Source organism: Streptomyces sp. NPDC002328 (assembly GCF_042890065.1).
Classification (GTDB): domain Bacteria; phylum Actinomycetota; class Actinomycetes; order Streptomycetales; family Streptomycetaceae; genus Streptomyces.
This window is the reverse complement of sequence record NZ_JBIARQ010000011.1, coordinates 225,247-276,042: the sequence shown is the minus strand read 5'-3', so window position 1 is coordinate 276,042 and position 50,796 is coordinate 225,247. Positions and strand designations below refer to the sequence as shown.

38 protein-coding genes, 6 tRNA genes and 1 riboswitch (1 of these 45 only partly in view) are annotated in these 50,796 nt (G+C 72.2%); of the genes, 19 read left to right on the top strand and 25 right to left on the bottom strand.

Annotated elements, in window-relative coordinates; genetic code table 11:
* Positions 1-549: 549 nt before the first annotated feature.
* Positions 550-1,110 carry a MarR family winged helix-turn-helix transcriptional regulator gene (locus ACFYX4_RS26645; protein ID WP_389338296.1) on the bottom strand — a complete coding sequence of 187 codons (561 nt, stop codon included), beginning with the start codon at positions 1,108-1,110 and terminating at the stop codon, positions 550-552.
* 155 nt (positions 1,111-1,265) lie between these two features.
* Between ACFYX4_RS26645 and ACFYX4_RS26640 the strand changes: the two genes are divergently transcribed.
* Complete coding sequence (locus ACFYX4_RS26640; protein WP_389338350.1) at positions 1,266-2,540, top strand: MFS transporter; 1,275 nt, start codon at positions 1,266-1,268, stop codon at positions 2,538-2,540.
* 70 nt (positions 2,541-2,610) lie between these two features.
* On the opposite strand, the gene ACFYX4_RS26635 is transcribed toward ACFYX4_RS26640, so the two are convergent.
* Positions 2,611-4,272, bottom strand: a complete 1,662-nt coding sequence (locus tag ACFYX4_RS26635) for a SpoIIE family protein phosphatase (RefSeq protein WP_389338293.1) — start codon at positions 4,270-4,272, stop codon at positions 2,611-2,613.
* A 248-nt stretch (positions 4,273-4,520) separates the two neighbouring features.
* Positions 4,521-5,900, bottom strand: coding sequence for an NAD(P)/FAD-dependent oxidoreductase (locus ACFYX4_RS26630; protein WP_389338290.1), 1,380 nt, complete (start codon positions 5,898-5,900; stop codon positions 4,521-4,523).
* A 379-nt stretch (positions 5,901-6,279) separates the two neighbouring features.
* On the opposite strand from ACFYX4_RS26630, the gene ACFYX4_RS26625 reads away from it, so the two are divergent.
* Together ACFYX4_RS26625 and ACFYX4_RS26620 are read left to right on the top strand one after the other, a co-directional pair.
* A complete protein-coding gene (locus ACFYX4_RS26625) occupies positions 6,280-7,047 on the top strand; it encodes a TetR/AcrR family transcriptional regulator (RefSeq protein ID WP_389338287.1) in 768 nt (255 codons plus the stop codon).
* A gap of 237 nt (positions 7,048-7,284) precedes the next feature.
* On the top strand, positions 7,285-9,633 hold the full coding sequence (locus tag ACFYX4_RS26620; RefSeq protein ID WP_389338284.1) for a sigma-70 family RNA polymerase sigma factor: 2,349 nt from the start codon (positions 7,285-7,287) through the stop codon (positions 9,631-9,633).
* Positions 9,634-9,636: 3 nt separating this feature from the next.
* Here the strand turns inward: ACFYX4_RS26620 and ACFYX4_RS26615 are convergent, their stop codons facing one another.
* Both ACFYX4_RS26615 and ACFYX4_RS26610 read right to left on the bottom strand, forming a co-directional pair.
* On the bottom strand, positions 9,637-9,993 hold the full coding sequence (locus ACFYX4_RS26615) for a hypothetical protein (protein WP_389338281.1): 357 nt from the start codon (positions 9,991-9,993) through the stop codon (positions 9,637-9,639).
* A 237-nt stretch (positions 9,994-10,230) separates the two neighbouring features.
* Positions 10,231-12,375 (bottom strand): asparagine synthase-related protein, encoded by a 2,145-nt coding sequence (locus ACFYX4_RS26610; RefSeq protein ID WP_389338278.1) that lies wholly within the window; start codon positions 12,373-12,375, stop codon positions 10,231-10,233.
* Positions 12,376-13,098: 723 nt separating this feature from the next.
* Here ACFYX4_RS26610 and ACFYX4_RS26605 point away from each other — a divergent pair.
* The 4 genes from ACFYX4_RS26605 to ACFYX4_RS26590 all read left to right on the top strand — a co-directional run bounded on the left by ACFYX4_RS26605 (position 13,099) and on the right by ACFYX4_RS26590 (position 18,407).
* Positions 13,099-14,523 (top strand): MFS transporter, encoded by a 1,425-nt coding sequence (locus tag ACFYX4_RS26605; RefSeq protein ID WP_389338275.1) that lies wholly within the window; start codon positions 13,099-13,101, stop codon positions 14,521-14,523.
* 176 nt (positions 14,524-14,699) lie between these two features.
* Entirely contained in the window at positions 14,700-15,899 is a 1,200-nt protein-coding gene (lhgO, locus tag ACFYX4_RS26600; RefSeq protein WP_389338272.1) for an L-2-hydroxyglutarate oxidase, read from the top strand.
* Positions 15,900-15,971: 72 nt separating this feature from the next.
* A complete protein-coding gene (gene trmB / locus ACFYX4_RS26595; RefSeq protein WP_389338269.1) occupies positions 15,972-16,802 on the top strand; it encodes a tRNA (guanosine(46)-N7)-methyltransferase TrmB in 831 nt (276 codons plus the stop codon).
* 51 nt (positions 16,803-16,853) lie between these two features.
* Entirely contained in the window at positions 16,854-18,407 is a 1,554-nt protein-coding gene (locus ACFYX4_RS26590) for a PrsW family glutamic-type intramembrane protease (RefSeq protein ID WP_389338266.1), read from the top strand.
* 47 nt (positions 18,408-18,454) lie between these two features.
* Here the strand turns inward: ACFYX4_RS26590 and ACFYX4_RS26585 are convergent, their stop codons facing one another.
* The 5 genes from ACFYX4_RS26585 to ACFYX4_RS26565 all read right to left on the bottom strand — a co-directional run bounded on the left by ACFYX4_RS26585 (position 18,455) and on the right by ACFYX4_RS26565 (position 23,873).
* On the bottom strand, positions 18,455-19,399 hold the full coding sequence (locus ACFYX4_RS26585; RefSeq protein ID WP_389338263.1) for an aldo/keto reductase: 945 nt from the start codon (positions 19,397-19,399) through the stop codon (positions 18,455-18,457).
* A 115-nt stretch (positions 19,400-19,514) separates the two neighbouring features.
* Positions 19,515-20,549: a M23 family metallopeptidase gene (locus tag ACFYX4_RS26580; RefSeq protein WP_389338260.1), complete on the bottom strand. Its 1,035-nt coding sequence runs from the start codon at positions 20,547-20,549 to the stop codon at positions 19,515-19,517.
* Positions 20,550-20,556: 7 nt separating this feature from the next.
* Positions 20,557-20,715: riboswitch (cyclic di-AMP (ydaO/yuaA leader) on the bottom strand.
* Positions 20,716-20,969: 254 nt separating this feature from the next.
* Positions 20,970-22,142, bottom strand: a complete 1,173-nt coding sequence (locus ACFYX4_RS26575) for a PP2C family protein-serine/threonine phosphatase (protein WP_389338257.1) — start codon at positions 22,140-22,142, stop codon at positions 20,970-20,972.
* Between the two features lie 46 nt (positions 22,143-22,188).
* Positions 22,189-22,262, bottom strand: a tRNA-Met gene (locus tag ACFYX4_RS26570).
* 483 nt (positions 22,263-22,745) lie between these two features.
* The gene (locus tag ACFYX4_RS26565; protein ID WP_389338254.1) at positions 22,746-23,873 is read right to left on the bottom strand and encodes a dihydrofolate reductase family protein; all 1,128 of its coding nucleotides are present in this window, start codon (positions 23,871-23,873) and stop codon (positions 22,746-22,748) included.
* A gap of 50 nt (positions 23,874-23,923) precedes the next feature.
* Between ACFYX4_RS26565 and ACFYX4_RS26560 the strand changes: the two genes are divergently transcribed.
* Positions 23,924-24,451 (top strand): MarR family winged helix-turn-helix transcriptional regulator, encoded by a 528-nt coding sequence (locus ACFYX4_RS26560; protein WP_389338251.1) that lies wholly within the window; start codon positions 23,924-23,926, stop codon positions 24,449-24,451.
* 156 nt (positions 24,452-24,607) lie between these two features.
* Positions 24,608-25,321 (top strand): GTP cyclohydrolase II, encoded by a 714-nt coding sequence (gene ribA / locus ACFYX4_RS26555; protein WP_389338248.1) that lies wholly within the window; start codon positions 24,608-24,610, stop codon positions 25,319-25,321.
* Between the two features lie 46 nt (positions 25,322-25,367).
* On the opposite strand, the gene ACFYX4_RS26550 is transcribed toward ribA, so the two are convergent.
* The 9 genes from ACFYX4_RS26550 to ACFYX4_RS26510 form a co-directional block, all read right to left on the bottom strand.
* Positions 25,368-25,760 (bottom strand): ASCH domain-containing protein, encoded by a 393-nt coding sequence (locus ACFYX4_RS26550; RefSeq protein ID WP_389338245.1) that lies wholly within the window; start codon positions 25,758-25,760, stop codon positions 25,368-25,370.
* Between the two features lie 169 nt (positions 25,761-25,929).
* Entirely contained in the window at positions 25,930-27,132 is a 1,203-nt protein-coding gene (locus ACFYX4_RS26545; RefSeq protein ID WP_389338242.1) for an FtsX-like permease family protein, read from the bottom strand.
* On the bottom strand, positions 27,129-27,863 hold the full coding sequence (locus tag ACFYX4_RS26540; RefSeq protein ID WP_389338239.1) for an ATP-binding cassette domain-containing protein: 735 nt from the start codon (positions 27,861-27,863) through the stop codon (positions 27,129-27,131). The genes ACFYX4_RS26545 and ACFYX4_RS26540 overlap by 4 nt, the downstream gene beginning before the upstream one ends.
* A gap of 76 nt (positions 27,864-27,939) precedes the next feature.
* Positions 27,940-29,562, bottom strand: a complete 1,623-nt coding sequence (locus tag ACFYX4_RS26535) for a hypothetical protein (protein WP_389338235.1) — start codon at positions 29,560-29,562, stop codon at positions 27,940-27,942.
* Positions 29,563-29,588: 26 nt separating this feature from the next.
* Positions 29,589-30,053 (bottom strand): hypothetical protein, encoded by a 465-nt coding sequence (locus ACFYX4_RS26530; RefSeq protein WP_389338232.1) that lies wholly within the window; start codon positions 30,051-30,053, stop codon positions 29,589-29,591.
* Positions 30,054-30,271: 218 nt separating this feature from the next.
* Positions 30,272-30,344 (bottom strand) — tRNA-Lys (locus ACFYX4_RS26525).
* A gap of 224 nt (positions 30,345-30,568) precedes the next feature.
* Positions 30,569-32,734, bottom strand: coding sequence for a DEAD/DEAH box helicase (locus tag ACFYX4_RS26520; RefSeq protein ID WP_389338229.1), 2,166 nt, complete (start codon positions 32,732-32,734; stop codon positions 30,569-30,571).
* 338 nt (positions 32,735-33,072) lie between these two features.
* Positions 33,073-33,609 (bottom strand): hypothetical protein, encoded by a 537-nt coding sequence (locus tag ACFYX4_RS26515; protein WP_389338226.1) that lies wholly within the window; start codon positions 33,607-33,609, stop codon positions 33,073-33,075.
* 144 nt (positions 33,610-33,753) lie between these two features.
* Positions 33,754-34,104, bottom strand: coding sequence for a metallopeptidase family protein (locus ACFYX4_RS26510; RefSeq protein ID WP_389338223.1), 351 nt, complete (start codon positions 34,102-34,104; stop codon positions 33,754-33,756).
* An 84-nt stretch (positions 34,105-34,188) separates the two neighbouring features.
* On the opposite strand from ACFYX4_RS26510, the gene ACFYX4_RS26505 reads away from it, so the two are divergent.
* The 8 genes from ACFYX4_RS26505 to ACFYX4_RS26470 all read left to right on the top strand — a co-directional run bounded on the left by ACFYX4_RS26505 (position 34,189) and on the right by ACFYX4_RS26470 (position 42,303).
* Entirely contained in the window at positions 34,189-35,706 is a 1,518-nt protein-coding gene (locus ACFYX4_RS26505; RefSeq protein WP_389338220.1) for a metallophosphoesterase, read from the top strand.
* A gap of 206 nt (positions 35,707-35,912) precedes the next feature.
* Positions 35,913-35,985: transfer RNA gene (locus ACFYX4_RS26500), tRNA-Glu, on the top strand.
* 37 nt (positions 35,986-36,022) lie between these two features.
* Positions 36,023-36,097: transfer RNA gene (locus ACFYX4_RS26495), tRNA-Asp, on the top strand.
* Between the two features lie 24 nt (positions 36,098-36,121).
* Positions 36,122-36,195 (top strand) — tRNA-Phe (locus tag ACFYX4_RS26490).
* A 240-nt stretch (positions 36,196-36,435) separates the two neighbouring features.
* Positions 36,436-37,656 carry an acyltransferase family protein gene (locus ACFYX4_RS26485; RefSeq protein ID WP_389338217.1) on the top strand — a complete coding sequence of 407 codons (1,221 nt, stop codon included), beginning with the start codon at positions 36,436-36,438 and terminating at the stop codon, positions 37,654-37,656.
* A 136-nt stretch (positions 37,657-37,792) separates the two neighbouring features.
* Positions 37,793-41,746 carry an ATP-dependent RNA helicase HrpA gene (hrpA, locus tag ACFYX4_RS26480; RefSeq protein ID WP_389338214.1) on the top strand — a complete coding sequence of 1,318 codons (3,954 nt, stop codon included), beginning with the start codon at positions 37,793-37,795 and terminating at the stop codon, positions 41,744-41,746.
* Between the two features lie 95 nt (positions 41,747-41,841).
* Positions 41,842-41,916, top strand: a tRNA-Asp gene (locus ACFYX4_RS26475).
* A gap of 141 nt (positions 41,917-42,057) precedes the next feature.
* Positions 42,058-42,303: a DUF6274 family protein gene (locus ACFYX4_RS26470; RefSeq protein ID WP_389338211.1), complete on the top strand. Its 246-nt coding sequence runs from the start codon at positions 42,058-42,060 to the stop codon at positions 42,301-42,303.
* A 486-nt stretch (positions 42,304-42,789) separates the two neighbouring features.
* On the opposite strand, the gene bldC is transcribed toward ACFYX4_RS26470, so the two are convergent.
* Positions 42,790-42,996 carry a developmental transcriptional regulator BldC gene (bldC, locus tag ACFYX4_RS26465; RefSeq protein WP_003949541.1) on the bottom strand — a complete coding sequence of 69 codons (207 nt, stop codon included), beginning with the start codon at positions 42,994-42,996 and terminating at the stop codon, positions 42,790-42,792.
* Positions 42,997-43,563: 567 nt separating this feature from the next.
* Complete coding sequence (locus ACFYX4_RS26460; RefSeq protein ID WP_389338208.1) at positions 43,564-44,406, bottom strand: hypothetical protein; 843 nt, start codon at positions 44,404-44,406, stop codon at positions 43,564-43,566.
* 241 nt (positions 44,407-44,647) lie between these two features.
* Between ACFYX4_RS26460 and ACFYX4_RS26455 the strand changes: the two genes are divergently transcribed.
* Positions 44,648-45,748 carry a Leu/Phe/Val dehydrogenase gene (locus tag ACFYX4_RS26455; RefSeq protein WP_389338205.1) on the top strand — a complete coding sequence of 367 codons (1,101 nt, stop codon included), beginning with the start codon at positions 44,648-44,650 and terminating at the stop codon, positions 45,746-45,748.
* A gap of 373 nt (positions 45,749-46,121) precedes the next feature.
* The gene (locus ACFYX4_RS26450) at positions 46,122-46,376 is read left to right on the top strand and encodes a DUF3073 domain-containing protein (RefSeq protein WP_389338202.1); all 255 of its coding nucleotides are present in this window, start codon (positions 46,122-46,124) and stop codon (positions 46,374-46,376) included.
* A gap of 69 nt (positions 46,377-46,445) precedes the next feature.
* Here the strand turns inward: ACFYX4_RS26450 and purM are convergent, their stop codons facing one another.
* The 4 genes from purM to purL all read right to left on the bottom strand — a co-directional run.
* The gene (purM, locus tag ACFYX4_RS26445) at positions 46,446-47,525 is read right to left on the bottom strand and encodes a phosphoribosylformylglycinamidine cyclo-ligase (protein WP_389338199.1); all 1,080 of its coding nucleotides are present in this window, start codon (positions 47,523-47,525) and stop codon (positions 46,446-46,448) included.
* 45 nt (positions 47,526-47,570) lie between these two features.
* Entirely contained in the window at positions 47,571-49,097 is a 1,527-nt protein-coding gene (gene purF, locus ACFYX4_RS26440) for an amidophosphoribosyltransferase (RefSeq protein WP_389338196.1), read from the bottom strand.
* A gap of 222 nt (positions 49,098-49,319) precedes the next feature.
* Positions 49,320-50,117 carry a sterol carrier family protein gene (locus ACFYX4_RS26435; RefSeq protein ID WP_389338193.1) on the bottom strand — a complete coding sequence of 266 codons (798 nt, stop codon included), beginning with the start codon at positions 50,115-50,117 and terminating at the stop codon, positions 49,320-49,322.
* Between the two features lie 258 nt (positions 50,118-50,375).
* A protein-coding gene (purL, locus tag ACFYX4_RS26430) for a phosphoribosylformylglycinamidine synthase subunit PurL (RefSeq protein ID WP_389338190.1) crosses the window boundary here: on the bottom strand, positions 50,376-50,796 show its final stretch. 1,838 nt of this gene lie beyond the right edge of the window; only the last 421 of its 2,259 coding nucleotides appear in the window; its start codon lies beyond the right edge, outside the window — the gene reads right to left on this strand; it ends in the stop codon at positions 50,376-50,378.

Sequence of the window (50,796 nt, the reverse complement as noted above, 5' to 3'; positions counted from 1 at the left end):
GGGACGGGGTATCAACATATCTGGCGTTGATTTTTGGCACGCTGTTGAGTTCTCAAGGAACGGACGCTTCCTTTGTACTCACCCGAGAGACTCTCAGGCTTTCCTCCGGGCGCTTCCCTTCGGTCTTGCGTTTCCGACTCTATCAGACCTTTTCGCGATCCGATTTCCTCGGTGCTTTCCGGTTCCCCGCTCTCGCGGTTTCCCTTCCGGCGTTTCCGACTCTATCAGATCCTTTCGGCCCTGATTCCCCGTCAGAGGGGGTTGTCTTCCCGGCTGTTGGGCCGTTCCGACGTCTCAAACCTTAGCGGATCCGTCCCGGCAAGTGCTAATCGAGTCGAGCGAGCCGATCGAACTGCCGGATCCCAATCGAATTCAATTCGAGCACGCCGAAGGCAAGCCGAATTGAACCCCGCTGGGAGATCTTGCTGTGGTGTGAGGTGCCGCTTCAGCGGCGGAGGTGCTACCGAAGAACCGTTACGGCTCCGTGGCAACCCGAAGAACTCTACGGATCGGCCAGAGGGCTGTCAAGTGGCCCCTGTCAAGATCTTTTCAGTCGAGGTCACTGAGGCGTCCGCCCGCGTCCGGCTGGGCGTGCTCCACCCGGCGCAGGAGTCTGGTGAGCACGTCACCGAGGGCCGTGCGGTCCTCGGCGCTGAGGTCCTGGAGCAGGTCCTCTTCGAAGACCGTCGCCATGCGCATCGCCTCCAGCCACTTCTCCCGGCCCTCGGGCGTCAGCTCCACGATCACCCGGACCCGGTTGTTCTCGTCCCGTTCCCGGGTCACCAGTCCCTCGGAGACCATGCGGTCGATCCGGTGGGTCATCGCGGCCGGCGTCAGACCCAGCCGCTTGGCGAGGTCGCTCGGGCCCAGGCGGTACGGAGCCCCGGAGAGGACGAGCGCCTTGAGGACCTCCCACTCGGCGTTGCTGATGCCGAGCGCGGCGGTCTGGCGGCCGTAGGCGACGTTCATCCGCCGGTTGAGGCGGGACAGCGCCGAGACGATCTTCTCGACCTGGGGGTCGAGGTCCTGGAACTCGCGCTGGTAGGCGGCGATCTGCTCTTCGAGGGTCGGCTCGCTGCCGATGCCTGTGCTGTCGGGGGTGTCGCCCATGGGCGCAAGTATCGCATGGGGCGGATGGCTTTAAAGTCCTTTGATGTGTAGCCTTTAGCTTCGAAATTTATCTTCGAAGTCTTCGGTTCTAAGTACTGAGACCGGCCATCTATCCGGTCGGCTCCTACCTGAGAGAGGTGAACGTGACCAGGGCGATGGGCGCAGCGATGCGCCGGATCCACGTGGGCAACGCACTCAGCGCGTTCGGGCTCGGCTTCACCGTCCCCTACCTGTACGTCTATGTGGCGCAGGTGCGGGGCCTCGGTGCCGTGACGGCGGGGCTCGTCCTCGCCGTGTTCGCCGTGGCCGCGCTGATCGTGCTGCCGTTCGCCGGTCGGGCGATCGTGCGGCGCGGCCCGCTTCCGGTACTGATCGCCGCCCTGGTCACCGCCGCCGTGGGCGCGCTGAGCCTCGGGCTCGCGGGCAACGCCGCAGCCGTCCTGGCCGCGGCGGGCGCTCTCGGGGCCGGGCAGGCCGTGATGCAGCCGGCGCTGGCGACGATGATCGTCGACTGTTCGACCACGGAGACGCGGTCGCGGGCCTTCGCCATGCAGTTCTTCCTCCAGAACCTCGGGCTCGGCGTCGGCGGGCTGATCGGCGGGCATCTGGTCGACACCACGCGCGTGTCGTCGTTCACGCTGCTGTTCGCGATCGAGGCGGCGATGTTCCTGCTGCTGGTCGTGGTGATGGCGACGGTGCGCGTGCCGCACGCTCCTCGGGTCGAGGGCGCTCCGTCGGGGTCGGCGAAGGGGAGCTGGAAGCAGTTGCTCGGCAACCGGGCCATGGTGCAGCTGTGTGTGCTGGGCTTCGTGCTGTTCTTCGCCTGCTACGGGCAGTTCGAGTCGGGGCTGAGCGCGTACGGGGTGGAGGCCGCCGGGATCTCGACGTCCGCTCTCGGGACGGCGCTCGCCGCCAACACCGCGATGATCGTCGTCGCGCAGTTCGCCGTACTGAAGTTCGTCGAGCGGCGCAGGCGGTCGCGGGTGGTCGCGGCCGTGGGGCTGATCTGGGCCGTGGCGTGGCTGGCGGCCGGGTACGCCGGGCTCGGGCACGGCAGCCAGGAGATGGCGACGGCCGCGTTCGTGTCGACGTACGCGCTGTTCGGGCTGGGTGAGGCGATGCTGTCGCCGACGGTCGCGCCGCTGGTCGCGGATCTGGCGCCGACGGGGCTCGCGGGGCAGTACAACTCGGCGTTCGCCCTGGTGAAGCAGTTGGCGCTGGCGGTCGGGCCGGCCGTGGGCGGGCCGATGGGGGCGTCGCTGCACGCTCCGTACATCGTGACGTTCCTGCTGTTCTCGCTGGGGATCAGCGTGCTCGCGCTGCGCCTCGGGCGGCAGCTCACCGTGGCGCAGGATCAGCCGTGGCAGGCGCGGAACCGGGTGGTCGCCCGGGGCGGCACCGCCGCGGAGCCGGTGACCGCCGAGGCGTGAGGCCGGGCAGCGGCCGGAAGTGAGAAGGGGCGGCCGTCGTCAATGGGCGACGGCCGCCTCTTCATGTCCGTCAGCCGGTGTCAGCGACGGCTCGGGGGAGGAGGAACTCGCACCACACCGCCTTGCCGCCGCCCGGGGTGCGTCTGCTGCCCCAGTGGGAGGCGATGGTCGCCACGATCGCGATGCCCCGGCCCGACTCGTCGCCGGGTTCGGCGCGGCGGCGGCGCGGGAGGTGGTCGTCGCCGTCGGTGACCTCGATGATCAGCCGGCGGTCGGTGCGGCGCAGGCGCAGGCGCATGGGCGGGGTGCCGTGCTGGAGGGAGTTGGCGACGAGTTCGCTGGTGGCGAGGACGCCGAGGTCGTGCAGGTCGGCGGGGAAGCGCCAGCTGGTGAGGACGCCGGAGGCGAAGGCACGCGCGCGTGGGGCGGCTTCGACGCCGCCGAGGAGTTCGAGGGCGGCGTTGCGGAACAGTTCGCCGTCGGGGCCGGTGCGGTTGGGGTGCTGGAGGACCAGGACGGCGACGTCGTCGTCATGGTCGGCGGTGACGCCCGCGGAGCGGACCAGGCGGTCGCAGACCACCTGGGGGGTGCCGGTCGCGCCGGCCAGGGCGCGTTCCAGGGCGGCGATGCCCTCGTCGAGGTCCTCGTTGCGCCGTTCGACGAGGCCGTCGGTGTAGAGGACGGCGGTGGAGCCGGGGCCGAGGGGGACGGTGCCGGAGGCGTGCATCCAGCCGCCGGTGCCGAGCGGCGGGCCGGTGGGTTCGTCGGCGCGCCGGACGGTGCCGGCCTCGTCGCGGATCAGGATGGGCAGATGGCCGGCGGAGGCGTAGACCAGCCGGCCCTCGTTGGGGTCGTGGACGGCGTAGACGCAGGTGGCGATCTGGTTGGCGTCGATCTCGGTGGCGAGTCCGTCGAGGAGCTGGAGGACCTCGTGCGGGGGGAGGTCGAGCCGGGCGTAGGCGCGGACGGCGGTGCGGAGCTGGCCCATGACGGCCGCCGCGCGGACGCCTCGGCCCATGACGTCGCCGATGACGAGGGCGGTGCGGCCGCCGCCCAGGGTGATGACGTCGTACCAGTCGCCGCCGACGGCGGCCTCGGTGCCGCCAGGGTGGTAGGTGGCGGCGATGCGCAGGTCGTCCGGCTGTTCGAGCTCCTGGGGGAGGAGGGAGCGCTGGAGGGTGACGGCGGTCTCGCGCTGGCGGCGTTCGCTGGCTCTGAGGCGTTCGGCGGCCTCGGCGTGGTCGGTGACGTCGGTGGCGAAGACGAGCACGGCGGACTCGCCGTCGTCCTCGGTGACCGGGGTGCAGGTGAACGTGTAGTGCCGGCCGTCGGGGGCCTTGCGCGACTTCAGGGTGCGGGGTCTGCCGCTGCGCTGGGCCTGGTCGAGGAGGGGCATGAGGCCGAGGTCGCGGAGTTCGGGGAGGGCCTCGGCGGCCGGTTCGCCCGGGTGGCGTACGCCGAAGGCCGCCGCGTAGGCGTCGTTGACGTAGGCGAGGCGGTGTTCGGGGCCGTGGACGAGGGCGACGAGGGCCGGGACGCGGTCGAGGACCTCACGGACCGGGAGTTCGTCGACCGCGGGGGCCGGGGGCGGTTCGTCGGTGAGTTGTTCGGCGCGGGCCGCGGGGACGGAGCCCTCGCCCCGTCGGTCCGCGGTGGTGATCGTGTGCTCGGCCCGCGCGGCGGCGCGGCGCTGCGTTCCGGGGAGCCGGGCGCTCCAGCGCGTGAAGTTCACGGATCCTTGCCTCGTGTAGTCGTCGGCGGCCGGCTCCGGGCCCGGCCAGGGCTCCGGGGGCCGCGCGGCGGTGACCGCACATTGTTGCAGCACCCGGGAATTGCAGCACGTGGAACAGCCTCATGGTCAGCGGGGCGGGCGGTGGCCCGCCGGGGGCTCGGCAAGCAGGACGCAGTCTGGCAGTGTGGCCGCCGTCCGGGCCGGCATTCGTCAGACGTGGGGGCGACCGGCGGAGTTCCTGGATCGGGTCAGGACGACCCCTTCGGATGGCCGGGGGACTCGTCGGAAGGTTTCCCACCGGCAGCAAGTTCGAATTCGGCGCGAGGATGTTCGAGGGAGCCGAGGGAGACGATCTCCCGCTTGAAGAGCCCCGACAGCGTCCACTCGGCGAGCACGCGCGCCTTGCGGTTGAAGGTGGGCACGCGGCTGAGGTGGTAGGCGCGGTGCATGAACCAGGCGGGGTAGCCCTTGAGTTTGCGTCCGTAGACGTGGGCGACGCCCTTGTGCAGGCCGAGGGAGGCGACCGAGCCGACGTACTTGTGGGAGTACGTGCGCAGGGGTTCGCCGCGCAGGGAGCGCACGATGTTGTCGCCGAGGAGCTTGGCCTGGCGTACGGCGTGCTGGGCGTTGGGGGCGGTGTCCTTGCCGGGTTCGACGGCGGTGACGTCGGGGACGGCGGCGGCGTCTCCCGCGGCCCACGCGTGCGTGACGCCCGCGATCGTCAGCTCGGGGGTGCACTTGAGGCGGCCGTGCGCGGTCAGGGGGAGGTCGGTGGCGGCGAGCAGTGGGTGGGGTTTGACGCCGGCCGTCCACACCACGGTGCGGGTCGGGAAGCGGGCGCCGTCGCTGAGGACGGCGACGCGGTCGGCGCAGGACTCCAGCCGGGTGCCGAGGCGGACGTCGATGTTGCGGCGGCGCAGCTCGCTGACCGTGTAGCGCCCCATGTCCTCGCCCACCTCCGGGAGGATCCGGTCGGTGGCCTCGACGAGGATCCACTTCATGTCCTCGGGAGTGACGTTGTGGTAGTAGCGCGTGGTGTAGCGGGCCATGTCCTCCAGTTCGCCGAGCGCCTCGACGCCTGCGTAGCCGCCGCCGACGAAGACGAAGGTGAGGGCCGCGTCGCGGATCGCGGGATCGCGGGTGGAGGAGGCGATGTCCATCTGTTCGATGACGTGGTTGCGCAGCCCGATGGCCTCTTCGACGGTCTTGAAGCCGATGGCGTGGTCGGCGAGGCCCGGGATGGGGAGCGTGCGGGAGACCGATCCGGGCGCGAGGACGAGTTCGTCGTACGTCAGTCGCAGGGCGCCGGTGCCCTCTTCCTGGGTGGCGAGGGTGGTGACGGTCGCGGTGCGCTCGGCGTGGTCGACGGCGATGGCCTCGCCCACGATGATCCGGCAGTGCGGCAGGACGCGGCGCAGCGGGACGACGACGTGGCGGGGCGAGACGGCGCCGGCGGCGGCCTCGGGCAGGAACGGCTGGTAGGTCATGTACGGGTCGGGCGTGACGACCGTGATCTCGGCCTCGCCGCGGCCGAGTTCCTGTTTCAGCTTCTGCTGGAGCCGCAGGGCCGTGTACATCCCGACGTAGCCGCCGCCGACAACGAGAATGCGCGCACGTTCCTTCACCATCCCATGACGCACCCGTCGCCGGAGTTTGTCCACAGGCTCGACAATTTGTGTGACCGCGGGGCGGGCGGGCCCCGGGTTGGCCGAAACATGGGCGTTCACGACGAAAGCGCAGGTCAGCGAGGGTGCGCCGGGGGGCGGGAAGGGGCGCAATCGGGACGTATACGGCCCGTACTCCGATCGGGGGGCGCTCCGTGCGGAACCTGCCCCTTCTGAATTGACTGCCTCTCAACTATGTTCGTGTGTCGACGGGGTGTCAGGGGGAAGCGCTCGTCGGGTCCGCGGCCAGCGGGTCCGGGGTCGCGGTCCCCTGTTCGTGCACCCCGGCTTTCGATGGCGGGGAGAGTCTCCGGGGGGAGACGTCATTACCGGGGGATCATTCATGCACATTCAGGACACGCATTGGTCGTCCGCGTCCGCCCTTGCACCCGGCGGCGCGGTGAGCGCGGCGGTGGGCAACGGACGCGGGGACGGCCCGCGGACCACGCCGCTGCGCGTGGACGCACAGCGCAATCTGGAACACGTACTGCGCGCGGCTCGCGAGGTGTTCGGCGAGCTGGGCTACGGCGCGCCGATGGAGGACGTGGCGCGGCGCGCGCGGGTCGGGGTCGGCACGGTGTACCGGCGCTTTCCCAGCAAGGACGTCCTGGTCCGGCGGATAGCCGAGGAGGAGACTTCCCGGCTGACCGACCAGGCACGGGCGGCGCTGGGCCAGGAGGACGAGCCGTGGTCGGCGCTGTCGCGCTTCCTGCGGACGTCGGTGGCCTCGGGCGCCGGGCGGCTGCTGCCGCCGCAGGTGCTGAGGGTCGGAGTCGCCGAGGAGGGCGCCGACGGTCCTGTCGCGGACGTGGCCCGGGTGCCGCAGCAGCGGTCCGCGTCGGTCGGCGGCGAGCTGCGGCTGGTGTCCGAGGACACCGCCTCGACGGTCGTGGACGACACGGGGGCGGCGGCGCTGCTCGACGTGGTGGGCCAGCTCGTGGACCGGGCCCGGGCCGCGGGCGAGCTGCGGCCGGACGTCTCGGTGTCCGACGTGCTGCTGGTGATCGCCACGGCGGCGCCTGCGCTGCCGGACGCGGCTCATCAGGCGGCGGCCTCGGCGCGGCTGCTGGACATCCTGCTGGAGGGGCTCCGGTCGCGGCCGGCCGTCTGACGGCGGGTGACTCGAACGGGTGAATCGCGGGGCGGGGACGTTTCGGCGCTCCCGCCCCGGCCCGTGCCTTCGCGCGCGTGCCCCGCGTGTCCCGCGCTCCGGTGTCCCGGCGGGTGCCAAGCCCCCACGGACGGGTGGAGAACCCGTCCGACGGTGTTCTGAACAAAAGCCAATATGGCACTCTGGCGCGGTAATTCGGGACCGGTTGGGCTGGGCTGGCGGCGGGGGCTTTCCGCGATGGGCGTTGACGGGCGCGACGAGTCGCTGGACGACGGTGAGGCGCGGGCGGGGGACCGGATCCGGCCGCAGGTGCCGAGCCAGGGCGGACGCACGGGCGGCTTCTTCGACAGCGGATTCGGGAGCGGTTCCGGGAGCGGTGAGGTTGCCGCTCGTGCTCCCGCGTACGAGAGCGGCGTCCCGGCCCAGCGCGAGCGGCGCGAGGGCGGCTTCCTGCCGCCGCTGCGGGAGACCCCGCCGGCCGACGCCGACCTGATCGCCCGGATGCGCTCGGGCGACGACACGGCGTACGAGGAGCTGTACCGCCGCCACGCCGACGCCGTACGCCGTTACGCGCGCACGTGCTGCCGGGACGCCCACACCGCCGACGACCTCACCGCCGAGGTGTTCGCCCGCATGCTCCAGGCGGTACGGGGCGGCTCGGGCCCCCAGCACGCCGTACGCGCCTATCTGCTCACCTCCGTGCGGCGCGTGGCCGCCGGCTGGACGCGGTCCGCGAAGCGGGAGCAACTCGTCGACGACTTCGCGGTGTTCGCGGCGCAGGCCGCCCGCTCCCCCGAGGTCGCGGGCGCCGACGTGCGCGCGATGCACGAGGCCGAGCAGTCCATGGCGATGCGGGCGTTCCGTTCGCTGCCGGAGCGCTGGCAGGCCGTGCTGTGGCACACCGAGGTCGAGGACGAGTCGCCGAGCGAGGTCGCCGTGCTCTTCGGGCTCGACGCCAACGGCACGCGCGTGCTGGCCAGCCGGGCCCGCGAAGGCCTCAAGCAGGCGTACCTCCAGGCCCACGTCAGTGCCACCCTCACGGGTGACGAGGAGTGCGCCCGCTACGCCGACCAGCTCGGCACGTACGCCCGCCGCCGACTGCGCACCCGCGCCGAACGGGGCCTGCGCAAGCACCTGGAGGAGTGCGCGCGCTGCCGACTGGCGGCCCTCCAGATCGAGGAGGTCGCGGGCAGCATCCCCGCGGTCGTACCCCTGGCAGTCCTCGGCTGGCTCAGCACCACCGGCTACGCCAAGACGGCGGCGCTGCTGGCGGGGGGCGTGGGGGTTGCGGGGGTTGGAGGTGCGGCGGGCGCGGCAGGAGGCGTGGGAGCGGCGGGCGCCGGAAGCACGGCGGGAGGCGTAGGAACGGCGAGCGCCGGAAGCGGGGCGGGGGCTGCGGGAAGCGCGGGTGCCACTGGGGCCGCGGGAGCAGCGGGGGCTGCGGGAAGCGCGGGTGCCACAGGGGGCGCGGGAGCGGCCGGGGCAGGTGCCGCGGGCTCGGGAGTGGCCGGGGCAGGTGCCGGCGCAGGCAGCGTGTCCGGTGGGGCAAGCGCTGGGGCGGCGGGTGGAGTGGGCGGGGCCGGCTCGTCCGGGGCTGCGGGTGCCGTGAGTACTACGGCGAGCGTTGGGGCGGGCGGCTCCGGGGCTGTGGGCGCTGGAGTGTCCGGGGGTGCCGCTGGTGGTGGGGGCGGCGGTGGGGTTGTCGTGGCTGAGGGGGTCGGTGGGGCCGTGAAGGCCGGTGTCGCCGCCGGGGTCGTCGCCGTGGCCGCCGTCGCCGTCGTGGCGCTCGCGCTGGTCGGGGACGACGACCCCGGCGAGCGGCCCGAGGCCGCGCCCTCCGTCTCGGCGCCGGTCGTCCTGCCGGAGGAGGCGACACCGACGCTCGTGCCTACGCCTACGCCCACGCCCACGTCCTCGCCGGCGTCCGGTCCCCTCGCGCCGGCAGGCGAGGAACCCGAGCCGGGGCCGCCGGCGATCCTTCCCGTCGTGGCCGCGACGCCCACTCACACGCCCGCCGCCGTCGAGTCCCCGCCCCCGGTGGACACGCCGTCCGCGCCCGGCCCGCAACCGCCCTCGGACGAGCCCACGCCCACCCCGTCGCCCTCAGCCACCCCCACACCCACGCCACCGCCCCCGCCAGCCCCCTCCGTCTTCCAGTTCAGCAAGCTGTCCTACGACGTCGTCGGAGACGGGTCCGGGCCCGAGATCCGGCTCGGCCGGAGCAGTTGGGTGTGGCAGCGCGGCCGACTGTCCATCGCCGAACGGCACTACACGGACGGCGTGACGGTGCACGGCGCTTCCTCGGTCACCGTCGAGCTCAACCGCGCGTGCACGGCCTACGACGCCATGGCCGGCGTGGACGATCTGACGCCGGGGCTCGGCAAGGCCTCCGCGGTCACCTTCGCCGTCCAGGCCGACGGGGTACGGCTGTGGACGTCCGACGTGGTGAACGCTGGCGACCCCGCCGTCCCCGTCCATGTGAACCTCGCCGGCCGGAGCACCGTCCGCCTGGTCGTCGAACCGCACGGCCCCCTGGGCGCGGTGGCGCTCGCCGACTGGGCGGAGTCGAGGTTCACCTGCTCGTAGACGTCAGTTGCGGCTCCAACCCGCCGGGCCCACCCAGACGGTCTGCCGGTTGCGCGTCGGGACGACGTCGTAGCGGGCGACGGTCTGGTAGAAGCCGCCGTTGGGCCGCTTGCAGAACAGGTTGCCGATGACGGTGTTCCGCTGGCCGAGGGCGACCTTGCCGTAGACGAGGTCGTCGCCCACGTCCCAGTTGGTGTTCCAGTGGTCCGTGTAGGCCTGGATCCCCGTCACCGTGGCGTTCGGGCAGTTGCCGAGCCACTTGGGGAAGGAGATGTACACCCAGCCGTGGTTGGCCGCCTGCGCGGTCCCCTGCCCGGCGACCACGCCGCTCAGGGCCAGTCCGAGCACCGACAGACCCACGGAAAGCTACTTGAGCCGCGTTCTGAACATGCACCGCCCCCAACTCGCTGTTGATCAGGAAGCCCGATCATGTCGACGGGGGCGACGGCCAGGGCGGACAAGGCAGTTCGGATGCGCAGCCGTGACGATCAGTTCTATTACCCCTCGTATGACGAGATGCCTTTCGCAAGCACATTCGCCCCGTTCGCATACGGAGGCCCCGCCCGTACGCGAACGCCCCACCCGCGCACGGACGCCTCACCCCCCGGAAGACACCGCCCGCCGCTGCGGAGCGATCCCCGCGGGGACCGCGCGGGCGCGGCCCGGGGTGCCGGTCCAGCAGGTGCCCCTGCGGGCGAGCAGGCGACGCAGCCAGAGTTCGAGGGAGACGAGGTCGGCGAGGCCGTCCAGCGGGAGGGGTTCGCCCGCCGCCGCGCCGCGCAACGCCTTGCGGACGACGCGGGCCTCCACCAGACCGGCCTCGGCGAGGAGAGGCGCGTCGAAGAGGGCGAGCAGGGGGTCCGCCGCCATGCGCAGGCCCGCTCGGGCCGCCGCCGCGGTGGACGCCTGGGAGGGCGCGCCCCAACCGGGCGGCAGATCGGCCACCCCGGACCCCTTCAGCACGGTGCGCAGGATCGCGGCGCGCGCCCCCGGCTGCACGCGCAGGGTCTCGGGCAGCGCACGGCACGCGCGGACGACCTGGTTGTCGAGGAACGGCGCGTGCAGCCGCTGGGAGCGGATCTCGGCGGCCTGCTCCAGGATCCGGAGGTCCGCCGCGTGCCGCGCCAGCGCCGCACGCGCGCGATAGTCGCCGGGACGCTGACCGGGCCCGACCCCGGCGCGATGGGCCGTGCCTTGCAGGCGAACCGATACTTCAGCCAGCGCCTCGCCCGTCAGCCACCGTGCCGCGGGGCCCGGTCCGCCCCAGACGAGAGCCGCCAGGGAGGCCCCGACGGCGCCCGCCGCGGTCTGGAGGTCGTCGAAACGGCGGTGCAGCAGCCGGTCGGCGAGGCTCTCCACGCCCGTCCGGTACGGAGTGCGGGCGAGTCGGCGGGCGGCGCCGTACACGCGCGCGGGGACCAGCACGGAGCCGTCGGCCTTGGTGAGGGCGGCGACGGGGCGTACGAGGTGGCGTCTCTTGCGGTCCATCAGCAGGTCGGCCAGCCGCGCCGGATGGGCGTCGAGGACCTGCCGGGCGCCGTACCCGGTGAAGTGGTCGGCGCTGCCCGCGGCGAGGCGCGCGCGGTGCCGGGCGGCCGTCACCAGGCTCGCGCCGGGTTCGTCGGTCAGCGGCCCGTCCAGGTCGGCGTAGGGCAGGGTCTCCTCGCCGCCGGGGACGACGACGTGGTGCAGGCGCGGGTTGGACGCGAGCGTGCCGGCCCGTTCCAGTTCGGCCTCGTGGCCGCCGACGGCCAGGTCGTTGAAGGTGACGGCCAGCAGACGTTCGCCGGCGCCGGTGCCGTGGCCCAGGACGGTGCCCGGCATGCCGGGCAGGCCGGCCGCGAGCAGCGCGAGGGTGGTGGAGGCGGGGCCGCCGGACAGGTCCGCGCCGATGCCCGGGACCGGCATCCCGCGCGCGGCGCGGCGCGCGGCGGGCCCCATTCCGGGCACCGGACCGGGATCGATGTCGGGGACATGGCGCGGCGCGGACAGACGCGCGCGTACCGCTTCTACGAGAGCGTCGCGTACGGCGTCCACCGCGCTGTCGGGGTCGACCGGGGCCGCCGCCACCGCGAGCGAGGCGACCTGCTCGTACCCGGCGATCTCACGCGCCCCGGCGCGCAGGATCAGCGCGTGCCCCGGCGGAATACGTCGTACGCCGTCGTACGGGGTGGAGTCGTGCACCGCGGCCGGGACGTCGGGGGCGGCGAGCAGGGCGGCGAGATGGCCGAAGTCGAGGTTGGCCTCGATGAGGTCGGCCAGCGGCAGCGCGGCCGTCGCGTACGCGGTGCCGCCCGCCCAGGGCGTGTGGAACACCGGGCGCGCGCCCGCCAGATCGCCGCAGACGGTGATGCGCCGGCCGACCTGGACGATCGCGGTGTAGCTGCCCGGCCAGGCCGTCAGATGCCGAAGTGCCCCTCCACGCGCGGCGAACAGGCCGACGCGCAGCTGCTCGTCGGTGGCGCCGCAGGTGCCGAGGACCGCGACGCGGGTCTGGGCGTCGGCGCGCACGACGCGGATCTCGTCGGGGCGCCAGTCGCCGACCGCCCACAGCGGATCGGGGTCGCCCCACAGGAGTTGGGAGCCCACGGGGTGCAGGGTCTCGCCGTCATGGCCGATCCGCCCGCCGTCCTCGCCGGCGTAGACCTCGGGGCCTCCGTAGCCGCCGTAGCTCCCCGTTCCGGGGGCGCCGGGGCCGGTGGCACCCGTGGCGGTGCTGCTCCATCCCACCAACCACCGCATCGACGCCTCCACAGGCTGTGGACAACCAGTGCACCGTACGAACGGTTCACATGCTGCCACGAAGAACGCGCCGCAGAAGGAGGTGACGCCGCTTGCGATCCCCGGAGTGCGCCCCTGGCGCGCCCCCACGCCGACCGGGAGCATCGCGCGAACTCGCGCGCGGGGAGCGCCGGCAGACGCGCACGCCCCCGCGTGCGCGATACGAATGCGCCCCCTGTACGCTCCCTCAAACCGCTCTGTGCGCCGTCGATTTCCATGGTGGGAGGCGCAAACACCAGCGGAACGCAGGGTCGATTTTCAGCCAAATCCGGCGCGCGTGACGCCCGTTGGCGCAGCCCCGCACACGCTCCGTGCACAACCGCGCCCTCCGTCGGGCGCGCCGGTCCGGAGGGCGGAAGACGCCCCCCGGACCGTTCCGCCGCCCGCGGGGATTGTGGCGGCGGCATCCCCCAGCCCACTGGATCCAGTACAGCGGGCCGACCCACGCACGACTCATGGAACCGCTCTCACCGTGGCCGGAGAAGAGCGCACGGGCGGGCGCACGGCCACACAGCGGGAGCACGCCGCAACCGTCCGTGCCGAAGCCCGTACTGCCGTACGGACCACAATCCCGCCAACCGGAAGAATGCCCCTTAACGCTTGGGATGCGGCGAACTACGCTGGGTTTACGAATGCCGCGTGGTTATGCCAGCGCGGCAGCCGTCTGTGTCGAGGGGTGGCGCAATGTCCAGGGAGCAACGCGGGCCGAACGAAAAGCTCGGCGCCGTTCTCGCCCTCGCGGGAATCAGCAACGCCGGACTCGCGCGACGCGTCAACGATCTCGGAGCTCAACGCGGGTTGACGCTTCGCTACGACAAGACGTCCGTGGCGCGCTGGGTTTCGAAGGGCATGGTGCCGCAGGGCGCCGCACCGCACCTCATCGCGGCCGCGATCGGGCAGAAGCTCGGCCGCCCGGTGCCGCTGCACGAGATCGGACTCGCGGACGCGGACCCCGCGCCCGAAGTCGGCCTCGCCTTCCCCAGAGACGTCGGCCAGGCCGTCCGCTCGGCGACCGAGCTGTACCGCCTCGACCTCGCCGGCCGCCGCGCCGGCGCCGGGGGCATCTGGCAGTCGCTGGCCGGTTCGTTCGCAGTAAGCGCGTACGCCACACCCGCCTCACGATGGCTGATAACCCCGGCCGACAGTTCGGTGGCGCGCGAGGTGAACTCCGGCGAGGGCTCCGGCGCACCGCACAAAGTCGGCCACAGCGACGTGCAGAAGCTGCGGGAGGCCGCCGAGGACGCCCGCCGCTGGGACTCCAAGTACGGCGGCGGCGACTGGCGTTCGTCCATGGTGCCCGAGTGCCTGCGCGTGGAGGCGGCGCCGCTGCTGCTCGGGTCCTACTCCGACGAGGTCGGCCGGGCCCTGTTCGGCGCCTCCGCCGAACTCACCCGCCTCGCGGGGTGGATGGCCTTCGACACCGGCCAGCAGGAGGCCGCCCAGCGCTACTACATCCAGGCGCTGCGCCTCGCGCGTGCCGCCGCCGACGTCCCCCTCGGGGGCTACGTCCTGGCGTCCATGTCCCTCCAGGCGACCTACCGCGGCTTCGGCGACGAGGGCGTCGACCTCGCGCAGGCGGCCCTGGAGCGCAACCGGGGACTGGCCACCGCCCGCACGATGAGCTTCTTCCGCCTGGTCGAGGCCCGCGCCCACGCGCGCGCGGGGGACGCGCCCGCCGCCGGCGCGGCCCTCAAGGCGGCCGAGAGCTGGCTGGAGCGCGCCCGCGACGGCGACCACGACCCGTCGTGGCTCGGCTTCTACTCCTACGACCGCTTCGCCGCCGACGCCGCCGAGTGCTACCGCGACCTGAAGGCGCCGCGCCAGGTGCGCCGCTTCACCGAGCAGGCGCTGTCGAAGCCGACGGAGGAGTTCGTGCGCTCGCACGGCCTCCGGCTCGTCGTCTCGGCCGTCGCCGAGCTGGAATCGGGCAACCTCGACGCGGCCTGCGCGCAGGGCGTGCGGGCGGTGGAGGTCGCCGGGCGGATCTCCTCGGCGCGGACCACCGAGTACGTCAAGGACCTCCTGCACCGCCTGGAGCCGTACGGCGACGAGCCGCGGGTGGTGGAGCTGCGGGAGCGGGCTCGGCCTTTGCTGATGACCCCGGCGTAGCGCTCCGCTGGTTGCGCCGGGTGCTAATCGTCTGCCCGGGCTGGTGGTCTTGCGGGTGCGGGTCGAGTGTGGCTTGTCGCGCAGTTCCTCGCGCCCCTTTGGGGCGCTGTACCTCCCCGCGTTTGAAGTGACTGTCAGTGGCGCAGTGCACTATCGGAGGCGGAGGTGGTGCAGTGGTGGCGTTCGACTGTGATGTGCTCGTCGTCGGGGGCGGGATCGTCGGGCTGTCGACGGCGCACGCGATCACGCGTGCCGCGCCGGGTACGCGGGTGACGGTGCTGGAGAAGGAGCCCGGCCCGGCCCGGCACCAGACGGGGCGCAACAGCGGGGTGATCCACAGCGGGATCTACTACCGGCCCGGCTCGCTCAAGGCGCGTTACGCGGTGCGCGGCGCGGCCGAGATGATCAAGTTCTGCGCGGAGTACGGCATCCCGCACGCCGTGACCGGCAAGCTGATCGTCGCCACCGACCGGGCCGAGCTGCCCCGGCTCCACGCGCTCGCCCAGCGCGGCCGGGAGAACGGCATCGCGGTCCGCGAGCTGGGCCCGACCCAGATCACGGAGTACGAGCCGGAGGTACGCGGACTCGCGGCGATCCGCGTCCGCTCGACCGGCGTCTGCGACTTCACCGCGGTCGCCCGCCAGCTGGGCGAGGCGTCCGGGGCGGAGATCCGGTACGGCGCGCGGGTCGTGCGGGTCGACCGGCGTCCGGAGCGGGGCGTCGCCGTGCGCACCGCGCGCGGGGACGTCGTGCGGGGGCGGGTGCTGGTGAACTGCGCGGGCCTGTACTGCGACGAGGTCGCCCGGCTCGCCGGGGACGAGCCCGAGGTGCGGATCGTGCCGTTCCGGGGCGAGTACTACGAGCTGGCGCGGCCCGAGCTGGTGCGGGGGCTGGTGTACCCGGTGCCGGATCCGGCGTTCCCGTTCCTCGGGGTGCACCTCACGCGCGGGATCGACGGCGGCGTGCACATCGGCCCCAACGCGGTGCCCGCGCTGGCCCGGGAGGGGTACGGCTGGGGCGTCGTCCGCCCCCGGGAGGCGGCGGCCACCGCGGCCTGGCCCGGGGCGTGGCGGATGGGCCGGCGGCACTGGCGGTACGGGGTGGGGGAGCTGCGGCGGTCGGTGTCGAAGGGGGCGTTCGTCGAGGCGGTACGGCGGCTGCTGCCGGCGGTGGAGGCGGAGGACCTGGTGCGCGCGACGGCCGGCGTGCGGGCGCAGGCGGTGCTGCGGGACGGCGGGCTGGTGGACGACTTCCTGATCCGGGAGGCCCCCCGGACGATCCATGTGCTGAACGCGCCCTCCCCCGCGGCGACGGCGTCCCTGCCGATCGGGCGCGAGGTGGCCAGGAGGGCGTTGGGACTGCTGGGGCCGGTGTGAAGAGAGGCTGATCAGAGGAACCTGGCGGGCGGGAGCCGCTCCCCACCACGGCACCCGTAAAATCGACCTACTGTGTCTGATTTCCCGAACCCCGAAGCCCCCGCCGACGCGCACGCGCACGCCCCGGGCGAGTCCGTCCGGCACACGCGTGCCAAGGGCGAGCCCCGCTTTCCCGACGGGCCCAAGGCCGACCCCGCCGGTTCGCACTTCGAGCGGCGGATCCGCAGTTTCCAGCCGCGCCGGAGCCGGGTGACCGCGGGTCAGGCCGACGCGCTCCAGCGGCTGTGGGCGAAGTGGGGCCTCGACATCGACGGCCACCGCGTCGACCTCGCCGAGCTGTTCGGCGACGACGGTCCCGTCGTCCTGGAGATCGGCTTCGGGATGGGCGAGGCGACCGCGCAGATGGCCGCCGCCGACCCGGCCGCCAACATCCTCGCGGTCGACGTGCACACCCCCGGCCAGGGCAATCTGCTGAACCTCGCCGACCGCAACGGGCTGACCAACGTCCGGGTCGCCAACGGCGACGCGATCATCCTGCTGCGCGAGATGCTCACCCCGGACTCCCTCGACGGGCTGCGCGTGTACTTCCCCGACCCGTGGCCCAAGAAGCGGCACCACAAGCGCCGCCTCATCCAGCCGGAGTTCCTCGACCTCGCCGCGACACGGCTGAGGCCGGGCGCCCTCGTGCACTGCGCCACCGACTGGGAGCCGTACGCGGAGCAGATGCTCGAGGTCCTCACCGCGCACCCCGCCTTCGAGAACACCCGGCCGGACGGCGGTTTCGCGCCCCGTCCCGACTTCCGTCCGCTGACCCGTTTCGAGGGACAGGGGCTGGACAAGGGTCATGTGGTGAACGATCTGCTCTTCCGGCGCGTACAGCACGGAGAGCGCGGGGATCACTGACCGGCCGAAATCCCCTCCACCGCCGTCCTCTCGCTCGTTAGGGTCGATGCCGTGGCCATCAGTCCGCCGTTTCCGCCGTACCCGCCGCACCCCGGCACGACAGCCGAGGGCGGTGTGCTGCGGCACGCGCACTGGTGGCAGCACAAGTGGGTCCGCTACGGCGCGCTGATCACTTTGCTGGCGCTGTCCGGACTGGTCATCCTGGCCCTCGTCCGCGAACAGACCGGCACGGAGGGCTTCCTGGTCGGCCTCGGGCTCGCCGTCCTGCCCGTGCCGCTGCTCATAGCCGCGTTCCGCTGGCTGGACCGGGTCGAGCCCGGACCCTGGCGGAACCTGATCTTCGCGTTCGCGTGGGGGGCGTGCGCGGCGGCGCTGATAGCGATCGTCGCCAACAGCTTCGCGACCCGGTGGATCGCCACGGCGACCGCCGACCCGTCCAGCGCGGACACCCTCGGCGCGACGGTGATAGCCCCCGTCGTCGAGGAGACCGCCAAGGCTGCCGCCGTGCTCCTCGTCTTCCTCTTCCGCAGGCGGGACTTCACCGGGATCGTCGACGGCGTGGTCGTCGCCGGCATCACCGCGACCGGCTTCGCGTTCACCGAGAACATCCTCTATCTCGGCACCGCGTTCGGCACCGACCAGCTCAGCGGCGACAGCGGCATCGCCTCCGTGACCGCGGCGACCTTCTTCGTACGCATCATCATGTCGCCGTTCGCGCACCCCCTGTTCACCGTCCTCACCGGCATCGGCTTCGGCGTCGCGGCGCTCTCCGGGGAGCGCCAGCACGTGCGGCGCGTCCTGCTCCCGCTGTCCGGGCTGCTGCTCGCGATGGGCATGCACGCCTTCTGGAACGGCTCGTCGGTCCTCGGCGAGTGGGGGTTCTTCGCGGTGTACGGGGCGTTCATGGTGCCCGCGTTCGGCGTGCTGACCTGGCTGGTGGTGTGGACGCGGCAGCGCGAGCTGGGCACGGTCCGCGAGGAGCTGCCCGCGTATGCGGCGGCCGGCTGGCTCACCCCGGCCGAGCCGTACGCGCTCGGCTCGATGCGGGCGCGGCTCATCGCCCGCAAGTACGCCCGGCAGCACCTCGGCAGGCCGGCCGCGCGGACGGTCGCGCAGTACGAGGCCTACGCGACGTCGCTGGCGTTCCTGCGGCACCGGGGGCGGCTCGGCCGGGCCGGCTCCGACTTCGTCGCCCGGGAAGGGGAGTTGCTGAACGAGCTGTGGCGGCGCAAGGACGTGGCCCGGCCCGCCCTGGACCACGCGGCCCGGATGACGGCCCCTCCGGTACCGGTGGCGGCGCCGCCGTGGCCGGTCCACGGGGCGTACGGGCACCCGGCGGCGGGGCCGTACCCGCACTCCGGGTGGGGCGGTCCCGCGGGGTATCCCACCCCTGGGTACCCGGGGTACTCGGGGCAGCCGCACCCCGGCCCCGGATACGCGGGCCGGCCCGAATTCGGGGTGCAGCCCGGATACACCGGGCAGCCCGGGTACACCGCGCACCCCACCCACCCCACGCACTCCCCGCAATCCCCGCAATCGCCGCACGCGTCGGGGCAGCACTCAGGGCATCCGGCCTACCCGGGACACACCCCCTACGGGTCGTAGGGGGACGAGGGACGCCCCCACCCGGTCGCGTCCTACGCCGACGCGTCCTACGCCGACGCCTCCGTCAGCCGTGCGACCTCCGTCGGCGTCAGTTCCAGGTCCGCCACCGCCAGCAGGGCCGGCAGCTGCTCCACCGTCCGCGCGGAGGCGATCGGGGCGGCCACCGTCGGCTGGGCGGCGAGCCAGGCCAGGGCCACCGTGGCGACCTCGGCGTCGTGCGCGCGGGCGATCTCGTCCAGGGCCACCAGCACCCGCTGCCCCCGCTCGGTCTGAAGGTGCTTGGCGGCGCCCTCGGCCCGCGCGCTCTCGACGGTCGCTCCGGGCCGGTACTTGCCGGTGAGGAAGCCGGACGCGAGCGCGAAGTAGGGGACGGCGGCGAGACCGGCGTCGGCGGCGGCGTCCTGGAGCGCGCCCTCGTAGGTGTCGCGGGAGACGAGGTTGTAGTGCGGCTGGAGGGCGACGTACCGGGCGAGCCCCTCGCGGTCGGAGAACTCCAGCGAGGCGCGCAGGCGTTCCGGCGAGATGTTGGAGGCGGCGATCTGCCGCACCTTGCCCGCCTTCACCAGCTCGTCGAGCGCGCCGACGATCTCCTCGACGGGCACCTCGGGCTTGTCGAAGTGGGTGTAGTAGAGGTCGATGCGATCGGTGCCGAGGCGGCGCAGGGAGGCGTCGGCGGCGGCCTTGATGTTGGCGGCGGTCAGTCCCTGGTAGTCGGGGTGCTGGCTGACCTTCGTCGCGACGACGACGTCGTCGCGGTTGCCGCGCGCCTTGAGCCACTTGCCGATGAGCGTCTCGGACTCACCGCCGCTGTTGCCCTCGATCCAGGCCGAGTAGGAGTCGGCGGTGTCGACGAAGTTGCCGCCCGCGGCCGTGTAGGCGTCCAGGACGGCGAAGGTGGCCGCCTCGTCGGCGGTCCAGCCGAAGACGTTGCCGCCGAGGGCCAGCGGGAAGACCTCGAGGTCGGAGGAACCGAGCTTGCGCGGAGAAGTCATGCTTCTCGTCAACGCATCGGCCGGAGGCGCTCATTCCGCGCCTCCGGCCAAGGGTTGGTAAATCCGGGAGATCTCAGGGGCCCGGGTCCCAGGGGCCCGGAGGTCTCTCAGGGGCTCAGACGTTGAGGCCCTTGTCGCGCAGCCAGGCGCCCGGGTCGATGCCCGCGCCGCCGCCCGTGTGGACCTCCAGGTGGAGGTGGGCGCCGGTGACGTTGCCGGTGGCGCCGACGCGGCCGATGACCTCGCCGGTGGTGACCTTCTGGCCGACGTTGACGCTGATGGAGGACTGGTGGGCGTACCAGATCTCGGTGCCGTCGTCGAGGGTGAGCACGGTCTTGTACCCGTACGACCCGTCCCAGCCGGCCGAGGTGATGGTGCCGCCGTGCACGGCCTTGATCAGGGTGCCGGTGGGGGCCGCGAAGTCGAGACCGGTGTGGTACCCGGAGGACCAGTAGGCGCCGGCCTGACCGAACGACGAGGTGATGGTGTACGAGGAGGTCGGCAGCGTGTACTGACCGGCGAGCTTGGCCAGGCGCTCGGCCTCGGCCTTCTTCGCGGCCTCCTCGGCCGCCTTCTTCTTCGCGGCCTCGGCCTTGGCCTCCGCCTCCTGCTTGGCCTTGGCGGCGGCGTCGGCCTCGGCCTTGGCGGCTGCCGCCGCGGCGGCGGCCTGGGCCTTGGCCTCGATCTGGGTCTGCTGCGACTCGGCCTGCGCCATGATCCGGCTGCGGAGCACCTCACCGGCGTCGGCGGCGCTCTCGGCGACGGTCTCCTGCGCGGCGACCGGGTCGGCGGCGACGCTGCCGAAGCTCGCGAGGGCCGGCGCGCTCTCCTTGGGGGTGTCCTCGTCCGAGATGAGGGAACCCACTGAGGGGAGGTCCGGCATGGAGATGGAGACCGGCGGCTTGCCGGTGTTGGCGCTGGCCATGCCCGCGCCGCCGACAGCGGCTATGACGCCGACGCCGAGAACGGTGGAGCTGCGGGCGAGTCCGCCGCGCTGCTTGGCGACACGGTGCCGACCGCGAACCGGGCGAACGGTCTCCGCGGTGGGATTCCATTCCTCCCAGGGGCCCTCGTCGGTGCGGTAGCTGCCGTACCCGAAGGTCTGGCTGGGCGCGGAGGGGGCTTCCGCGGCAGGGCGGTTGGACGCCACGCGGGCGCACTCCTTTCCTTCCGTCGCCTACCGGGTTAGCTGACGGGTTCGGAGCGGGAAGGTCTCCTACGCGCGTATACCGGCCGTTGTCACACGGCGGCTCGGCGCGATTCACCCCAAGTTGGTGGTTCCCCGGTTCCCTTGCGGGATTCGGCGCGTGCGCACGGAGCCGACTCTTGTGACGGCTGGGACGACCGCGCTGCGTTATCGAACGTTAATAGACTCGGGGGCATGTTTCCAAGCTGTTCCTCTTGATCAACAACATTTCTGGCCTGGACTTTCGCCCCATGACCGGTGAAAAACGGGCGAGTTGACCACACCTCCATCCCCTACGGGCCACCCCTGAGCCCACCACGGCAGGTGACGAAGCGTCAGATGTCATGCGCAGGGCACTCGCCCGATCACCCGACGTGACATTGATCAAGGATGCCGTACGGCGAGCAGCGCCATGTCGTCCGTCGTCCCGCCCCGGGTGTGCCGGCGTACGTCGTCGGCGAGGGCGGCGAGCAGCGCGGCGGGGTCGGGGTAGGCGCGGCCGGCGAGCCGCTCCTCGGGGTCGTAGAAGCGGCCGTCGGCGTCGCGGGCCTCGGAGAGGCCGTCGGTGTAGAGCAGCAGGGTGGACCCGCCGGGGTAGGCGGTCTGCTGCGCGCGGACGGGCCAGGCGCCCAGGTCGCCCATGCCGAGCGGCAGCGCGGCCTCCCGGGCGGGCAGCGCGCGGACGGCGCCGTCGGCGGCGATCAGCAGCGGCGGGGGGTGGCCGCGGTTGAGGAGGCGGACCACGCCGTCGCCGTGCGGAATCTCGGCGAGGACGGCCGTGGCGAACCCCTCCAGGGTCTCCAGGCTCTCCCGCCGGGCGCTCTCCCGGGTGAGCGCCCGCTCCAGGCGCTCCGCGACCGCCTCCAGGGTGACCTCCTGCTCGGCGGCCTCCCGGAAGGCCCCGATGACGACGGCGACGGCGGCGACGGCCCCCATCCCCTTGCCCCTTACATCCCCTACGACCAGCCGGATGCCGTGCGGGCTGTCCTGCACCGCGTACAGGTCGCCGCCGATGAAGGCGTCCGCCTGGGCCGCCTCGTACCGCGCGGCGATCCTGAAGCCGCCGATCCGCTCGGCGGGCTCGGGGAGCACCGCGCGCTGGGCGGCCTCGGCGATCTCGCGCGCGGAGGCCAGCCGCTCGGAGCCGCGCCACACGACCCGGTTGAGGACGGCGGCGAGCACGGTGACCGTGGCGACGGTCGCCACCTCGGTCACGGTGTCGGCGTCCGGCCCCAGGCCGAACCGCGCGTGCACCGCGTAGGTGGCGACGAGCGAGAGGACGCCGGTGACGACGGTGCCGGCCAGGGAGTACAGGGGCGCGGCGACCAGCGGCGCGGCCGTGAAGAAGGGGACCGCCGTGAAATGGCGCGGGGTGCAGATGTCGTAGAGGATCCCGCCGGCGATCAGCAGGGCGGGCAGGACGCGGAGCAGGGTGCGGACGGCCGACAAGCGCCGTTCCTCGCGGGTCTGCCCCTCCTCGTCCACGTCACCAGGGTTGCCGGAACCGGGGCGGAGGGCGAGCGGGTGTGGGCCGACCGGGTCCGGCCGTGCACGCACCGAGGGCCGGAACCCTGGATTCAGGATTCCGGCCCTCGGCCTTCAGTAGCGGGGACAGGATTTGAACCTGCGACCTCTGGGTTATGAGCCCAGCGAGCTACCGAGCTGCTCCACCCCGCGTCGTTGTGATTCCAGTGTACGCCATTCGCGGGGCCCTACGAACCACGGTCGCTTCCACGCCCGATTCCAGGCCCGCGCAGCCCCACGCCCCGCGGTCCCCACCGGCCTCGCCGGGCCCCGGCGCCCCACGGCCCTCGCTGCCCTCGCGCTCCGCCCGCCACGCTGGGCCCCGACGCCCCACCGCCCCCACTGCTCTCGCGCTCCCGGCCCCACCGGCCTCGCCGGGCCCCGTCGACCCGCGGCCCCCACCGCCCTCGCCACCCTCGCCACCCTCGCCGCCCCACCGGCCTCGCCAGGCCCCGTCGACCCCCCGGCCCCCACCACCCTCGCGCTCCGCCCGCCACGCTGGGCCCCGACGCCCCACCGCCCCCACTGCTCTCGCGCTCCGCCGTCCCCCGCCGCCCTCGCCGCCCCACCACTCCCACAGGCCTCGCCGGCCCCGTCGACCCGCGGCCCCCACCACCCTCGCCGCCCTCGTCACCTTCACAGCAGGTGGCTGTTCGGGGTCTTGGCGCGCTCCTCGTACTCGGGGAGTACCAGGACCTCCACGCCCGCGGAGGCGAGTCGGCCGCTGCCGTCGGCGTCGCTGACGAAGGTGTCCGGCTCCCGCCAGGCCGTCACCACGCGCCGGACGCCCGCGTCGAGGATGAGCCCGGCGCAGGGGGTCGGACGGGAGGAGCGGCGGGCGCAGGGCTCCAGGCTGCTGTACACGGTGGCCGCGGCGAGGCGGGGGTCGGCGGGGTCGATCTTCGCGAGGGCGGCCTCCTCGGCGTGGACGACCGGGTCGTCGGCCTCCCGCGAGTGGCCGCGCGCCAGCTCCGTCCCGTCGGCGGCCACCACCACCGCGCCGACGCTGAACGCGGTGCGCGACGGCGGGCAGTCGGCCGCCAGCTCGCAGGCGAGGGCCAGCCAGTGCCGGTCGGCGGCGACGGGGACCGGCCCGGCGCCGGGCGCGGTGGGCTCGTAGCGGGTGAGGACGACGTCCTCGATGCGCCGGGTCTCGACCAGGCGCAGCCGTCCGCCCTGGTAGCCGCCCGGGCCGAAGAGCCGGGGCGCGTCGGCGTCGCCCACGAAGAGGGGGGCCAGCACGAGCTGGAGTTCGTCGGCGAGGCCCGCCTGGAGGAGCTGGGTGTGGACGGTCCCGCCGCCCTCGACCATGAGGCGTCGCACACCCCGGACGTCGTGCAGATGTTCGAGAAGTCGCCGCCAGTCGAGGCCGGGACCGAGCGGGACGACGTCGGCGGCGAGGCCGAGCGAGCGGGCGCGCCCGGCGCCCTCGTCGGTCGTGTAGACGACCTTCTCGCCGCCCGTGTGCCAGAAGTTCGCCGCCGGGTCGAGCTCGCCGGAGCCGCTGACCGTGACCTTGAGCGGGTACTCCGGCCGGCCCGCCGCCGTCCGGGCGGCCCTGCGGTCCGGGGAGTTGACCAGGAGCCGGGGGTTGTCGGCGCGGATGGTGCCGGCGCCGACGAGGATGGCGTCGACCGAGGCGCGCACCTCGTCGACGCGGTCGAAGTCGGCGGGGCTGGAGAGCAGCAGGCGCTCGGGGCCGGTGTCGTCCAGGTAGCCGTCGAGGGAGACGGCGGCGGACAGCAGGACGTACGGGTACGGCATCGCGCGACCTCTCCCTTGGTTCAAGTTTGAAACAAACTTACACTGGTGGCATGACGACCCGCTGGCTCACCCCCGAGGAGCAACGCGCCTGGCGCGCGTACGTCGCCGGCTACCTCCTCCTGGAGGACGCGATCGACCGGCAGCTCCAGCAGGAGGCCGGCATGCCTCATCTCTACTACTCCATCCTCGCGAACCTCTCCGAGTCTCCGGAACGCCGACTGCGGATGACCGAACTCGCCGAGCGGCTGAAGATCACCCGCAGCAGGCTGACGTACGCGGTCACCCGTCTGGAGAAGGACGGGCTGCTGCGGCGCGAGGACTGCCGCTGGGACCGGCGCGGAAGCGTCGCGGTCCTGACCGACGAGGGCATGACGGTGCTGGAGAACGCGGCGCCCGGCCACGTCGACACTGTCCGCGCCTTCCTGTTCGACCGGCTCACCCCCGAGCAGGTGGGACAGCTGGAGGAGATCTTCACGCAGGTCGCGCGGGGGCTCCAGGGCGACGACGGCAGCGGCGGGAGCGCGCCGGACGACCTGCCGTGGCGCCGGCGGTCGTCACCGTGCTCGGGCAACGAGTGAGCGACGGCTGAGCGCCTATCGAGCGCCCGTTCGCCCGTCCGACCATTCGGCGCCCATTGCTTCAAATTTCAAGCATGAGGTAGGGTCTCGCTCCGTAGATCTGCTTCAAATCTGAAACAGGTAGACGCGATCCGCGCCCGGACCGGGAGGCCCCGTATGCCCGACACCCTTGCCGCCACCCCTGCCGCCGTCCCAGCTGTCACCCCTGCTGTCACGCCTGCTGTCACCCCTGCCGCGACTGTGCGCGCCCGCGTCCGGGTGCCGCTGCGCTTCGGCGACGGCTACTCCGTCGACGCCGAACTGGTCACGTTCCACGGCCTGGTGGACGGCCAGGAGCACGTGGCCGTCGTCCTCGGCGACCCCGGCCCCGTCCCCCTGGTCCGGCTGCACTCCGAGTGCCTGACGGGCGACGTCTTCGGCTCGGCCCGCTGCGACTGCGGCCCGCAGCTGCGCGAGGCGGTCGAACGCATAGCCGACCGCGGCGGCGTCCTGCTCTACCTGCGCCAGGAGGGCCGCGGCATCGGCCTCTACAACAAACTCGACGCGTACGCCCTCCAGGACCAGGGCCTGGACACCTACGAGGCGAACGCCGCCCTGGGCCTGCCGGAGGACGACCGGGACTACACGGCCGCCGCCCAGATGCTGCGCGCCCTGGGCATCTCCGGGCTGGACCTGCTCTCCAACAACCCTGACAAAGCAGACCAGTTGCGGACGCTGGGAATCGACGTCCGCGACCGCGTGCCGACGGGCGTCTTCACCACCCCGCACAACGTGCGCTACTTGCGGGCGAAGGTCCTCCAGACACAGCACACACTGCCGCTGGCGAGCCTCTCGGAACGAACGGAGCGCACGGAGCTCGGGGTGGGCTGAACACCGGCCGAGCACGGGCTGAGCGTGGACCGATCCCTCCCGGGCGCTACTCCACCACCCGGAACGCGACGCACACCACGGGCGTGCCGTCCTCCACCGGTGCGCCCTCGGAGCTCCAGAACCCGCGATGGCCGGCCCGCCACTCCTCCAGATCGGCGTCGCCCTCCCCCTCGGCCGCCGCGTGCTCCCAGGTCACCTCGGCGAAGGTGGTCCGTTCGACTCCGGTGACCTCGAGGGTCGCGACGGGACGCCCATCGACGTCGAGAAGGGCGAGCCGCTCACCGACGTACTCGAGCCCCTCCGTCTCCTCCACGTACTCCGCGAGCAGCCCGGTCGTGGCCCTCTTCCGCCCGTCCAGCACCAACGAGTTGAGCCGAACCCGCATCTCGTCCGGACTGCCGAGCTCCAACGCCCGCATACCGCCGACCCGTGGCCACATCGCCGTCGTCTCCTCTGTCGTCCCGCTGTCCGGCCGTCTCCGACCGGGGCAGCCGCCGAACACGGCCACCCGGGCAGCATGATGGTCGCCGGGCGGATGATCACACCACTGCATATCGGAGGCACACCGGGCTGTCAGGGGCCCGCCGCGCACCTGCGCACTTGCGCACCTACACGGCGTGCGCCCGCGCCGTCAGGTAGGGATCGCGTCGCAGCGCCTCCCGGCTGCCGAACAGGGTGCCGACGGCGAGTCCGAGGGCGGGCAGCAGCAGGGCCGCGGCGGCCCAGCCCGGCCCCGGCAGGGCGTCGACGGGTGTGATGGGCAGCCCGAGCAGATCGCTGAGCGGCCGTGCCAGCGCCAGTGAGACCCCGCCACCGACGAGCACACCGACCACCCCGGCCGCTCCGCCCGTCAGCAGCGCCTCGCCGAGCAGGATCCGACGCAGCTCGCCCCGCCCGGAGCCGAGGATCCTCAGCACGGCGAACTGCCCGATCCTCCCCCGGGCGCTGTCCCCCGCCCGCACCGCGCCCAGCCCCACGGCGCCCGCCGCGAGGACCAGCACTCCCACCCGCATCGCGAGGTCGGCCGCCCCGAACAGCCCCGGCAGATGCCGTACCCGGTCGGACACGGGGGACGACGAGAACCCGTCCCGCTGCAAGGCGGCGGCGACGGGGGCCACGTCCCGCTGGTGGCGGACCACGACGACGGCGGACCGTGCGCCCTCCCGGCCCCGGAACTCCTCCTGCGTCCGCCCGGCCCGCGCGGCCGCCAGGAACGCCGCCGTCTCCTCGGCGAGATAGGCGGTCCCCGGCCCGTCGGCCTGCCAGCCGGGGTCGTACAGCCCGGCGACCTTCAGCCGCAGCACCTCCGTCCCTCCGGACGCGCTGCCCGTCGCCCTGGTGTACCCGAAGGCGAGGGACCGCCCGAGGAACGGCCGGAAGTCGGTCCCCTCCGCGGAGGCGGGCAGCACGACCTCTCCCGCCCCGAGTCGCCCGGCGGGGGCCGCACCCTCGACGAAGGGCAGGTCGTCGCCCGGCGTCAGGGTGTGACTGGGCAGGTCGTAGGTGCCCTCCTCCTCGGCGTACAGCACGGAGACGTAGTCGGCGACGACTTCTCGCACCCCGGGCACGTCCTCGGCCGCCCGCAGGGCCGAGGACGTCAACGGCCGTACCGACGCGTCCCCCTCGAACGCCGACAGCTCGATCTGCGTCAGCCCGCCCGAGCCCAGCACGTCCCGTTCGACGGCCCCGGCGGCGCCGCCGGCCACACCGGCGGACGTGGTCAGCAGGGCGGCGAGAACGGCGAGGGCGGGCAGGCCCCGGCGCAGTGAACGCGGCTCACGCATCCACGTGTACAGACACCAACGGCTCATCCCAGGGCCTCCTCGCCCGCTTGCTCATGTGCGCCGGCGCCTGCCCCGGCACCGGTCCCGGCATCGACTTCGTTCAGTACTCCGGCGTCGAGCGCGTACCGCTGATCGCACGCCTCCGCGACGGCACGCGCGTGCGTGACGACGAGCACGGCGGCACCCCGCTCGGCGCAGGCACGCAGGGCCCGCATCACGGCGTCCGCGTTCGCGGGGTCCAGTCCGGAGGTCGGCTCGTCGGCCAGCACGAGCGCCGGCTGCTTCACGGCCGCCCGCGCGACGGCGACCCGCTGCCGCTGCCCGCCGGAGAGCTCGCTGACCGGGGAGTCGGCCGACTCCCCCATCCCCAGCGCCCCGAGCAGCTCCCGGGCCACCGTCCGATGCCGGCCCAGCCGCGGCCCGAAGGCGGCGGCGACGTTCTCCCATGCGTTGAGGAAGCCCAGCAGTCCGAGATCCTGGAGGACGATGCCGATGGACCGCCGCCGCAGCAGATCCCGCTCGGCCACGGCGAGTCGCCCGGTGTCCGTCCCGGCGATGCGCAGCGACCCCGCGTCCGGCGACAGGATCAACCCGAGCAGCGCCAGAAGCGTGCTCTTCCCCGACCCCGACGGCCCTTCGACGGCGGCCATGACCCCCGCGTCGAGCCGGAGATCGGCGTGGACGAGACCGCCGCCGGACCCGCCGTACCGGAAGGCGAGGCCTTCGGCGAGAACGGGGGGCGGGGAGACGGCGTGCATGGGGTGGTCGTCCTTCCGGTGGAGGGGAAGCCGGGCGCGGCCGGCGGCTGACCCGGCGTCAGGCAAGGAGCCGGTGTCAGGCAAGGAGGTAGTACGCGGCCCGGGTCGCCTCCGCGGACGCGGCCTCGCCCGGCGCGGCGGCGTACAGGTCGGGGAACCTCGCGTCGCGGTAGCGGTCGAGCAGGCGGGGGAGTTCGTCCCACCACGCCTGCGGGACGCCGTCGCGGTCGGAGGCGAGGGCGGCCTGGACCGCGTCGGAAGCGGTCGTCAAGTCCCCCTCGCGCAAGGCCTTGCGGGCCTGCCCGATGAGGTCGGCGTCCGCGGTGAGCCGTTGCGCCTGGCTCGCGCAGCCCGCGTCGGCGAGGACGACCACGATGCGCAGCGAGGCGGCGGACAGTGCGGCGCCCTTCTCCGCGGGCAGGTCGACGGAGGTGCGCGGACATCCGAGCCCGAACTCCGCGCGCGCCGCCATGGCCCCGTACCAGCCACGCTGGTTGGCTTCGGTGAGGCGGGCCGGCACCACCAGCGCGGCGGCCTCCTTCACGCCCTTGTCGGCCTGCGGACCGCAGGACAGGGCCAGCCGACGGCACGTCATCGCCAGCAGGAGCCGGTCCGAGGGTTCGAGAGCGGGATCCGAACCGAGGTGCCGCAGCCGCTTCTTCAGCCAGTCCGGTGCGTGCGCCTGCCGGGCGCTGGCGGTGAGGGCGCGGGCGGCCTCGTAGGTGGCGGTGAGCGTTCCCAGCTGGGTCGGAGCCTTGGCGACGAGACCGTCGGCCCGGACGCTGCCGACCGGGGCGGGCAGCGAGGACGCCGTGCGGCCGTCGCCCAGCATGAGCGCCCGCCTGGCCAGCCAACGCGTCTGGGTGTCGCCGTCACGCAGGGCCGGCAGCAGACACGCCCGCGTCTGCCGCGTCAGCCGCCCGCGCAGCAACGCGAGCGCGGCACGCTGGATCGGATCGACGGCCGCGCAGCCGGCCCTGTCCGGCGCGTCGGCGTCCCGGAGCGCCCGTGCGGCCCGAGCGTCCACGCCGACGGCGCGCAACGCCTCGACGGCGTAGAGCGCCGGCACGGGCTGGTCGGCACGGGCGGTGTCGGCCGCGAGGCGGTCGAGCGTCGTGGCGGACACGTCGTCGGCGACGCCCAGGCAGGTCGCCGTCCGGAGGAAGGCGGCTCGCGTGGCGAGCGAGGTCAGGGCGTCGTCCTCACGATCGGGTGCGCGCAGATAGGCGAGCGCCTCGGTCTCGGCCCGGCGCCGGAGCCCCGCCCGCTCCAGCACGCCGACCACGTCGGCCGAGGGACGGCCCCCTGCGCCGCCGTGCCCCGAACCGGTCAGCGCGAGACACACGTAATGCGCCTGCCAGGCGGGAGTGTCCAGCATGTCGCCCCGGACGAGCCCCGCCAGCGCCTCCTGACGGATCGTCGGCACCGGCCCGCCGCCGAGGGCCGCCTCCAGCCTCCCGTACGCGGTCGGATACAGGGCCGGGTCCCGTCCGACGTCGGCACGGCCGGCGCGCACCAGGTCGTTGGCGCCGCGCAGCGCGTCGAGCTGCGCGGCGAGACCGCTCCCGGGAGGTTCGGGCCGCTCGACGTCCCCGCCGCCGGCCATCGAGACGGCGAGCGCCCCGGCGACCACCGCCATCACCCCGGCGGCGAGCGCATGCCGACGCCCCGGCGCCCCGGACTGAAGCCTGCTCTTCAACGGGCCGCTCCGCTCCAATTCGGCGCTCAGTCGTTGGCGCAGGCCGAAGCGAACGCTTTGACACCGGATTTGAAGGCGCCGCCGTCGGAACACGTGGTGATGCTCGTGTTCAACGATCCGCCCGGATCGGCGATGCCGTTGATGTCGGCGATCCAGGTGTTCTCGTTGGTCCAGCTGACCTGCCGGGTGTTCTCACTCACCTGCGTCCCGCTCGGGCTCAGCGCAAGCGTGGCCTGCCAGCCGTTGGCCTTCACGGTGGCCATGTTGGTGATCTTGCTGACCTTGTACTTCACGCCGCCCTTCTTGGTCTTGGTGGACGTCTTGAAGGAGCACTTGTCGGCGTAGGCGCTGCACTGCCAGGCATTGACCTCGATCATGGCGCCCGTACCGGGCAGAGCCGTCGAGGCGGAGTCGGAGATGGCCACGGTCGGCGTGACGTTCCCCATGGTCAGCGCGCCGACGAGTCCCGCGGTCAGCAGAGTTCGCTTCACTTTCTTGGTTCCCCGTGTCATGCGTGGTGTTCACACGTCCTGGATCAGGCGCCGAACAGTACATGCCGCGCATTCCAGAAGATGCGCCCGAAAAACGACGAGGCCACCTCAGGGGCCTGTTTCAGGCACCGAGGCACAACACCGGTTCACTCGGAGGAGTGAGGCCAGAAAAACGACACGCCCCCAGCTCGACGACGTGCGAGCTGGGGGCGTTCCGGTAGGCCCTGTGGGACTCGAACCCACAACCAATGGATTAAAAGTCCACTGCTCTGCCAATTGAGCTAAGGGCCCCAGGCGATGTTGCTGCCTCCACGAGCATAGCCGGACGAGGCCGCGTCTCCGATCGGGTATCGGGGACACGGCCCTGTCAGGGGGTGGGAAGGGCCGCGGATCGGGCGTTTCGGTCGTCTCTCGGTACCGCTCTCGGTACCGCCGAGAACGGCGAAGGGCCCCGTGACAGTTCGTGTCACGGGGCCCTTGGAGGCTTCGGCCGGTCTCAGTCGGCCTCAGGCTGTTCAGCCGTTGCGCTTCCAGCGGGGCTTGTCCTCGCGGCGGCCGAAGGAGGAGTTGCCGCCTCGGTGGTCGTCGCGGCGGCCGTACGGGCGGTCGTGGCCGCCGGTGCGGAAGCCCGGGCGGTCGTCGCGGCGGTCGCGGTTGAACGGACGGTCGCTGCCGCGGTGGCCGCCACGCTCGTCACGGCCGCGGAAGCCGCCCCGGTCGTCACGGCGCTCGAAGGAACGGCCGCCACGGTCGTCGCGACGCTCGAACGAACGGCCGCCACGGTCATCGCGGTTGAAGTTGCGGTCGCGGTCCCGGTCACGGTCGCGGTTGAAGCCGGGCCGGTCGTCGCGGCGCTCGAAGGAACGGCCGCCACGGTCACGGTCGCGGTCCCGGTCGCGGTCACGGTTGAAGCCGGGCCGGTCGTCGCGGCGCTCGAAGGAACGGCCGCCACGGTCGTCACGGCGCTCGAACGAACGGCCGCCACGGTCATCGCGGTTGAAACCACGGTCACGGTCCCGGTCCCGGTCGCGGTCCCGGTTGAAGCCGCCGCGGTCGTCGCGGCGCTCGAAGGAACGGCCACCACGGTCGTCACGACGCTCGAACGAACGGCCACCGCGCTCGCTCCGGTCGATGTCCCGCGCGGCCGGCTGCTCCGGCACGGACACCTCGGCCGCGACCGCCGCCTCGACGGTCTCGACGGCCGCCGCCTGCGCCTCGGCCACCGCGGCCTCCGGGTCCTCGCCGCGCTCACGGGCGACGCGGGCGACCAGCCGGTCGGCCTCCTCGCGCAGCTCGCTCGCACGACGCGTCGCGCGCTCCAGCTGCTTGGAGAGGTGGGCGACCTCGCGCTCGGCCTGCTGGGCGGCGTTCCCGGCGGACTCGGCCTGGACCTCCGTCATCGAGCGGGCGCCGGTGATCTCGGCGACCTCCGGGTCGAAGGCGGCGCCGCCCTGGATGATGTGACGCCCGGCGTCGACGCCCGCGTCCTCCATCAGACGGAAGATCTGACGGCGCTGGTGCGGCAGGGAGAGGGAGACGACCGTGCCCGTGCGGCCGGCGCGCGCCGTGCGGCCCGCGCGGTGCAGGTAGTCCTTGTGGTCGCCGGCCGGGTCGACATTGAGCACCAGGTCGATGCCGTCGACGTGGATGCCGCGAGCCGCCACGTCCGTGGCGACCAGGACGTTGACGTAGCCGTCCTTGAAGTCGGCCAGCGTCCGCGTCCGCGCGCCCTGGGTCATGCCGCCGTGCAGCGCGTCGGCCTTCGCGCCCGCCTCGCGCAGCTGCTCGGCGACCCGGTCGGCGCCCAGCTGGGTGCGGACGAAGATGATGGTGCGGCCCTTGCGGGAGGCGATCGCGGCCGTGACCGGCGCCTTGTCCTTGGGCTTCACGATCAGGATGTGGTGCGACATGGTCGTCACCGCGCCCTGGGCGGCGTCGACCTCGTGGCTGACCGGGTCCTTCAGGTACCGGTCGACCAGGGTCTTGATCTCGTTCTCCATGGTCGCGGAGAACAGCATGCGCTGACCGCCCGACGGGACCTGGTCGAGCAGCTCCGTCACCTCGGGCATGAAGCCCAGGTCGGACATCTGGTCGGCCTCGTCGAGGACGGCGATCTGCACGTCCTCGAGCGAGCAGGCGCCGCGGTTGATGATGTCGCGCAGACGGCCCGGGGTGGCGACCAGGATGTCGACGCCGCGCTCGAGGGCGTAGATCTGGTTGCCCATCGAGGTACCGCCGCAGACGACCTTCATCTTCAGGCCGAGGACGTCGCCGTACGGCTGGAGCGCGTCCGCGACCTGCATGGCCAGCTCGCGGGTCGGGGTCAGGATGACCGCGCGCGGCTTCTTGCGCTCGGTGCGGCCGCCGGCCAGCGTGGCCAGGGTCGGCAGACCGAAGGAGAGGGTCTTGCCGGAGCCGGTGCGGCCGCGGCCGAGGATGTCCTTGCCGGCCAGGGCGTCCGGGATGGTCGCCGCCTGGATCGGGAAGGGGGTGGTCACGCCGTTCTGTGCGAGCTTGCGCACGACGCCCTCGGGCAGACCGAGGTCCGCGAAGGTCGCCTCGGGCGTCTCGTCGGTGTCGACGGCGTCGGCCGCGTCGACCGTCTCGACGGCCTCGTCGTTCACGAGGTCAGCCTCGACGTTCTCGGGCACGACGGCGTGATCAGTACTGGAAATGGACATGCGAATGCGAAACCTTCCGGAGTCTCGTCGGCACGCGCCCGTCAACTCCGTGTTCGCATTACGACCGCCTCTATGCGGTCCGCCGCCACGGCAAGGGAGAGTACGCGCCACACGGCGCGCTCTGCGGTGGCGCCGGGCAAATGGGATCAAACGATCTACCACCATACGCACCCTGCACCCCTGAAGGCAAACCGAGCCCGGTAGACCTACGTCACATACGGCACAGCCGTACGCATCAGGACGGGGGCGGCACGCAGCTCGCGCGGGCCCACGCGCCGTACCTCAACGCCCTTCCCACCGCGGCCCCTTGAGGTCGCGGCCCGTCCCCGCACCACCCCCTACGCGGGCAGTCCCGCCTCCGGCACCGGTTCGCGCTCCACCAGCTGCGGCGCCGGCTCCTCGTGCGCCGACGACGACGGCTCAGCGACCGTCGGCTCCGGCACGGACGGCGCGGGGGGCTCCGGCGGCGGAGGCGTCTGCGGATCGGCGGGGCGCGTGGGCGTCGGCTCCTCCTTCGGCGGCTCCGGCACGCCCGGCTTCTCGCTCCGTCCGGGCTGCCCCGGCTGCGCCCCCGTCGACGGCTGCGCGCTCGCCCTGGGCGAGGCCGACGCCGACGGGGCCGCCGACGCGCCCGGCTTGCCCTTCTTCCCGCCCTCGCCCCGCCCGTGCTTGCCGTCGCCGCCCGCCGTGCCGTACCCGTATCCGCCGCCCGACCCTCCGGGCCCGTCCTCGGCCGCCTCGTCGCCCCGCTGACCCGCCGAGTGCGAGGGCTCGGCCCGGCCGCCCTCGTCGTCACCCACGCTCATGCAACCGGCGGCCGCTGCGACGACCAGGACCGTGGCGGCCAGGCGAAGGGGTAGGTACAAGCGGCGCACGGGCCACCTCCGGGGAAGACGCGGGAGTCAACCACACCAACTCCCGTCGCCCGCAGGAGGACACGCGGCCCGCGGCCCCGGCCGCCGCCACTCGCCCCAGCCGCCGCACGCCTCAGCCCCAGCCGCACGCCTCAGCCGCTCACCTCACCCGTACCCGAGCGCGTGCAGCCGCGCGTCGTCGATCCCGAAGTGATGCGCGATCTCGTGCACCACGGTCACCTCGGTCTCCTCGACGACCTCCTCCCGCGTCGCGCACATCCGCAGCGTCGGCCCCCGGTAGATCGTGATCCGGTCCGGCAGCACCCCCGCGTACCACTCGCCGCGATCGGTCAGCGGAGTCCCCTCGTACAACCCGAGCAGCTCGGGATCGTCCGCGGGCGGCTCGTCCTCGACGAACACCGCGACGTTGTCCATCAGCCGCGTCAACTCCGGCGGAATCCGGTCCAGCGCCTCGGCGACCAGTTCCTCGAACTCCTCGCGCGTCATCTCCAGCACAGGCCCATTCTCCGGTACGACACCGCCGTACGGGGGGTGCGAACGGCCCGCATATCCCGACGCGCGCTTGGGCATACGCGACGAATGGTCCGCGCCCGCGTCCCCCTCCGCTCCCGCACCGGCAAGTCCGGCTCCCGCACCACCCCCGAACTCGCCGCCCGCCCCCACCCCTGGACCCGGGCCCTCGGCCTCACCGCCGTCGTCCTGCTCGGCGCCTGGCTCGGTCTGCTGATCGTCGGGAACGTCAGCGCCCCCGTCGGACCCATGAACACGACGATGACCCTGCGCCCCTCCGCCACCGGCGGCACCAAGATCAACGTCTCCCCGTTGGGCGCCCTGCACCTGGACAGCCACACCGCTCCCGTCCGCCTGGACGTCAACGTCGACCAGCTCGACCCGGCCCGCGCCCAGGCCCTCGTCGACCACCCCGAGCGCCTCTCCGGCCTCCAGGACGAGATCGCCCACGACGTCGAGCACGGCACCCTCGACCTCGCCGTCCGCTCCTGCGTCGCCGTCGTCACCGGCGCCACCGCCCTCGGCCTCGCCGTCTACCGGCGCCCCCGCCGCGCACTCGCCGCCGGCGGCCTCGCCCTCGCGCTGCTCACCGCCTCGGGCGCCACCGCGTACGCCACCTGGAACCCCAAGTCGGTCCTCGAACCCCGCTTCTCGGGCCTGCTCTCCTCGGCCCCGTCCCTGGTCGGCAACGCCCGCAGCATCGTCACCGAGTTCGACGTCTACCAGAAGGAACTGGCCCGGCTGGTCACCAACGTGACCAAGCTCTACGACGTCACCTCCACCCTCCCGGCCTACCAGCCGGACCCCACCACCGTCCGGGTGCTGCACGTGTCCGACATCCACCTCAACCCGGCGAGCTGGAAGATCATCGCCTCCCTGGTCGAGCAGTACGACGTCGACGTCATCGTCGACTCCGGCGACACCATGGACCACGGCACCGCGGCCGAGAACGGCTTCCTGGACCCCATCGCCAACCTCGGCGCGCCCTACGTCTGGGTCCGCGGCAACCACGACTCGACGACCACCCAGCGCTATCTGGAGGGCGTCAAGAACGTCCACGTCCTCGACGACGGCCGCGCCGTGACCCTCGCGGGCCTGCGCTTCGCCGGCATCGGCGATCCGCAGTTCACCCCCGACCGCTCGACCGTGCAGGGCGGCGAGGGCGTGCAGGAGGCGGCGGGCGCCCGTCTCGCGGAGGCGCTCCGCGCCCAGCGGACCGCCGGCACACCCGTCGACGTGGCCGTCGCCCACGAGCCCGCCGCCGCCGTGCAGACCGACGGCGAAGTGCCCCTCGTCCTGGCCGGCCACATCCACCGCGAGGAGATGGAGATCCTGAAGAAGGGCACCCGGCTGCGCGTCGAGGGCTCCACGGGCGGCAGCGGACTGCGCGCCGTCGAGGGCAAGTACCCCGACCCGATCGAGGCGTCGATCCTCTACTTCGACCGCGACACGCGCCGCCTCCAGGCCTGGGACGAGATCCGACTCGGCGGTCTCGGCCTGACGACGGCCGAGGTCAGCCGCCACCTGCCGGAGGAGAACCGACCGGGCGCGGCTGTCACCCCGAGCACGCCGGGCGCTTCTCAGTGAGCCCAGGGCCGCTCCGCCTATCTGGTTTGATCCCGGCCCGAACGCCGTAGTACAGTCACGTCGTGCCCGAGGGCAGCGGTCAGGGCTTGACCGTCCCGAATCCCGAGAGGGATGAAGGAGAAGCGGAACCCTTCGGGGGAAAGCGGAGTCACATGCTTCTCACGTCTCCAGGGACGCTCAGATGAAGCAGCGGTAGAAGTTAGTCCGCCCTCATCGTCTAGCGGCCTAGGACGCCGCCCTTTCAAGGCGGTAGCACGGGTTCGAATCCCGTTGGGGGCACGCAACACCGTGTGCGACACTGTCGTACACAACGCTTGGTCCTGTGGAGCAGTTTGGAGTGCTCGCCACCCTGTCAAGGTGGAGGCCGCGGGTTCAAATCCCGTCAGGACCGCTGAGGTTTCACGTGAAACCTCGTGGCTGGGTAGCTCAGTTGGTACGAGCGTCCGCCTGAAAAGCGGAAGGTCGCCGGTTCGACCCCGGCCCCAGCCACAGCCCGGAAGCCCTGTCCCTCGCGGACGGGGCTTCCGCTTTTTCGCGGCTCTCGGACTTCCCGGGCTTCCCGGGCTTCCCGGGCTTCTCGGGGTACGAGCGGCCAGGGCGGGTGGGCCCAGGAGGGTACGACGTCAGAACTTTTTCCCCCGGGTCCTCACAACCCTTCCATCCGTCCGCCAGTCAGACTGTCAGGCTGGCACAGCAGGGCCACAGACGACACCTACGAACGGTAGAGGGATGACGACTACGCACCGGACGGGACAGGTCGACATGACCACGGACCAGGGGGGTGAGGGAGCAGGCTCTCTGAAGGCGCTGCCGACGCAGTCGACCTCCTCCGGACAGGTGATCGTGTCCCGGTCGGGCGGCGGGGAACGGCTGGCCGCGCTGGACGGACTGCGTTTCCTGGCGGCGCTCGCGGTCGTGCTCTTCCACTTCATCGGCCAGAAGCCGAAGACGATGGTCACCCTCTGGGGCCGCACGCCGGAGAACATCTTCCCGGACGCGCACGCGATCTTCGCCTTCGGTCGGCTCGGCGTCGATCTGTTCTTCCTGATCAGCGGCTTCGTCATCTGCATGAGCGCCTGGGGCCGCACCCCGCGGGACTTCTTCATCTCCCGCGTCACCCGCCTCTACCCGATGTACTGGATCGGCGTCGTGGTCTCGGCGTTCTGCATCTACTTCGCCGGCGCGCCGTTCGGGACCACCGAGCCGCGGGTCTTCCTCGCGAACCTCACGATGCTCCAGAAGCCGCTGGGCGTGGAGCACCTGGACTCGGTGTACTGGACGCTCTGGCCCGAGCTGTGCTTCTACCTCACCTTCGCGGTCGTGGTGTGGAAGGGCCTCACCTACCAGCGTGTGCTGATCTTCGGCGGGCTGTGGACGGTCGCCGCCGTCCTCGCGCCCTCCGCGGACCTCCCGCTGCTGAAGCTGGTGGTCAACCCGCCGTCCGCGCCGTACTTCATCGCCGGCATGGCCTTCTACCTGATGTACCGCTTCCGTCCGACGCCGCTGCTGTGGGGCGTGGTCGGCATGCAGTGGCTGCTGGCGCTGCACTTCCTGCTGACGCCGGGCGGCGGTCGGATCAGCTGGGACGAGTGGTCGCCGTGGCGCGGCTGGCTGGTCCTGTTGATCACGGCGTTCTTCTTCATGATCGCCGCGATCGCGCTGGGCTGGACCCACCGGATCCGCTGGCGCTGGCTGAGCGTCGCGGGCACCCTCACCTTCCCGCTGTACCTGCTGCACAGCCCCATCGGACTGACCATCGCCCACCGCTTCGGCGACCGGGTCGACCCCCGGCTGCTGATCGTGGGCACGGTGATCGGCCTGGTGCTGCTCTGCTACGTCGTGCACCGCTTCGTCGAGCGGCCGATCGCCACGGCCATGCGGCGCTGGCTCAAGACGGCCCGCTTCACGCCGGCGACACGGGTTCCGACCCCGGGATCACGCCAGGGCTGAGCCCAGGGCGACGGGCGCGCCAGGTCCACGGCGACGGGCGCGCCAGGCACGCCGGGCACCGGTCCACAGGGCACGCGCAGGCCCCCGGCAAAAACGTTCGCCACGTTTTTCCCCGGGATGAGATCCTGGACCGCGTATGTCTACGCACCCTGCCCCCGCCCTCGGCGCCCTCGCCCCCCGCCTGACCGAGCTGTCCCTGCGCGACGCGCACCGGCTCGGGCGCAGGCTCGAAGGTGCGCGCAAGATCCGTAAGCCGGAGGCCCGGGCCGCCGTTCTGGCCGAGATCGAGGCCGAGGTCGCGCAGGCCGAGGAACGGATGGGGGCGCGGCGTGACCGCGTCCCCGCCGTGACCTACCCCGAGCAACTGCCGGTCAGCCAGAAGAAGGACGAGATCGCGGCCGCCATCCGCGATCACCAGGTCGTGATCGTCGCGGGCGAGACCGGGTCCGGCAAGACCACGCAGATCCCGAAGATCTGCATGGAGCTGGGCCGGGGCGTCCGCGGGATGATCGGGCACACCCAGCCCCGCCGTATCGCCGCCCGGACGGTCGCGGAGCGCGTCGCCGAGGAGCTGCGGACGCCGCTCGGCGAGGCGGTCGGCTGGAAGGTGCGGTTCACCGACCAGGTGAACCCGGACGCCACCTTCGTGAAGCTGATGACGGACGGCATCCTCCTCGCGGAGATCCAGACCGACCGCGAGCTGCGCGCCTACGACACGATCATCATCGACGAGGCCCACGAGCGGTCCCTCAACATCGACTTCCTGCTGGGCTACCTGGCCCAGCTGCTCCCCCGCCGTCCCGACCTCAAGGTCGTCATCACCTCGGCGACCATCGACCCCGAGCGGTTCTCCCGGCACTTCGGGGACGCCCCGATCGTCGAGGTCAGCGGGCGGACGTATCCGGTGGAGGTCCGTTACCGGCCGCTGCTCGAAGAGGATTCCGAGGACGCCGACCGCGACCAGATCACCGCGATCTGCGATGCCGTCGAGGAGCTCCAGGCCGAGGGCAAGGGCGACATCCTGGTCTTCCTCTCCGGCGAGCGGGAGATCCGCGACACCGCCGACGCGCTGGAGAAGAAGAAGTACAGATTCACGGAGGTGCTTCCTCTCTACGCGCGGCTCTCGCACGCCGAGCAGCACCGGGTCTTCCAGGCGCACACCGGACGCAGGATCGTTCTGGCGACGAACGTCGCGGAGACGTCCCTGACCGTCCCGGGCATCAAGTACGTCATCGACCCGGGCTTCGCCCGTATCAGCCGCTACAGCCACCGCACCAAGGTGCAGCGGCTGCCCATCGAGCCGATCAGCCAGGCCAGCGCCAACCAGCGCAAGGGCCGCTGCGGGCGGACCAGCGACGGTGTCTGCATCCGGCTCTACAGCGAGGACGACTTCCTCGCCCGCCCGGAGTTCACCGACGCGGAGATCCTCCGGACGAACCTGGCCTCCGTCATCCTCCAGATGACCGCGGCCGGCCTCGGCGACATCGAGAAGTTCCCCTTCATCGACCCGCCGGACCACCGCAACATCCGTGACGGCGTGCAGCTCCTCCAGGAGCTGGGCGCGCTCGACCCGGCCCAGAAGGACCCGCGCAAGCGGCTCACGCAGACCGGCCGCAAGCTGGCCCAGCTGCCGGTCGACCCGCGCCTGGCCCGGATGGTCCTGGAGGCCGACAAGAACGGCTGCGCCCGCGAGGTCATGGTCATAGCCGCCGCGCTCTCCATCCAGGACCCGCGCGAGCGCCCGGCCGACAAGCAGACCCAGGCCGACCAGCAGCACGCCCGCTTCAAGGACGAGACCAGCGACTTCCTCGCCTACCTCAACCTGTGGCGGTACGTGCGGGAGCAGCAGCGCGAGCGCGGCTCGTCGTCCTTCCGCCGGATGTGCAAGCAGGAGTACCTCAACTTCCTGCGCATCCGCGAATGGCAGGACATCTACACGCAGTTGCGCACGGTCGCCAAGCAGATGGGCATCCACCTCAACGAACAGGACGCCTCCGGCGACGGCGTCCATGTCTCCCTCCTCGCCGGCCTTCTCTCCCACATCGGGATGAAGGACGTGAAGGACGGCAACAAGAACGAGTATCTCGGCGCCCGCAGCGCCAAGTTCGCGATCTTCCCGGGCTCGGCGCTCTTCAAGAAGCAGCCGCGGTTCGTGATGTCGGCGGAGCTGGTGGAGACGAGCCGGCTGTGGGCCCGCGTCAACGCCAAGATCGAGCCCGAGTGGGTCGAGCCGCTCGCCGGGCATCTGCTGAAGCGGACGTACAGCGAGCCGCACTGGGAGAAGGACCAGGCGGCGGTGATGGCGTTCGAGAAGGTCACGCTGTACGGCGTGCCGATCGTCGCCCAGCGGAAGATCAACTACGGCCGGGTCGACCCCGAGGTGAGCCGCGAGCTTTTCCTTCGCAACGCGCTCGTGGAGGGCGACTGGCGCACGCACCACAAGTTCTACGCCGACAACCGCAAGCTCCTCAGCGAGGTCGAGGAGCTGGAGCACCGGGCGCGGCGCCGGGACATCGTGGTCGACGACGACACCCTGTTCGACTTCTACGACCAGCGGGTGCCCGAGCACGTGGTCTCGGGCGCCCACTTCGACTCCTGGTGGAAGCACAAGCGGCACGAGCAGCCCGACTTCCTGGACTTCGAGCGGGAGATGCTCATCCGGGAGTCGGCGGAGGCGGTCACCAAGGCCGACTATCCGGACTCCTGGCGGCAGGGGCAGCTGACGTTCCGGGTCACGTACCAGTTCGAGCCGGGCGCGGACGCGGACGGCGTGACCGTCCACATCCCGCTCCAGGTCCTCAACCAGGTCGTCGACGAGGGCTTCGACTGGCAGATCCCGGGCCTGCGGGAAGAGGTCGTCACCGAGCTGATCCGCTCGCTGCCGAAGCCGATCCGCCGCCACTACGTGCCGGCGCCGAACTTCGCGCGGCGGTTCCTCGACCAGGCGGCGCCGTCGCAGGAGCCGCTCACCGCGGCCATGACGCGTGACCTCAAGCGCATGGTCGGCGTGCCCTTCGACGCCGAGGACTTCGACTGGTCGAAGGTCCCCGACCATCTGAAGATCACCTTCCGGATCGTCGACGAGCGGCGCCGCAAGCTCGCCGAGGACAAGGACCTGGAGGCGCTGAAGCTCCGGCTGAAGCCGAAGGCACGCCAGGCCCTCTCGCAGGCCGCCGCGGCCACCGCCGAGCGGCAGGGCGGCGAGTCGCTGGAGCGGTCGGGGCTGACGGACTGGACGATCGGCGCGCTCACCCGCGTCTTCGAGACCCGCCGCGCGGGCCAGCCGGTGAAGGCGTATCCGGCGCTGGTCGACGACGGGCCGGAGAAGAACACGGTCTCCGTGCGGCTCTTCGACACGGAGGCGGAGCAGACGGAGGCGATGTGGAAGGGCACGCGCCGCCTCATCGTGCGCACCATCCCGGTCAACCCGGCGAAGTTCGCCTCCGAGAGGCTGACGAACGCTCAGAAGCTGGCGCTGTCCGCGAATCCGCACGGTTCGATCCAGGCGCTGTTCGACGACTGTGCGATGGCGGCGGCGGACAAGCTGATCGGCGACTTCGGCGGGCCGGTGTGGGACGAGGAGTCGTACCGGAAGCTGTACGACAAGGTGCGCGCGGAGATCGTCGACACGACCGTGCGGGCGGTCGGGCAGGTGGAGCAGGTGCTGGCCGCCTGGCAGGCCTGTGAGCGCCGGCTGAAGGGCGTGCGCAGCCCCTCGCTGCTGGCGAACCTCACGGACGTGCGGGGGCAGTTGGACGCGCTCGTACGGCCCGGCTTCGTGACGCAGGCGGGGCTGCGCCGGCTGCCGGACCTGATGCGGTATCTGGTGGCCGTGGACCGGCGGCTCCAGCAGATGCCGACCAACGTCCAGCGGGACACCACCCGCATGGAGAAGGTCCACGAGATGCGGGACGAGTACGCCTGGCTGCTGGAGCAGCTGCCCAAGGGCCGCCCGGTGCCGGCCTCGGTCCTGGACATCCGCTGGATGATCGAGGAGCTCCGGGTCAGCTATTTCGCCCACGCGCTGGGCACGGCGTACCCCGTCTCCGACAAGCGGATCGTGAAGGCGATCGACGCGGCCGTACCGTGACGGCCCGCGCACGCAGGGTGAGTTCGACCAGGCGGGCCAGCCTCCTGTAGAGTCTCGTTTCGCAGCACGACGCAACAACAAGTGCCGCGAAACCTGGTCCTGTGGAGCAGTTTGGAGTGCTCGCCACCCTGTCAAGGTGGAGGCCGCGGGTTCAAATCCCGTCAGGACCGCCGGAGAAGAAGGCCCGCCCCTCGCGAGGGGCGGGCCTTCTTCGTGTGCGCGGACGTCCCGCTCCCTTGACGGCGTCACTTTCGCTGGGTACCCCAGAGTTCAGGGCATCGCCGTGCGCGCGGTGCCGCTGGAGGTGGCGTATGGCGGCATCGGTCAGGCACGAGACGCGGGCGCTGCTCCGCGCCCATCTGTCGGCCGCGTCGTCCTACCGGCATCTGACCCGTCACTGCCCCATCTGCCACCGTCTGCTGCGCCTGGCGATGGACGGCGCCCCACGGGACCCCGGAGCCGGACAGACGCGGGCTCAGACTCAGGCCCGGACTCAGGCCCAGACGCACGCTCAGGCGCAAGAGGCCGGCGGGAGCGGCGCGCCCCCGACGGGCTGACCGGACGGACTGACACCCTGAGCCGACGTCCGGACCGACCCCCGAGCCGACACAACAAGCGCTTCCACTAGCGCACTTGGGACGACGGCAACAAGGCCAGTGGCATGTGACGGGTGTCACCGCATGAGTTTCCGAAACCCGGGTTCTTACCAGTCTCCTACAACTGGTCAATTTAATATGTGCAATTGCACCACTCCGGAAGGCCCCTCGCACACCCCCCGCTCACCCCTCCCCCGAACCTTCCCAGAGACTCCCCAGAGTCCGACAAGGCCGCGCACAGAGCCGCCTGATACACCAGGACAGAGCCCGGCGAACGGACGCGGGAGCACAAAAAGAATCGCGCTGGACCCGGCGGAGTCCAGCGCGATCGACGACGCACCGTGTGGGCTACGGGCCTGTTGGGGCAGGACCCGCGTCGTGTGGAGCTAGGGTTCGGGCGTCTCGACAGGTTGGGGGACCTGGCGTTATGCCCGGCTATTCAGTTGTTCAGGCCTCGCTGCGCTGCTGCGGGATGCCCGCCAGCAGTGCGCGGACCTCAGCCTCGCGATAACGGCGGTGTCCGCCGAGCGTGCGGATCGACGTGAGCTTGCCGGCCTTCGCCCACCGCGTGACCGTCTTCGGGTCCACACGGAACATGGTGGCGACCTCAGCCGGGGTCAGCAGCGGCTCAGCATCAGGGGTGCGAGCGGTCATGAGCGGCCTCCTCGGGAGAACCGAACCTTCTCGGTTCTTTCCTCTAAATTCTGCACCTTGACCCGCGTTGCCCGAAATGGCGGACGCGAGTCGAGTCGGTTATAGGACGAACGGCTTGTCCTCGGCACTACAACTACACCATCTGTCCAGCCGCGTCGGCCAAACCGATGGAATTGCCCCCCAGGTGTTCATCGGCGACGGAAGCCGATGGACCATGCCATAGCGGACAGTCACGCCAGTGTGACGATCAGTCACATGGCGATCAGGAGGCATCAGACCCCCCAAAGCGTGCAATGCTGAGAAATCCCCCCACGGTGGAGCACAAGTGGACGGAAGGAGCCCTCCCCGGACTCCTTGTCCTATTTTGACACGAGGAGGGGCAAGCGACGCAAGGGCGGCGTACGTGCGGTCCGTCACCCTTGAGACATAAGCCCGGATCGGGACCTACGCCCCGTCCGTTCCGTGAAGTGCGGTTGACCGTACGCTGTTGGACCGCTCACGGCCGTGACGCAGGTCACTGGGGGAGGGGCTCGGTACGGCGCAGGCGCTGTCGCGTCTGTCACACCGTCAGTTCGCGGACCGCCGGTCCCGCACCGACCGCCACCGCTCCACGAGCCTGCCGTATGCCTCGCCCGCCGCCTCGCCGTCGCCCCGGCGCAGGGCGTCGACACCCTCGGCCACGTCCGCCGCCGAGCGGTCGCCCTCCAGATCGCCGGCCGGCAGCGTGTGGACCAGCCCGCCGTAGTCCAACTCGACCAGCGAGCGCGGGTGGAACTCCTCCAGCCAGCGGCCCACGTCCACCAGGCCCTCGATCAGCGGCCCCTCGTCCAGGGCGTCCTTCAATGCCCGCAAGGACCGGGCGACCCGGCGCCGGGCCTGGACCATCGGAGTGCGGTAGCGCAGCACGGGCGCGAGCTCCGCGGTGCCCTTCACGTACTCGCGCTCCTCGTCGGAGACGAGCGCGAACCAGTTCAGCGGGATCTGCCAGGTCGCGGTGCGGATCCAGGGGCGGGCGTCGGGGTTGCGGGACAGCCAGCGCTCGTAGTCCTGGGCGGCCTGGAGCCGGACCACCGGGGGCAGCACCGCGTCCAGGACCGGGCCGGGCAGTTCGTCGCCCAGCTCCCCCAGCGCCTGCCAGCCGCGCAGCCGGGTGCGCCAGGGGCACACGCACAGCACGCCCTCCACGTCGATCACGAAGGCGTCGCCGCTCTCGTGCACCGGCACCGGGATCGGCGGGGTGGGCAGCAGGTCGGCCAGCGAGCGGCGCAGCTCGTCCTGGCAGGAGGGGAGGTCGTCGCGGCGGGCGTAGCGCGCCCAGTGGCCGCGCTCCGGCTCGGGGAAGGCTGCCAGCGGTTCGTACACGCGCAGATAGGCCGCGTACGGGACGATCACCGAGGACACCTGGGGCACGCCTCCTCCCTCCCCGTCCCACCGGCCGGGAAACCTCGCGGATCCGTCCGCCGAGGGTCCGGAAACATGCAAATCGTCCCACGTCCTTACTCCGGGAGAAGGTGATCCGGGCCCAGGGAGAACGGGATCCCGCACAGCAGGCGATCAGCGGGCCGTGCAGGCTCTACCCTCATCCCACAGGCCCCGCCACCTCTACGGAGCCCCGTCCCCACCCGCCGCTAGTTACCCAGGAGTCACCACAGTGACCGACGTATCCGGCGCGCACGCTGATGTACTGCACACCCTGTTCCACTCGGACCAGGGGGGTCATGAGCAAGTCGTGCTCTGCCAGGACCGTGCGAGCGGCCTCAAGGCCGTCATCGCCCTCCACTCCACCGCTCTGGGCCCGGCCCTCGGCGGCACCCGCTTCTACCCCTACGCGAACGAGGCGGAGGCCGTCGCCGACGCGCTGAACCTCGCGCGCGGGATGTCGTACAAGAACGCCATGGCCGGTCTCGACCACGGCGGCGGTAAGGCCGTGATCATCGGCGATCCCGACTCGATCAAGACCGAACAGCTGTTGCTCGCGTACGGCCGTTTCGTGGCATCGCTCGGCGGGCGGTATGTGACCGCCTGCGACGTCGGCACCTATGTCGCCGACATGGACGTCGTGGCGCGCGAGTGCCGCTGGACGACCGGCCGGTCCCCGGAGAACGGCGGCGCGGGCGACTCCTCCGTCCTGACCGCGTTCGGCGTCTACCAGGGCATGCGGGCCAGCGCCCAGCACCTGTGGGGAGATCCGACGCTGCGGGCGAAGCGGGTCGGCATCGCGGGTGTCGGCAAGGTCGGCCACCACCTGGTGGAGCACCTGGTGAAGGAGGGCGCCGAGGTCTTCGTCACGGATGTGCGCGAGGACGCCGTGCGACGGATCACCGAGCGGCACCGGGACGTGATCGCCGTCAAGGACACCGACGAGCTGATCCGGGTCGACGGGCTGGGGATCTACGCCCCGTGCGCGCTGGGCGGCGCCCTGGACGACGACACCGTGCCCGTGCTGACCGCCGAGGTGGTCTGCGGCGCGGCCAACAACCAGCTCGCCCACCCGGGCGTCGAAAAGGACCTCGCCGACCGCGGGATCCTCTACGCGCCGGACTACGTGGTGAACGCCGGCGGGGTCATCCAGGTCGCCGACGAGCTGCACGGCTTCGACTTCGACCGGTGCAAGGCAAAGGCCGCGAAGATCTACGACACCACGCTCGCAATCTTCGCACGTGCGAAGGAGGATGGGATTCCGCCGGCCGCGGCGGCCGACCGGATCGCCGAGCAGCGGATGCACGAGGCGGCCAGGGCACGCGGCCGGTGAGCCGGGAGCCGGGCCCGCCGGCGAGCCCGACGGCGCGTCGGCCGACGGGCCGGAGGGCAGGGTTCCGCTGAGGGCCCGGGGCCCCTCCAAAGGGTTTGGCCGGTACCGCCGGGTGGAAAGTTGGAGAGAACTCTCACTCTTCCCGGCGGGTCGGCCGCCGATAAGTGGTTAAAATCGCCACTGACCAGCGAGGACGGGGCGCCTCGAAGGCTCTGTGCACACGCGCGTGCCACGGGCGACGTACCGTATGGGTGCGGGCTCAGGTACCGTGGAAGCCCTACGGACCGGCCTCTCTGCGGAGAGTCCGTTCCGGATCATGAACGCGTGTCAAGACTCTGGGGCCGTCGAGCCCCGTCGTTGAGGGGGTCGAGCCATGGGGCGCGGCCGGGCCAAGGCCAAGCAAGCGAAGGTCGCCCGCCAGCTGAAGTACAACAGCGGCGGGACGGATCTCTCACGCCTGGCCGAAGAGCTGGGCGCATCGCCATCGAACATGCCGCCGAATGGCGAGCCGTTCGAGGACGATGAGCAAGACGACGACCCGTACGCCCGGTACGCCGAGCTGTACGGGGACGACGACGATGACGAGGACGAGGACTCCTCGCATCAACAACACCGTCGCGGCGCTTGACCTTGCATTGAGCACTCACCCGGTCGGTGACTTCGGTCACCGACCGGGTCTTGTGCTGCGTGCGGGGTTTCAGCCGGCGTAGTCCCCGACGAGTTCCGCCCCGGTGGTGTGCTCGCCGCGCTCGGTGATCTCACCGGCGACCCAGGCGTCGACCCCGCGGTCGGCCAGCGTCGCCAGGGCCACGTCGGTCGACTCCGCCGGGACGACCGCCATCATGCCGACGCCCATGTTCAGGGTCTTCTCCAGCTCCAGCCGCTCGACTCGGCCGGTCCTGCCGACGAGGTCGAAGACCGGGGCCGGGGTCCAGGTGGAGCGGTCGACGACCGCGTGCAGCCCGTCCGGGACGACCCGGGCGAGGTTGGCCGCGAGGCCCCCGCCGGTGATGTGCGAGAAGGCGTGGACGTCGGTGGTGCGGGTGAGCGCCAGGCAGTCGAGCGAGTAGATCTTCGTCGGCTCCAGGAGTTCCTCGCCGAGGGTGCGGCCGAGCTCCTCGACGCGCGCTTCCAGCGACAGGCCGGCCTGGTCCAGCAGGACGTGCCGGACGAGGGAGTACCCGTTCGAGTGAAGGCCGGAGGCCGCCATGGCGATCACCGTGTCACCCGTACGGATGCGATCGGCGCCCAGCAGGCGGTCGGCCTCCACCACGCCCGTGCCGGCGCCGGCGACGTCGAAGTCGTCCTCGCCGAGCAGGCCCGGATGCTCGGCCGTCTCGCCGCCGACCAGGGCGCAGCCGGCCAGCACACAGCCCTCGGCGATGCCCTTGACGATGGCGGCGACCCGCTCGGGGTGCACCTTGCCGACGCAGATGTAGTCGGTCATGAACAGCGGCTCCGCGCCGCACACCACGATGTCGTCCATCACCATGGCGACCAGGTCGTGGCCGATGGTGTCGTAGACGCCGAGGCGGCGCGCGATGTCCACCTTGGTGCCGACGCCGTCCGTGGCGGAGGCGAGCAGCGGGCGCTCGTAGCGCTTGAGGGCGGAGGCGTCGAAGAGGCCGGCGAAACCGCCGAGGCCGCCGAGGACCTCGGGGCGCTGCGTCTTCTTCACCCACTCCTTCATCAGCTCCACGGCGCGGTCGCCCGCGTCGATGTCGACGCCCGCTGCTGCGTAGCTGGCGCCGCCCTCGGCGATGGGTGTCTCAGACATGGCTAAGGAGAACCTTCGTGTCGTACGGCAGGTGGTACGGGCCGTCTACGGGCGGCGGATCGCGTCGGCGGCGGCCGTGGCGGCCGGGCCGGCGGCCAGCTCCGTCTCCAGCAGCTGCTTGCCGAGCAGCTCGGGGTCGGGCAGCTCCATCGGGTACTCGCCGTCGAAGCAGGCGCGGCAGAGGTTCGGCTTGGCGATGGTGGTCGCCTCGATCATGCCGTCGATGGAGATGTACGCCAGGGAGTCGGCGCCGAGCGAGGTGCCGATCTCGTCGATCGTCATGCCGTTGGCGATGAGCTCGGCGCGGGTCGCGAAGTCGATGCCGAAGAAGCAGGGCCACTTCACGGGCGGCGAGGAGATCCGGATGTGGACCTCGGCGGCGCCCGCCTCGCGCAGCATGCGGACCAGGGCCCGCTGGGTGTTGCCGCGCACGATGGAGTCGTCGACGACGACCAGGCGCTTGCCCTTGATGACTTCCTTGAGCGGGTTCAGCTTCAGGCGGATGCCGAGCTGGCGGATGGTCTGCGAGGGCTGGATGAACGTCCGGCCCACGTAGGCGTTCTTGACCAGACCGGCGCCGAAGGGGATGCCGGAGGCCTCCGCGTAGCCGATGGCGGCCGGGGTGCCGGACTCCGGGGTCGCTATCACCAGGTCGGCCTCGACGGGCGCTTCCTTGGCGAGCTTGCGGCCCATCTCCACGCGGGAGAGGTACACGTTCCGGCCGGCGATGTCGGTGTCCGGGCGGGCCAGGTAGACGTACTCGAAGACACAGCCCTTGGGCTTCGCTTCCGCGAATCGGGAGCTGCGCAGACCGTTCTCGTCGATGGCGATGAACTCGCCCGGCTCGATCTCGCGGACGTAGGAGGCGCCGCAGATGTCGAGGGCGGCGGACTCGGAGGCGACGACCCAGCCGCGCTCCAGGCGGCCGAGGACCAGCGGGCGGATGCCCTGCGGGTCACGGGCGGCGTAGAGGGTGTGCTCGTTCATGAACACGAGCGAGAAGGCTCCGCGCACCTTCGGCAGGACCGTGTGGGCGGCCTCCTCGACGGTCAGCGGCTTGCCGTCGTCGTCGACCTGGGCCGCGAGGAGCGCGGTGAGCAGGTCGGTGTCGTTGGTGGCCGCCACGCGCGGGGTGCGCCCCTCCTGCTTGGGCAGGTCGGCGACCATCTCGGCGAGCTGGGCGGTGTTGACGAGGTTGCCGTTGTGGCCGAGCGCGATCGAGCCGTGCGCGGTGGCGCGGAACGTCGGCTGGGCGTTCTCCCACACGGAGGCGCCGGTGGTCGAGTAGCGGGCGTGTCCGACCGCGATATGACCCTGGAGCGAACCGAGCGAGGTCTCGTCGAAGACCTGGGAGACGAGGCCCATGTCCTTGAAGACGAGGATCTGGGAGCCGTTGCTGACCGCGATTCCCGCGGATTCCTGGCCCCGATGCTGGAGGGCGTAGAGCCCGAAGTAAGTGAGCTTGGCGACCTCTTCACCGGGAGCCCAGACTCCGAAGACGCCGCAAGCGTCCTGGGGGCCTTTCTCGCCGGGGAGCAGATCATGACTGAGTCGACCGTCACCACGTGGCACATCATCGAGTGTAGGCGAGGTCGTCCACTGGTCCGAATTGGGGATACTCGCCGGTAACTCGATCTTGAGCGCCCCACCCCCTCCCTGATCATCTTATTTGCCCAGGTCAGAACGGCGTGTCGCTGATCCGGCCCGCTCCCGGGAGCGCTCCCGTGACGACCGCCCCGAGGCCCGCCCGAGCGGCGCGAGTGAGGTGTCGCACACCAATCGGCACGCCGGGCGTCAGGCCATCAGCGGCAGCAGCTCCGTCAGGTCCGCGCGCTCACCGCTCGCGCTCACCTTCGCCCCGGCGACGGCGTCCTTCCAGGAGAGCCGCCCGGTCGCCAGCCGGACCCAGGTCAGCGGGTCGGTCTCGACGACGTTGGGCGGGGTGCCGCGGGTGTGCCGGGGCCCCTCGACGCACTGCACGACGGCGTACGGCGGCACCCGCACCTCGGTCGCCCCGCCCGGGGCCCTGACCGCGAGCGCGTCGGCGAGCAGCCGGGCGGCGGCGGCTAGGGCCTGCCGGTCGTACGGGACCTCCAGTCCGGGGACGGCGGCGTTGAGGTCGTCCGTGTGGACGACGAGTTCGACGGCGCGGGTGACCAGGTAGTCGCCGAGGGGCAGCGCGCCGGCGTGGGTCGCCAGCAGCCGGCCGCCGGGGTGGGCGTCGAGCCGGGCGGTGAAGTCGCGTTCGACCTCGGCCAGGTGGGCCGCCGGGTCGGGGTTCCGCTCGGCGAGCTGCCGGGCCAGGTTCTCGATGGCGTCGGCGTTGGCCGAGGTCGCGGACGGCCAGTCGAGGAGCGTGGCGTCCTGCCGGGCCGGCTCCGGCTGGTCGAGGAAGCGGCCGACGGCCAGCAGCGCCGCCCCGATGTGCGCGACGAGGTCCCGCACGGTCCACGCGTCCAGGCGCGTGGGCAGCGCGAGCTGCTCGGGGCTCAGCGTGCCGACGGCCTGCCGGACGTGCCCGAACTGCGTGAGCACCGCCGTGCGGGTCTTGCCGGGGTCGTAGCTCCTGGTGCGCTTCTTCGCCGAGGACATGACGGCGAGCTTATGCCGTGCCGCCCCGGCCCGTTCCCACGGCCGAAGGCCCCTCCCTGGACCCGCACGGCCGAAAGCCCCGCCCCGGCCGCCGCACGGCCGAAAGCCCCGCCCTGGCCCGCACTGCCGAAGGCCCCGCCCCGGCCCGTTCCCACCGCCGAAAGCCCCGCCCTGGCCCCGCACGGCCGAAAGCCCCGCCCGACTCCCCGGTGTCGGGGAGTCCGGGCGGGGCCTTCGCCGTCGTACGGCCGGCGGGGGCTACGCGAGCAGCGCCGGGATCGTCGCCTCGTGGGTGGTGCGCAGTTCCTCCAGGGTGAGGACGAACTCGCCCTGGACGTCCACGGTGTCGCCGTCGACGACGCCGACGCGGGTGGCCGGCAGGCCCCGGGCGCCGCACATGTCGTTGAAACGGACCTCCTCCGAGCGCGGGACGGCGACGATCGCGCGGCCGGCCGACTCGGAGAACAGGAGGGTGAAGGCGTCCAGACCGTCGGGGACGATCAGGCGGGCGCCCTTGCCGCCGAGCAGCGACGACTCGACGACCGCCTGGATCAGACCGCCGTCGGACAGGTCGTGCGCGGAGTCGATCATGCCGTCGCGGGAGGCGGAGATCAGGATCTCGGCGAGCAGCCGCTCCCGCTCCAGGTCCACCTTGGGCGGCAGGCCGCCGAGGTGGTCG

Excerpts from the sequence above, each read along its gene's own strand:
- ACFYX4_RS26585 (WP_389338263.1), bottom strand. The coding sequence starts at position 19,399 with ATGACTTCTCCGCGCAAGCTCGGTTCCTCCGACCTCGAGGTCTTCCCG.
- ACFYX4_RS26610 (WP_389338278.1), bottom strand. The coding sequence starts at position 12,375 with ATGCGGTGGTTGGTGGGATGGAGCAGCACCGCCACGGGTGCCACCGGC.
- ACFYX4_RS26505 (WP_389338220.1), top strand. The coding sequence starts at position 34,189 with ATGGTCCGCGCCCGCGTCCCCCTCCGCTCCCGCACCGGCAAGTCCGGC.
- ACFYX4_RS26550 (WP_389338245.1), bottom strand. The coding sequence starts at position 25,760 with ATGTGGCCACGGGTCGGCGGTATGCGGGCGTTGGAGCTCGGCAGTCCG.
- ACFYX4_RS26565 (WP_389338254.1), bottom strand. The coding sequence starts at position 23,873 with ATGCCGTACCCGTACGTCCTGCTGTCCGCCGCCGTCTCCCTCGACGGC.
- bldC (WP_003949541.1), bottom strand. The coding sequence starts at position 42,996 with ATGACCGCTCGCACCCCTGATGCTGAGCCGCTGCTGACCCCGGCTGAG.
- ACFYX4_RS26645 (WP_389338296.1), bottom strand. The coding sequence starts at position 1,110 with ATGGGCGACACCCCCGACAGCACAGGCATCGGCAGCGAGCCGACCCTC.
- ACFYX4_RS26545 (WP_389338242.1), bottom strand. The coding sequence starts at position 27,132 with ATGAGCCGTTGGTGTCTGTACACGTGGATGCGTGAGCCGCGTTCACTG.
- ACFYX4_RS26540 (WP_389338239.1), bottom strand. The coding sequence starts at position 27,863 with ATGCACGCCGTCTCCCCGCCCCCCGTTCTCGCCGAAGGCCTCGCCTTC.
- ACFYX4_RS26450 (WP_389338202.1), top strand. The coding sequence starts at position 46,122 with ATGGGGCGCGGCCGGGCCAAGGCCAAGCAAGCGAAGGTCGCCCGCCAG.
- ACFYX4_RS26485 (WP_389338217.1), top strand. The coding sequence starts at position 36,436 with ATGACGACTACGCACCGGACGGGACAGGTCGACATGACCACGGACCAG.
- ribA (WP_389338248.1), top strand. The coding sequence starts at position 24,608 with ATGCCCGACACCCTTGCCGCCACCCCTGCCGCCGTCCCAGCTGTCACC.
- purM (WP_389338199.1), bottom strand. The coding sequence starts at position 47,525 with ATGTCTGAGACACCCATCGCCGAGGGCGGCGCCAGCTACGCAGCAGCG.
- hrpA (WP_389338214.1), top strand. The coding sequence starts at position 37,793 with ATGTCTACGCACCCTGCCCCCGCCCTCGGCGCCCTCGCCCCCCGCCTG.
- ACFYX4_RS26605 (WP_389338275.1), top strand. The coding sequence starts at position 13,099 with ATGTCCAGGGAGCAACGCGGGCCGAACGAAAAGCTCGGCGCCGTTCTC.
- ACFYX4_RS26520 (WP_389338229.1), bottom strand. The coding sequence starts at position 32,734 with ATGTCCATTTCCAGTACTGATCACGCCGTCGTGCCCGAGAACGTCGAG.
- ACFYX4_RS26625 (WP_389338287.1), top strand. The coding sequence starts at position 6,280 with ATGCACATTCAGGACACGCATTGGTCGTCCGCGTCCGCCCTTGCACCC.
- ACFYX4_RS26435 (WP_389338193.1), bottom strand. The coding sequence starts at position 50,117 with ATGTCCTCGGCGAAGAAGCGCACCAGGAGCTACGACCCCGGCAAGACC.
- ACFYX4_RS26630 (WP_389338290.1), bottom strand. The coding sequence starts at position 5,900 with ATGGTGAAGGAACGTGCGCGCATTCTCGTTGTCGGCGGCGGCTACGTC.
- ACFYX4_RS26560 (WP_389338251.1), top strand. The coding sequence starts at position 23,924 with ATGACGACCCGCTGGCTCACCCCCGAGGAGCAACGCGCCTGGCGCGCG.
- ACFYX4_RS26640 (WP_389338350.1), top strand. The coding sequence starts at position 1,266 with ATGGGCGCAGCGATGCGCCGGATCCACGTGGGCAACGCACTCAGCGCG.
- ACFYX4_RS26620 (WP_389338284.1), top strand. The coding sequence starts at position 7,285 with ATGGGCGTTGACGGGCGCGACGAGTCGCTGGACGACGGTGAGGCGCGG.
- ACFYX4_RS26470 (WP_389338211.1), top strand. The coding sequence starts at position 42,058 with ATGGCGGCATCGGTCAGGCACGAGACGCGGGCGCTGCTCCGCGCCCAT.